Origin of the sequence: Thalassorhabdomicrobium marinisediminis, assembly GCF_003072065.1 — a bacterium.
Taxonomy (GTDB): domain Bacteria; phylum Pseudomonadota; class Alphaproteobacteria; order Rhodobacterales; family Rhodobacteraceae; genus Octadecabacter; species Octadecabacter marinisediminis.
This window is the reverse complement of the sequence record NZ_QCYG01000006.1, coordinates 168539-224042: the sequence shown is the minus strand read 5'-3', so window position 1 is coordinate 224042 and position 55504 is coordinate 168539. Positions and strand designations below refer to the sequence as shown.

Here is a 55504-nt window from a genome sequence, read left to right as displayed (position 1 = left end):
AAACGCGCGGGCTGTCCCCGTCGCTACGGTCCGGGGATGACTTTGAGGTGGTGTCGGTCAAACGCTGCTTCCTCGCCGATGCGGGTATGGGACGCCTAATCGCCTTCGCCGAACTTGTCCGCCACAAGCGCGTCAAGCGCGTCCATCAGCGCGTCCGCTTGCGGCCCCGAGGTTTCGACCTCGATCGAGGTGCCCTTGGACGCCGCTAACATCAACAGGCCCATGATGCTATCGCCATCTGCGGACATTCCGTCCTTGGACACCTCCGCGCGGGCGTCGAATTGTTCGACCACCTCGACAAACTTGGCCGACGCCCGCGCGTGCAGACCTTTGATGTTGGTGATGTCGAGGGTGCGTTGCGCCATATCAATCTTTCAGTGGTCGAATTCGATGGTGTGGCTGTCGATATACTTGCGGCCTGCGTCCATCGCGGCGGACACGGCGTCGGGCACCGACTTGCGGCGCGACTTGGCAAGTTTCACCAGCAAGGGCAGGTTCGCCCCGTAAAGAATACGACGGTTGCGGGGGCGGCAGGCGCGCAGGGACAGGTTCGAGGGGGAACCGCCGAACATGTCGGTGACGATGACAACACCCTCTCCGGTGTCGACAGCGTCGGCGGCCTTGCAGATCTCTTCCTGCTTGGCGGCGCGGTCGTCGTCGGGTGCGATGGTGATCGCGCGGATGCCCGATTGCTCGCCGATGACATGCTCCACCGCCGAAAGATACTCGGCTGCCAGTCCGCCATGGGCCACAATCACAATTCCGATCACGCCTGTTTCCTTACGATCCGCCAGAGGGGCGCGTATCGCCCTGCGCCCTGTCCAATTCACGATGTCGTTTAGACACCCGCCAACCTTTATCCGCAAGGGCCAAGGCAACCTGTTCGGTCACATAGACCGACCGGTGTTGCCCCCCCGTGCACCCGAACCCGACGCTCAGGTGCGACTTGCCCTCATCGCGGAACGCCGGCAGCAGCATTAGCATCAAATCGCAGACCTTGTCGAGGAAGGCCGCGGCCCGCGGGTCTGTCCGGATATGGTCGCCCACGGCGGCGTCGCGTCCGGTGAAGTCCCGCAGCGACGGCTCCCAATAGGGGTTCTTCAGAAAGCGGCAATCGAACGTCATATCAAGGCCTTTCGGCGCCCCGCGCTTGTAGGAAAACGACTGCAGGCTGACACCGAAAAGCGCGCTGCCTTCCTCTCCGAACCATTCGGTGAGCCGCGCCTTGAGCTCATGCGGCGAAAGGTCCGAGGTATCGAGGAGACATTCCGCCTGCGCGCGCAGCGGCGCTAGCAGGTCAGCCTCGCGCCGGATGCCCCGGATCGCCGGCTCATCCGGGGCGAGCGGGTGGCGGCGGCGGGTTTCGCTGTAGCGGCGGACCAGCGTATCCTCGCTCGCGTCGAGGAACAAAAGCTGCGGGTCGATGTCGCGGCGGCGGTGCAGCGCCGCCATGAGGTCGAGCACACCGCTGGTGGAAAAATTGCGGTTGCGCACGTCGACGCCGATGGCCAACGGGCGCGGAAGCTCCCCCTCGGTCAGGCGGGCGATCAGCGACAGGGGCAGGTTGTCAATCGCCTCGAACCCGAGGTCTTCGAGCACGTTGATCGCCGTAGAGCGCCCCGCCCCCGAGGGTCCGCTGACCACGATCAGCTTATGGGTTTTCGGGTTCACGTCCGTCATCTTATTTCTTTCGCGTCACAGGGTTCGACTGTGCAGCATATACTGGTAAAGCCCGTCGATGAAATGGGGCGTGTCGGCTTTGTGAAGCAGCCGGATCGGCGCCCCGAGGCAATCGGTCACACGCGGCTCTGGCAAGCGCGCCTGTTCCAGCGAGCCAAGATCCACGATCAGCGCCAAGGGCGCGGGCGGCGCGGCGGGCACTGTCAGGATGCCGATGCCCCGCGCCTCGATCCGGCCGGCGATGGTGGGCGGGCATGAGGCCAGAAGGCCACCGTCCGATCGCGCAAACCATGTGATGTCGTCGGCCAGCAAGGCAGCCCCCCGCCCCATCAAAGCCAGTGCCGCCCCGGACTTGCCGACCCTCGCGGGCCCGGCAAGAGCCACGGCACGGCCCGCGATCACGACGGTGCTGGCGTGAAGCTGAAGCTGTCCGTCCGGCGCGGGTCTGGGCGCGACCGAGAGCATTCAGACCGGAAGGCCGACCACGAAGCGCGCGCCCAAAGGCTCCGATCCGATGTCGGCATCGGTGGGGTGGATGTTCTCGGCCCAGATCACGCCGCCGTGGGCTTCGACAATCTGCTTGGAAATCGCCAGCCCCAGCCCGGAATTGTCGCCGAACTGCTGTTCGGGACGTTCGGAATAGAACCGCTGGAACACCTTTTGCAGCGCGCCTTCGGGAATCCCCGGGCCGGTGTCCTCAACCACCACCAGAACACGGTTTTCCCTGCGGCGGACCCAGACGCGGATCGCATCACCATCCTCGCAAAAGGAAATCGCGTTGGAGATCAGGTTGACGAAGACCTGCGCAAGCCGCCCTTCCAGCCCCATGATCTCGATCGAGCCTTCGGGCAGGTCGGAGATAAAATCGACGCCTTTTTCGCGCGCTTGATTGCCAAGATATTCAGTCAGATGATCCAGCGTTTTGAGCAGGTTAAAGGACTCCTCCTCCTCTTTCACCAGCTCGGAGTCCAGCCGCGAAGCGTTGGAAATGTCGCTGACCAGCCGGTCGAGGCGCTGCACGTCGTGTTCGATCACATCCAGCATCCGGTTACGCTGATCGTCGTTCTTGACCACCCGCAATGTGCCCACAGCGGATTGCAGCGAGGCCAGCGGGTTCTTGATCTCATGCGCCACGTCGGCGGCGAATTGTTCGTTGCCTTCAATGCGTTCGAACAGGGCGGAGACCATGCCGCGCATGGCACTGGATAGGCGGCCAATCTCGTCCGGGCGGCCGGACAGGTCGGGAATGCGGACCCGGTGCGGCGACATCTTGCGGGCGTTCTTCTCGCGCCCCAGTTCGGCCGCCTTGGCAAGGTCGGACAGCGGGAAGGCGATGGTGGACGCCAGAGCAAGGCTCATCACCACCGAGATCAGGATGCCGATCATGAACATCTGCAACAACTGCTCGCGGTCGCGGGCGACAAGGGCGTCAAGCTCACCGGGGGCAGAGACCAGCGCAACCACCCCGACGGGCGTGCCGCCCTGCTGCACCACGGGCGTCTGGGCGTTGAAATAGGACCGGCCCGAGCGGTCACGCCGCGTCTCGATCCAGGTGCCGCCGGCCAGGGTCTCGGGCACCTTCGCGGCAAGCGCCTCGGTCAGGTCCGGCTGTGCCGGAGCTGTGTTGTTGCGGAAAAGGCCCACGCCCCTGGACCACAGATCGCTCAGGATCTTGGTCAGGAACACGCCTTGCCGATCAAGTATGAGCCCGCGCACCGGCGGGTCCTCGGACACCGGATCGGAGCGGCGGTCGATCAGGTTGCCCTGAGTGTCGAACAAATAGACATCCACCCCGCCCCGCAGGTCGAGGTTTTCCAGCGTGATCCGCGCGTCGGCGCCATCTCCGGACATCAGGTTGACCGGTGCGCTTACCGGAAACTGCGCTTCGAACACGTCTGCGATCAGCTCAACCTCGTTCACCAGCGCGGAACTACGCTGATAGGCGAGGTTGTCCCGCGCGGGGTTGAGGTAAAGGACGCCCGCGACGACCACGATCAGCGCCAGCAGGTTGAACATGATGATCTTGCGCGCCAACGGGGACTTGCGCAGGTCCATCAGCCGCCGCCCGCGGGGGCGTTTGGCCAGCGGATCATCCGGCCGCGGCGCCACGAAGTCGTCCCCCAGAACGACACTGTTCGACGCCCGCGCCGCAGCGCGAACGGACTTCAGATCACGGACGTCGATTTTCGGGGCCACCGTCATGGGGTGCCTATCTATTCTTCGTTGTACCGGTAACCGATACCATACAACGTCTCGATGGCCGAGAACTCATCATCGGCGGTGCGCATCTTCTTGCGCAAACGCTTGATGTGGCTGTCGATGGTGCGGTCATCCACATAGACCTGATCGTCATAGGCCACGTCCATCAACTGGTCGCGCGACTTCACGAAACCCGGCCGTTGCGCCAGCGCCTGCAGCAACAAGAATTCCGTCACGGTCAAGGAGACGTCCTTGCCCTTCCACTTCACCGCGTGGCGCAGCGGGTCCATCGAAAGGTCCCCCCGCACAAGGGTCTTGGTTTCTTCCGTCTCTTCCACGTGATCGCCGGAAATCGCATCCTGCCGCCGCAACAGCGCGCGGATCCGCTCAACCAGAAGCCGCTGGGAAAACGGCTTCTTCACGTAGTCGTCGGCGCCCATGCGCAGGCCCAGAACCTCGTCGATCTCGTCATCCTTCGAGGTCAGGAAGATCACCGGCATGGTGGTTTTCTGCCGCAGCCGCTGCAGCAGGTCCATCCCGTCCATGCGCGGCATCTTGATGTCGAGCACGGCCATGTCCGGAAGGCGTTTGTTGAACGCATCCAGCGCTTGCTGGCCATCTGCATAGGTTTCCACGTCGAAGCCTTCAGCCTCGAGCGTGATTTGAACGGACGTCAGAATATTCCGGTCATCATCGACAAGTGCGATTCGTGACATGTTACTGCCCCTCTACTGCTCAGTTATTATTGCCTGTTTTTTCTTTGTCTTGCCCCACTTGCGCCAAGCGAATCAATGCAAAACTGAAAAATCCCGACAATCGCTGCCCCTATGTGGCCTTAAAATGGGTAACCAATGACTAATTTGTCTCACTTCCCTGCCGGATAATCCGCCGCGCGCGGCGGTCGCGGCGGGTGGCGCGCTATGTGGTGGCGCTAACTTCGGCTTGATTGCGCTAACTGTGACAAAGGCATCTGTTCACCCGTTGAAGCTGCATGTTAAGCCCGACCCATGGGGCGGTTTGCCCCGGTATATTCTAGGAGTGAGACAATGGACCACGGCACGGTCAACCCTTCCATGAAGCTGCCCGATCAGGGCATCAGCGGTTTGGGCCACGTCTATTACAACTACTCCGCCGACGATCTGATCGCCGAAGCGCTCAAGCGTGACGAAGGGCAGCTGGGCAAGGGGGGCACCTTTCTGGTGGCCACCGGCAAGTTCACCGGCCGCTCGCCCAAGGACAAGCACATCGTCCGGTCGGCCACCACCGAAGACACGATCTGGTGGGACAACAACGCCGCGATGGAGCCGGCGAAGTTCGACGTGCTTTATGACGACGTGATCGCCCATATGGCTGGTAAGGACTACTTCGTGCAGGACCTGTTCGGCGGCGCCGACCCCGCCCACCGGGTGGACGTGCGCTTCGTGACGGAACTGGCCTGGCACGGGCTGTTCATCCGCCATCTGATGCGGCGCCCCGAGGCGTCCGACGTGGAAGGCTTCACGCCGGAATGGACCGTCATCAACTGCCCGAGCTTCAAGGCCGACCCCGAGCGGCACGGCTGCCGGTCCGAGACCGTCATCACGATGAATTTCGACCGCAAGATCATCCTGATTGCGGGCACGGAGTACGCGGGCGAGAACAAGAAATCGGTCTTTACGCTGCTCAACTATCTGCTGCCCGAGAAAGGCATCATGCCGATGCACTGCTCGGCCAACCACGCCAAGGACAATCCTGTCGACAGCGCCGTGTTCTTCGGCCTGTCCGGCACCGGCAAGACGACCCTGTCCGCCGACCCCAACCGCACGCTGATCGGCGATGATGAGCACGGCTGGTCCGACCGCGGCATCTTCAACTTCGAGGGGGGCTGCTACGCCAAGACCATCGGCCTCAACCCCGAGGCCGAGCCGGAAATCTACGCCACGACGCAGATGCCCGGCACGGTGATCGAGAACATGGTGTTCGACCCCGAAACGCTCGAGCTCGACTTCGAGGATGACAGCCTCACGGCCAACATGCGCTGCGCCTATCCGCTGGATTACATCAGCAACGCTTCGGACACGGCGCTTGGCGGCCATCCGAAGAACATCATCATGCTGACCTGCGATGCCTTCGGCGTCCTGCCCCCCATCGCGCGGCTGACCCCGGCGCAGGCGATGTATCACTTCCTGTCTGGCTTCACCTCGAAGGTCGCGGGCACCGAACGCGGCGTGACCGAGCCCGAGCCCACATTCTCGACCTGTTTTGGCGCCCCCTTTATGCCGCGCCGGCCCGAGGTTTACGGCAATCTGCTGCGCAAGAAAATCGCAAGCCACGGCGCGACCTGCTGGTTGGTGAACACCGGCTGGACCGGCGGCGCCTATGGCACCGGCAGCCGGATGCCGATCAAGGCGACGCGGGCGCTGTTGACCTCGGCGCTGAATGGCACGCTGGTCGAGGGCCAGTTCCGCAAGGACGCCAACTTCGGCTTCGACGTGCCGGTGGCTTGTGACGGTGTAGACGACAGCCTGTTGAATCCGCGCAGCACTTGGGCCGATGGCGACGCCTATGACGCACAGGCGCAAAAGCTGGTGACCATGTTCGCCGACAATTTCGCGCAATACGTGCCGTTCATCGACGAAGACGTCAAAGCCGCCGCGATCGGTTAGGTCCGATTGATGCGCCTGCTTTTGACTACGGTTTGCGCCCTCACCCTTGGTGGGGGCGCTGCTGTTTCGCAGGACGCCACCTCTACCTCGCCCCGTCTGGGGTTCTTCAAGGCCGGTGTGCTTTGCGCGCAGGACAGCCTAGAGACGCGCGCCGCACCGGACACCGTCGCCGGAACCACCCATGTCATCGACGAAGCGCCGCCCTTCGTCAGCCCCGGCCCGCGCGTTCCGGCGGTGATCGGCATCGGCTTTGGCGTGCGCGCGGGGCTGAAGGGGGACTTCGGGCAGGACGGCGTGACGATGACTGTGACCCATCCGCCGTTCACCGGTGCGGGCAAGGGGGCCACGCGGCAAAGCTTCGTCACCAGCCTCAGCACGTCGCACTCCCCGAGCATCACCTTCTATCAATTCGATTACCCCTATGAGCTTGCCTTGGGCGAATGGACGATGACCGCGGAAGCGGCGGGGGAAATTCTGTATCAGGTGTCGTTCACCGTCGTGCCGCCCGCCGCCCTGCCCGAGCTTGCCAACGCTTGCGGGTATCAGGATCCGCTGTCCTGAACCAAAAGGACGCGCCTGCCGACCACGCACCCAATCGGTTACTTTCGTTCGCATCCCACCGACGAGACGAATTATTATTGCGCTGCAATCGCAAAGCAGATATTGCTGCACCTGCACAACAAAGGAGTCGCCATGCCCCTCGACGCCCATAACCGCCCCGTTGTCCTGCCGGATCTCCTGAGCACCACCGCCGAGGCGCTGCCCGTCCTGCACGAGCTTCTGGATGCGGCCAAGTCTTGCCTGCAAGAGCTGGTCGTCGTCGACGGTCGCGTCTCGGCCGCGCGGATTGAGGTGGAGCAGACTGCATCACACGGGCTGGCATGGCTCGCGACCTATGTCGAGGCTTTGGCCCAGATGCAGGCTTGGGCCGAAAAGCTCAACGCGCAAGGCACCTTTGGCGAGGTCGAGCAACTGATCCACCAGATCGCCTTCGGTGAATACACAGCCCAGATCGCGGGCGGCATCCCGATGAATCAGGGTGAAATCCTGCGACTTTCCGACATTGGGCTGAGCGACGATCAGATGGGCAGCCTGCGGCGCGGAGCGGCGGCGACCCTGATCCAGCGCGGCAACACGCAACAGGCGCGGCTGCGGCTCGTGACCTTGGTGCAGGAACGCAGCGCCGAGGTGACGATCGGCGCGACCGGACTGGAAGACGAGCTTGAGATGATCCGCGACCAGTTCCGCCGCTATGCTGTGGAAAAGGTCGAACCCTACGCGCAGGACTGGCATCTGAACGACGATCTGATCCCCATGGACGTGATCGACGAACTGGCCGAGATGGGGGTCTTCGGCCTGACGATCCCCGAGGAATACGGCGGCTTCGGCCTGTCCAAAGCCTCTATGTGCGTCGTCTCCGAAGAGCTGTCGCGCGGCTTCATCGGCGTGGGCAGCCTTGGGACCCGGTCCGAGATCGCGGCGGAGTTGATCCTTGCAGGTGGCACGGAAGACCAGAAGCACCACTGGCTGCCCGCGCTTGCGAGCGGTGAGAAGCTGCCCACCGCTGTGTTCACCGAGCCCAACACCGGATCGGACCTTGGCGCCCTGCGCACCCGCGCGGTGAAAGAGGGCGACGACTACCGGATCACCGGCAACAAGACCTGGATCACCCACGCCGCGCGCACCCATGTGATGACGCTTCTGGCGCGAACCGATCCGGCCTCGTCGGACTACAAGGGTCTGTCGATGTTTCTGGCCGAGAAAACCCCCGGCGACGACGCCAACCCCTTCCCCACCGACGGGATGACCGGCGGCGAGATCGAAGTGCTCGGCTATCGCGGCATGAAGGAATATGAGCTGGCCTTCGACGGGTTCGCCGTGAAGGGAGAGAACCTTCTGGGCGGCGAAGAGGGCAAGGGCTTCAAGCAGTTGATGGAAACCTTCGAGAGTGCGCGCATCCAGACCGCCGCCCGCGCCGTGGGCGTGGCCTGTTCGGCGCTGGACGTGGCGATGCAATACGCGCAGGACCGCAAGCAGTTTGGCAAGAGCCTTATCGAATTTCCCCGCGTGGCCAACAAGTTGGCGATGATGGCAGTTGAGATCATGATCGCGCGGCAGCTCACTTACTTCTCGGCCTTCGAGAAGGATGAGGGGCGGCGCTGCGACGTCGAGGCGGGGATGGCCAAACTGCTGGGCGCGCGTGTGGCATGGGCGGCGGCGGACAACGGGTTGCAGATCCACGGGGGCAACGGGTTCGCGCTGGAATACAAGATCAGCCGCATCCTCTGCGACGCCCGCGTCCTCAACATCTTTGAGGGTGCCGGCGAAATACAAGCTCAAGTCATCGCGCGCCGCATCCTCTAGCCACACCGCGCAATCGGTCCAGTGGACCGATTGGACGCCGGCACGCGAAACACAAGGATACGTGATCGCACCGCCACGCGCCGTCCCGCCGCCTTTCGGCAGGAAACCACGCAGGGGCCGACCCGCCCCGCACACGTGGCTTTACATCCGCGGTGTGCGGTTTAGCTAAGGCGGCATGAAACAGATCATCGCACTCACGTCTTTCGCATTGGCGACCGCATGCCTCCCCGGTGGGGCGACCTCGGACTATCCGGTGGGCGAGCCAGAATATCACCTTGTCGAACTGGACGGCGCCGCCTTCACCGAGACGGCCACCATCCAGTTTCCCGAAGCGGGCCGCGTTGTCGGTCAGGCGCCGTGCAACAGCTACTTCGGCAGCCTGACCAGCGAATACCCGACCTTTGCGCTTGACGCGGTGGGGGCGACAAAAATGGCCTGTCCGGATCTGGTGGCCGAGGATACGTTCTTTGCTGCGCTGGAAGAGATGACGACCGCGGAGTTGAACGACGCGGCGCTGATCCTGTCCAACGGCGACGGCCGCAAGATGGTCTTTGAGCCGCGTTAACCAAACCGCTCCATAACGGACAAGAGCCGCTGGCGGGCCTCTGGCAGGGGCCGGTCGCCAAGCGAGCGGGCAAGGTGGTTGTGCAGGAAGTGCCCCGTGGTCCGCAGCGCTTCGAGAATGTCGGGAATGTCGGCTTCTCCCTTGCCGAGCAACACATGCGGCAAGGGCAGCAGACGGTCGGCCCAGTCACCGGCGGCGGTGCGGGACACCGCCCGCCCCGTGCGCGGTGAGACATAGAACAGATCGTCGTTCTGGCCCGAGACCGCGCAGGCGGTCAGGTCAAGGGCGAAGCCCATCTCTTCCAGCAGGGCCACCTCCCATTGCAGATAGGCCATCGGCCAGACGTCGTTCTGGCCCAAGAGATCAAGAAGCGCCACAGAGCGTGCATAAAGCGGCGGATGCGCCTCTCTGTCGGGCAGCACAAAGGCCAGCAGCGCGGTGACGGCGTTGAGGCCCGCCAGCGCCAGCCGGTCCTGCATGACGAGTGCGGCGCGGCTGCGCACCGGCTCTACGGTGAAACTGCCCAAATGGCTTTCCAGCCGCGCTTTCCACGTCACATCAAGCTGCGCACCGGGTTGCAGAAGCGGCGCAATCTTCCGGCTGGTGCCGCCGCGCACAATGCCCGATGCCTTGCCCATGCTCTCGGTGAAAACCTCGATGATCGCGGCGGTCTCACCGTGTTTGCGGACCTTCAGCAGGGCCCCCTGATCGCGCCATTCTATCATGGGGCAAGCCTAGGTCAGCGAGGGGTCATCAAGCAAATGCCGCCCCTGACGATCCTCGACTTCGATCACCCAGAGATCGGGGTCAAAACCGGATTGACGGTCGAGCGAGGCATCGACGTCAGCTTCATCGCCTTCGGCCAGCGGCACCCAAGCGCGCTCACCGCTCATCAGATCGAACTGCCGTTGGAAGGCCTGCGCCCGCCCGTCGAGGGTGTTGAGCTTGACGAGAACCGCACCGGCCGTTGCGTCGCCCTTACGGACAACAAAGGCGGGAATGTCGAGAAGGCGAAGGCGGGTCAGATAGGCGGCGACCCAAAGCTCGGAGGTGAGGCGTGCGCTCACACGTTGCCGTCCTTGAAGTCGAGGCCCATTTCCGAGTAGCGCTCGGATTCCTCAAGCCAGCCGGGGCGCACTTTGACCTGCAAGAACAGATGCACCTTGCGGCCCATGAACTCCATCAATTCCGCGCGGGCGGCTTGGCTGACGGCCTTGATCGTCTCACCGCGGTTGCCCAGCACGATGCCTTTGTGGCCGTCGCGCATGACATAGATGATCTGGTCGATCCTGGCAGAGCCGTCCTTGCGCTCTTCCCAGTTCTCTGTCTCGACGGTGAGTTGGTAGGGCAATTCTTGATGCAGCCGCAGGATGAGCTTTTCGCGGGTGATTTCGGCGGCGATCATCCGCATGGGCAGATCGGCGATCTGGTCCTCGGGGTAGAGCCATGGTTCTTCCGGCATCTGCTCGGCCAGCCAGTGGCGCAGGGTGTCGACGCCGTGGCCCCGTTCGGCCGAGATCAGGAAGGTTTCGGCAAAGGGAAAGCGGTCGTTGAGCTCTTTGGTCAGACCCAGCAGCACCGGCGATTCGACCCGGTCGATCTTGTTGATGGCCAGCGCGATGGTGCGGTTGGTGCCGACCTCGGCCAACCGCTCGAGAATGGCTTCCACCCCCTTGGTGATGCCGCGGTGCGCTTCGATCAGCAGGACGACCACATCGGCATCGGCAACGCCGCTCCAGGCGGCGGCAACCATGGCGCGATCCAGCCGGCGTTTCGGCTGGAACAGGCCGGGGGTGTCGACGAAAACGATTTGGCTGTCGCCTTCGATGGCCACCCCGCGAATGCGCGCGCGGGTGGTCTGGACCTTGTGCGTCACGATCGAGACCTTGGCCCCGACCATGCGGTTTAGAAGCGTGGATTTGCCTGCGTTCGGCTCTCCGATAAGGGCCACGAAGCCGGCGCGGGTCTGCGGGGTCTCGGTCATGTGTCGTCTCCTTGGACGCGGGCCAAAAGGGCCTTCGCAGCGGCCTGCTCGGCCTGACGTTTGCTGGGGGCGCGGGCCTGTTCGGCGGGGCCGGATTGCAGGCGCGCCTCGATGGTGAAGACCGGCGCATGATCGGGCCCGTCGCGGTCGATTTCGACGTATTTCGGCGGCTCTTCACCCTGGCCCTGCGCCCATTCCTGCAAGGCGGACTTCGGGTCGCGGGCGTCGGCCTCGACGTTCTCGATCCGGTCCCCCCACAGGGCGATGATCCGCGCCTGTGCGGCCTCGAACCCGGCATCCAGATAAACGGCGGCGATCACCGCCTCCATGGCATCGCCAAGCAAGGCCTCTTTCCGGCGGCCGCCGGTGAGCATCTCCGACCGGCCCAGTTTGATCACATCGCCCAGTTGGATCTGGCGGGCCACGTCGGCGCAAGCTTCCTTGCGGACAAGGGCGTTGTAGCGCGGGGCCAACAGACCCTCGGGCGCGGTGGGGTCGGCCTTGAGCAGCGCCTCGGCCATCACCAGTCCCAACACACGGTCGCCGAGAAATTCCAGCCGCTGGTTGTCGTCACGATGGGGCGAGGACATGGAAGAATGGGTCACGGCGCGGATCAGCAGTTCCGGCTTGGCGAAGCTGTGGCCAAGCCGGTCCTGAAAGGCGCGCAGTGGGGCCGAGAGTTTCACTCGACCGCCTTGAAGAACCGGTCGGACCGCCAGGTCCAGAACGCAAGTAGCGACCGCCCCGCGGACGAGAACATGATCCGGTCGGCGCGGCCGACGATATCCTCATACGGGACGAAGCCCACCCCGCGCGACACCTGCGGCACGCGGCTGTCGGATGAGTTGTCGCGGTTGTCACCCATGAAGAAATATTGCCCCTCCGGCACGGTGAAGACGCCCGTGGAATCAAGATCGCGGTCGCCGATGTTGAGGACACTATAGCTCACCCCGTTGGGCAGAGTCTCGGTATGGCGTTGCTTGAGGCATTCGGCGCCAAGGCCCACGGCCCCGTTCGAGCACCGCGGCAGGCTGCCCTGACTGCCCTGCCGTTCCATCGTCTCAGAAAACAGGCCGGCTTGCGTCTGCGGCACGGTTTCGCCGTTGAGAATGATCTGCCCGTCACGCATCTGCACGGTATCGCCCGGCAGGCCGATCAGACGTTTGATGAAATCGCGCCCGGTGACGGGGTGACGGAAGACCACGACATCGCCGCGCTCGGGCTCGGAGCCGAACAGACGCTCATTGCTGCCTTTGAAAGCACCGCAGAAATCCTCGGCGTCCACGTCCAGCCCGATGGCGGGAATGATGATCGAGGGGCAAGAGGCATAGGAATAGCCGTAAGCCATCTTGTTGACGAACAGGAAATCGCCGATCAGCAGCGTCTCTTTCATGGAGCCCGATGGAATCCAGAACGGCTGGAACAGGAAGGTGCGGAACACGCCCGCGATGAGCAGCGCGTAAACCACTGTTTTGACAGTCTCTTTAATGGATGCCCACACTGGCCCGGCCTCATGTTCTTTGTCATTGAAATTTGCCGTTATGTGCGCGTGTGGGGGGCGCGAGTCAACCCGTCTCGGCCTGTGGGACAAGGGGCCGCGCTTCGATCACGACGAAAGCCTGCGCCCAAGGATGATCGTCGGTCAGGGTCACATGGATGATCGCCTCATGCCCCGGGGGCGTCATGTCGTCCAGCCGCTCTTTCGCCCAACCGGTCACGGCCATGATCGGTTGGCCTGTGGGCAGGTTGCTGACGGCCATGTCCTTCCACGCGATGCCCATGCGCAATCCGGTGCCCAGTGCTTTCGAGCAAGCCTCTTTCGCGGCCCAGCGTTTGGCATAGGTTCCGGCCACATCGCGGCGGCGGTTGGCCTTGTGTTGTTCGACATCGGTAAACACGCGATTGCGGAACCGGTCGCCGAACCGGTCCAGCGTGCCCTGAATGCGTTCGATATTCGCAAGATCGGTGCCGATGCCAAGGATCATGGGTGGCTTGCCTTCGGGGCGTTGTTACTCATTGCCCAGCTCTTCGGATACCGTCACCTCACCCGTGGCCTGATTGACCGTTATCGTGACCAAAAGAGAGTTCTGAAAGCTTTGTTCGGGCTGGTAGATCGCGGCCGGAACGGTGAGGGTCAAGCCCGTCGCCGGGTCATAATCGGCCTCGAGCCCGTCAAAGGTGACGCCGGAATAGCCCAGCCCTGAATCGCGGCTGATGACGGTGCAGCTGCGCCCCCCGAGTTCGTCAAAGGGCGGGTGCAGGATCAACAGGTGAAACGCCGCAACAGCCGGTTCAATCGCATCCAGCAGCGCCACCCGCACGGCCCCGTTGGCGAAGGTTGTGCTGTTCTCCTCCCACGGTTCAACGATGGCGTCGGCGCGGGCAAGGGTGTCGCAAGGGGCGGACATCTGCGCGGCGGCAGGGCCCGACAACAGGGCGGCAAGGATTGGCAGGGCGAAACGCATGGCAGTCTCCTTCAAATGGGTCGCGGCGTGACCGGCGGGCGCGGGTCCCATAGCCATCCGCAGCAACGATGCCGCGTCAGGCGCGCGCCTCCTCCATCAGGCGGCGCATCTCGGCGATGGCCGCAGGCAGGCCGCGAAAGATCGCCTCACCAATCAGGAAGTGGCCGATGTTCAGCTCGCGCACCTCGGGGAAGGCCGCGACCGGTTGCACCGTGTCATAGGTCAGCCCGTGGCCCGCGTGAACCTCAAGCCCCAGATCATGGGCATAGGTCGCCATCTCGCGCATCTTCGCAAGCTCGGCGTCGCGGGTGGCGAAATCCCCCTCGGCGTGGGCGTCGCAATAGGCGCCGGTGTGAAGTTCGATGACCTGCGCGCCGATCCGGTGGGCGGCGTCGATCTGGCGCGGGTCGGCGGCGATGAAGATCGACACGCGGCAGCCTGCCTCGCGCAGGGGGGCGATGAAATGGGCCAGCTGGTTTTCCTCGCGCGCGACCTCAAGCCCGCCCTCGGTCGTCCGCTCTTCGCGCTTTTCCGGCACGATGCAGACCGCGTGGGGTTTGTGGCGCAGGGCGATGCGCTGCATCTCGTCCGTGGCGGCCATCTCGAAGTTGAGCGGCACCGACAGCGCATCCATCAGCGCGTCGATGTCCTTGTCGCTGATGTGGCGGCGATCTTCGCGCAGGTGGGCGGTGATGCCGTCGGCCCCGCCCTGCTCGGCCAGAAGCGCCGCGCGCACCGGGTCGGGCGTGTCGCCGCCGCGGGCATTGCGCACGGTGGCCACGTGGTCGATGTTCACGCCAAGGCGCAGGTTCGAGCTGGATTTGGACAAATGTCACCCCCCTGAATCCGGACCGGGGCCCGTTACCGTGATCTAACCTTCGTCCGGGGGATTTTGCAACTGGCTGAGTTTCTCGCGCAACTGCTTGCGGCGCCGGTTCTGATAGGCGCGGATCAGCGGCACCGACAGGTAATAGGAGACCGACGCGCACAGGATGCCGGGCAGAACGCCGCCGACAAGATAGGGATAGAACACCTCGTCGTAGAACTGCGTCAACCCGCGCCAGTCCATCCGGTCATCGGTGAAGATCGACACGAAATTGTGCCACAGATCATCAAAGGCGTTCTGGAACTGGCAGGTGATATAGCAGGCCGGCTCTCCGGGGCGGACGTCGATCAGCGCGCGGTCCAGCCGGGTGCCCAGCATCCAATGCCCCGTGGTCAGCGCCACATAGGCAATCGGGATGTAGGTCAGCGGATTGCCGAAGAACGTCGCCATCAACGAGGCAAGGATATTGCCGCGCATGACCGTGGCGATGGCGGCGGCGACGAGGAAATGCAGCCCGTAGAACGGTGTGAAACTGGTGAAGACGCCGGCCCAGATCCCGCGAGAGATCTTCTCGGGCGTGTCGGGCAGACGCCGGACCCGGTGCCGCACATATTGCGCCGCCCGCCCCCAGCCGCCACGGGGCCAGAGGAATTCCAGCAGTACCCGCCAGAGAGGTCGCCTGTCTCTGCGTCTGAAGACCACCTGTTCAACCACCTTTGCCCGGCTTCGGGCGACTAGCTTTGCCGTTGCACCTGCCCTGCGCGATTGGGGTCGCGGTGCCGTGCGATCGCGGCCACGTTGCTGTCCGCCTCAAGCACGTTCATGATCACGTGCATATGTTCTGTGTCCCGCAGGTCAACCTCGATCAGCAGGCGGAAGTAATCGGGCTTGCGGTCGATGAACACCAGATCCGAGATATTGGCGTCATTCTCGCCGATGAGGGTGCAGATCCGGCCCAGAACGCCCGCGTCGTTGGTGATCGTCATTTCCAGCGTGATCGTGTTGGTCGGTGAGTGCGTCCCCTCTTGCCAGCGCAGATCGATCCAGCGTTCGGGCTGGTCTTCGAGCGTGGCCAGCACATCGCAGTCGATGGCATGGACGACGACACCTTCACCGCGATAGGTGATGCCGACGATCCGCTCTCCGGGGATCGGCTGGCAACATTGGGCGCGGCGGTGGGTCTGGTTGGCTTCAAGCCCGACGACGGCGCGGCGCGACTCGATCTCGTTTCCGGCGGATTTTGCCAGCTCGGGGTAGATCGCCGTCACCACATCGCGGGACGTGATCTCGGCCGCGCCGACCCGCTCAAGCAGATCATCCACATTGCCCAGACCGAGGAACTTTCCGGCGGTCTTGAGCGCCTTGTCCGTGGCCGATTTGCCCACGTTCTCAAAGCCCACGCGGACCAGTTCACGGCCCAGCCGGATGAACCGTTCGCGGTCCTCTTCGCGCAAGGCGCGGCGGATTGCGGTCTTGGCGCGTCCGGTGACGGCGATGTCGATCCACGTGGCCTGCGGGCTTTGTCCCTCGGCGGTGATGACCTCGACCGACTGGCCGTTCTTGATTCGGGTCCAGAGCGGCACGCGCAAACCGTCGATCTTGGCGCCGACGCAGGCGTGCCCGATGCGGGTGTGGATGGCATAGGCGAAATCGATCGGCGTGGCGCCCCGCGGCAGCTTGATCACGTCGCCCTTGGGCGTGAAGCAGAACACTTGGTCCTGATACATCTCGAGCTTGACCATATCGAGGAATTCGCCGTGGTCGTGATCCTCATCCAATCGTTCGGTCAGCTGCGCGATCCAGCGGGCGGGATCGACCGCGAAGCGGTTCTCGACGCGGATGCCGTCGCGGTAGGACCAGTGCGCGGCGACGCCGGCCTCGGCCACCTCGTGCATCTCGACGGTGCGGATCTGCACCTCGACCCGTTTGCCGTCGCGGCCCGACACGGTGGTGTGCAGCGACCGGTAGCCGTTGGATTTCGGCTGGCTGATGTAATCCTTGAACCGCCCCGGCACCGCGCGCCAACGCTGGTGGATCGCCCCCAGCGCAAGGTAGCAATCGGTCTCGGTCTGGGTGATGACGCGAAAGCCGTAGATGTCGGACAGGCGGGAGAAGCCCTGCTCCTTCTCCTGCATCTTGCGCCAGATCGAATAGGGCTTCTTGGCCCGGCCATAGATGTCGGCGGCGATGCCCGCCTTCTCCATCTCGAGCTCCATGTCGGTCTGGATCTTCTCGATGACGTCGCCGGTTTCACGCTGCAGGGTGATGAAGCGGCGGATGATGGAATTGCGCCCCTCGGGGTTGAGGACGCGGAAGGCAAGGTCTTCAAGCTCCTCGCGCATCCACTGCATCCCCATGCGGCCCGCCAGCGGCGCATAGATGTCCATCGTCTCGCGCGCTTTCTGGGCCTGCTTGTCGTCGCGCATGGACCTGATCGTGCGCATGTTGTGTAGCCGGTCCGCCAGCTTGACCAAGGTCACGCGCAGATCGCGCGACGTCGCCATGAAGAGCTTGCGGAAATTCTCGGCCTGCTTGGTCTCGGTCGAGTGCAGTTGCAGGTTGGTCAGCTTGGTGACGCCATCGACAAGCTCGGCGATCTCGGTGCCGAACCGCTCTTCCACCTCGCTGAAGGTGGCTTTGGTGTCCTCGATCGTGTCGTGCAGCAGCGCGGTGATCAGCGTCGCATCGTCCATCTGCTGTTCGGCAAGAATGGCGGCGACGGCGACCGGATGGGTGAAATAGGGCTCACCGGAGTGACGGAACTGGCCGTCGTGCATCTCAGCGCCGAAGGCAAAGGCATCGGCGATGAGCTTGGCATTGGTTTTCGGGTTATAGGTGCGGACCAGCGTGATCAGGTCATCAGCAGTGATCATGCCGGGGGTGCCGCCTTACTTCTGGCCCTGAGCTTCCATCAAAGCGCGCAGGAGTTTCTCTTCGCTGAGGTCGTCCTCGGCGGGTTTGTCAGCCTCGGGCGAGCCGCCGCCCATGAGCAGCGCCATGGAATCCTCTTCCGGCTCGTCAACCTCGATCTGTGACTGGTTCGCTTCGATCATCCGTTCCCGCAGGTCGTCGGCGGTCTGGGTTTCCTCGGCAATCTCGCGCAGGGACACGACGGGGTTCTTGTCGTTGTCGCGCGGCACCGTCAGCGACGCCCCGGCCGAAATTTCACGTGCCCGGTGAGCGGCAAGCATCACCAGTTCAAAGCGGTTCGGAACCTTGTCAACGCAGTCTTCAACGGTCACGCGGGCCATGAGGGCACTCCAATCAGATCGTAGGGCAAATAGAATATGGGCGGTCGAACCGGCTACTTAGACCCTTGACCCCAATAACACAAGCCGATTCGCATCACGTCAGCGTGGTCACGCTGTCCCGTTCGGCCCGTGGCCGTGCGTCGAGCATCTGCGCGATGGTCTGACCGGTCACCGGATGGCTCCAGTCCGGCGCCAGCTCGGCCAAGGGTACCAGAACGAAGGCGCGGTCGGCCAGCCGGGGGTGCGGCAATATCAGGCGATCCGGGGTCGCGGCCTTCTGCGCCTCCAGCGGCAAGTTGGACCAGTGCTGAAAGGTGGCGCGATCGGGCAACACAGCCCCTCCGCAGGCGATCAGATCAAGGTCGAGCGTGCGCTGCCCCCAGCGCGCCACCCGCTCGCGCCCGAACTCCGCTTCGACCCCGTGCAGAAGCTCAAGAATTTCCGTCGCGTCAAGATCGCTGCGGAACGCGGCGCCGGCGTTGACGAAATCGGGCCCAGCTCCGGCAGGGAAGGCGGGCGTTTGATATAGCCTACTGGCCTTGAAATCACTGAAAATTTCACGGAGCGTGAAAATTGCGGCTTCCACCGTGGCCCTCGGCGACCCTGCGCGAGAAGGCGCGTTTCCGCCCAGCGCGACCAACACAATGTTGCTACCCTGCGAATCTTGCCCTTGCGGCACCGCTCATTTCCCCTACATTTGGCAAACCCTGTCGGGGATGACCACTCATTTACCCACCTTCCCATCGGCATGGGGTTTTTGAAAGGATTTTTTCAATGTTCTATCGTGATGAGAAGCTCGCGCTCTTCATCGACGGGTCGAATCTATACGCCGCTGCAAAATCTCTCGGGTTTGATATCGACTACAAGCTGTTGCGCCAGGAATTCATGCGCCGCGGCAAGATGGTGCGCGCCTTCTACTATACGGCCCTGCTGGAGAATGACGAGTATTCGCCGATCCGCCCCCTGGTGGATTGGCTGCATTACAACGGCTTCACCATGGTCACCAAACCGGCCAAGGAATTTACCGATTCCATGGGGCGCCGGAAAATCAAGGGCAACATGGACATCGAGCTTGCCGTCGATGCGATGGAGCTTGCCCCTCATGTCGATCATATCGTCATCTTCTCGGGTGATGGCGACTTCCGGCCCTTGATCGAAAGCCTGCAGCGGCGCGGCGTGCGCGTGTCGATCGTCTCGACGATCCGCAGCCAGCCGCCGATGATCGCTGACGAGTTGCGCCGCCAGTGCGACAATTTCATCGAGCTGGACGAGCTGCGCGACGTCATCGGCCGCCCCCCCAGAGAGCCGCGCCCGGCCCCGGCGCCGGAACTGAGCGACGAAGAAGAATAAGCCCCGGGTTCGCGAAATTTTCGCGATCCCTATCCCTTATTTAATTGATTTGGCCGGCCTATGAATTAGAGTATTCCCGAATTGTTTTTCGGGGATTTATGTTAACCAGTGATGCAGGTCGTCTTGAACGCCATACCACGATCCGGGACCTTTGGTCCGAAGCTCTAGACATCCTGTCTGCGCATCATATCGAATTCGTGATCTACATCTCGGTTGCTGCGGATCGCACCGAACCTCTCGTCCTCACGAACATGCCCGAGCTCTATCACGACGCCGCGCCGGTGACGGATCCGTTCCTCGAGCATTGCTGCAATTCCTACGAAATCACGCACACAGGTCCGGGCTATCTGTCGGCCCATCCCTATCTGTCCGAGGCGGACCGGTCTTTCGTCGAGCGCGCCGGAGAGGTCGGGTTCCAGTCCGGGCTGGGCATCCCTATGCGACTTCAGGGGTCGACCCGGTTTGGCGGCTTCAATCTTGGCACGCGGCTGGATCGACCGGCCTTCGAAGCGCGGATCGTCCCCAAGCAAGAGGAGTTCCGCGTGTTCTGCCTCTTGTTGCACCGCAAGATCGAAGAGTTGATGGCGGACACCCCCCCGAGAGAGACGGAGTTCCGCGACCTTCTGATCACCCCGCCGGATGCGCAGCTTGCCGGTCTGAGCCCGCGCGAGCGTGAGGTGATCTACCTGATCGCCCGGGGCCTGACGCGCAAGGAATGCGCCCGGCATTGCGGCATTTCCCCCCATACCGTCGCGGAATACACCAAAAGCGCCTATCGAAAGCTCGGCGTGACAAACCGCAAGGACGCCGCAGCGAAACTGTCCTATCTCTGACCCGGCCCCCCAAACTCAACCGCCGCCAGAGGGGGACACTGCAGCGATGACCGTGCCACTCACACAGGGTCACCGCTACAGCTTTGGTAAAGACATTTTGAAAATGTTCACGTCAGCCCCGAAAGGCTGTGAATGACCGGATCATGCCAAGGGGGGCTGATCCGGACAATCCCCCCACGTGGGGGGTGTGCTCTCGCTCAGCCACCCAACTCACGCGCGAGTGCGGCGTTCATCTCGTCATGGCGCTCGATGATCTCCTCGGGCCAAGTGCTTTTGATATAGGCCATGACGGCGCGAATCTCGTCGTCTGTCATCACCTCGCCATAGCCGGCCATGTCGCTTTCGTAGCCGTCGCCGACCAATGCGGCGGTGCCGAACTTCACGATCTGGAACAGCTGCAGGTCGGGATGGTGCCAGGTGTGCCCGGTTTCATCATGCGGCGGTGCCAGCGCGCGCCCGTTCGGCCCCCGTTCGCGCCAGTTGTCCTGTCCTTCGAGGTTCGCCCCGTGGCACGAGGCACAGAACGACTCGTAGAGGGTCTCGCCTTCCGCGACCACGGCCGCGTCGTCATAGGGAAACAGGGTCGCGGTCTGTGGTGCGCCATCGTTCTGCGCAGAGACAAGCGCCGCGCCCGCCCCGATTGCGGCTGCGGCAACAGCAAGGGCTGCGGCTATGCGGTGGGTGTTCTTCATGATCAATCCTTCGGTTCTCGATCCGCGCGGGCTACAAGATTCCCCCTACCGGAAGGCAAGCGAATATTCGATCACGCCCGCGTGGGTGACTGGACGCCCGCAGCACAAGGTCTTAGGTCTGGCAAAAGTTTCCGGTCCGGCCCTACGCAGGAGTGATCCCATGACCAAACCACCGCTGACGCTTTATCTGGCCGCCCCGCGCGGATTCTGCGCCGGCGTGGACCGTGCGATCAAGATCGTCGAGATGGCGCTCGAGAAATGGGGCGCGCCTGTCTTAGTCCGGCACGAGATCGTGCACAACAAATATGTGGTCGATGACCTCAAGGCGAAGGGCGCGATCTTTGTCGAGGAGCTGGACGAATGCCCCGACGACCGCCCGGTGATCTTCAGCGCCCACGGCGTCCCCAAAGCGGTGCCCGCCGCCGCCGCCCGGCGCGAGATGGTCTATGTCGATGCGACCTGCCCGCTGGTCAGCAAGGTGCATATCGAAGCCGCTCGCCACGCAGAGAACGGCCTGCAGATGATCATGATCGGCCACGCCGGGCACCCCGAGACCATCGGCACCATGGGGCAATTGCCCGAGGGCGAAGTGCTGCTGGTCGAAACGGTCGAGGACGTAGCCAAAGTCGCGCCGCGCGATCCCGAACGTCTGGCCTTCGTCACCCAGACCACACTGTCGGTGGACGACACCGCCGACATCGTCGCCGCCCTGAAGGCCCGTTTCCCGGCGATCATCGGCCCGCACAAGGAAGACATCTGCTACGCGACCACCAACCGGCAAGAGGCGGTCAAGGCGATGGCGCCGAAAACCGATGCCATGCTGGTCGTCGGCGCGCCCAATTCCAGCAACAGCCAGCGTCTGCTCGAAGTGGGCCGCAAGGCCGGCTGCGCCTACAGCCAACTGGTGATGCGGGCCGAGAACATCGACTGGCGGGCGCTTAACGGGATCAGCAGCATCGGCATCACCGCCGGCGCCTCGGCCCCCGAGGTTCTGATCAACGAGGTGATCGACGCCTTCCGCGACCGCTTCGACGTGACCGTTGAGCAGGTGGAAACCGCCGTCGAGAACGTCGAGTTCAAGGTGCCGCGCGTGCTGCGCGAACCCGCCTAGACCGGGGCTGTCATGTCACCCAACACCGCGACCTTCCTTGAAATCCCCCGTCCGGCGCTGATCCTCGGGCTGGCGGGCTTGCTGCCCTTCGTCTGGGGGGTGGTGACGCTCTATTCGCCCGCGCTCGCCGCGCTCACGACCGAGGCGATCGGGCCGCGATTTTCCGGCCCCTATGTGGGGCTGGCCTACGGAACAGTTATCCTGTCGTTCATGTCCGGCGTGCTTTGGGGCTTTGCCGCCAACACCAGCGGCGCACAGGCGGCGGTGGGCTACGCATTGTCCACCCTGCCCGCGCTCTGGGCGTTCTTCATGGTCGGCGGCGGGCCGGTGTCTGCGGCGATCAACCTCATCACGGGCTTTCTGGCGCTCCTCGCCCTCGACTACGTCTTTTGGCGCTGGGGGCTGGCCCCGCGCTGGTGGATGGCGCTACGCTGCATTCTGACAGGAGGGGTCATCATGTGCTTGTTGCCCATAACGCTATGACGACAGACAAGGAAACGCTCGCCGTTTATGACGCGCGGGCCGAGGATTACGAAAGCCGGTTTGCCGGTGACGCGCCAAGTGCCCTGTTGCAGCGATTCATCAACGCGGTGCCCGACGGCGGGCGCGTGCTGGATCTGGGCTGCGGGCCGGGCAGCGCGGCGGCACATATGGCGGCGGCGGGCCTGCGGGTCGATGCCACGGATGCCTCTCCCGAAATGGTGCGCCTGGCGCAGGCGAAGCCCGGTGTCACCGCGCGGCAGGCAACCTTCGACGAGCTGGACGCAACCGCGCTCTACGATGGCATCTGGGCGAACTTCTCGCTGCTGCACGCCACGCGCGCGGACCTGCCCCGCCATCTGGACCGCATCGCCACCGCGCTGAAGGACGCGGGCGTCTTTCATATCGGGATGAAAACCGGCGATGGCGAAGGGCGCGACACGCTGGGGCGCCGCTACACCTATGTCCGCGCGAAAGAGCTGCGGCAGATGCTGGAAGCCGCCGGGCTGGACATCATCGCCCAGGACACCGGGCATGAGGTCGGTCTGTCGGGCAGCGACGATTGGTGGATCGTTCTGATGGCGCAGAAACATCATGGCTGAGCTTTTTGCCTATACCGATGGCGCCTGTTCCGGCAATCCCGGCCCCGGCGGCTGGGGCGCCCTTCTGGTCGCGCGCGATGGCGGGGTCGTCGTCAAGGAACGCGAACTGAACGGGGGCGAGGCGCGCACCACCAACAATCGGATGGAACTGCTCGCCGCGATTTCCGCGCTTGAGGCCCTGTCCAAGCCGTCGAAACTGACCGTCGTCACCGACAGCTCCTACGTCAAGGACGGGATCACCAAGTGGATCTACAGCTGGAAGGCGAAGGGCTGGAAGAAGAAGGGCGGCGAGATCAAGAATATCGACCTTTGGCAACGGCTGGACGCCGCGCGCGCGCGCCATGACGTGACGTGGGAATGGGTCAAGGGCCACGCCGGCCACCCCGAGAACGAGCGCGCGGACGAGTTGGCGCGGGCCGGCATGGCGCCCTACAAACCGGCCAAGGCGGGAACGCGGGCCGCGTCATGACCGCAACGCTCGCGCTGGATTACGCGGCGGTCTTCGTGTTTGCCCTGACCGGCGCGCTGGTGGCGAGCCGTGCGCAACTCGACATCGTCGGCTTCGTCTTCATGGCTTGCCTGACGGCGGTGGGCGGCGGCACGATGCGCGACGTGATCCTGAAACGCGCGGTGTTCTGGGTGGAAGAGCCGACATACATCTTCGTCGCCAGTCTGGCCGCCGTGCTGGTGTTCTTCACCGCCCATGTGCTTGAATCTCGGCTCAAGGCGATCTTCTGGCTGGATGCGGTGGCGCTGTCCGTCGCCGTGCCTGCGGGGGTGGCGGCGGCGGTCGATCAAGGCGCGTCCTGGCCCATCGTGTTGATCATGGGGATCACGACCGGCTGTCTGGGCGGGCTCATGCGCGACGTGGTCTGCAATGAGGTGCCGCTGGTCCTCAAACAGGGGGAACTCTACGTGACCTGTGCGCTGGCCGGGGCGGTTGCGGCGGTTCTCACCCTCACGGCGGCGGGGCCGCTGCCTCTGGCGCTGCTGCTCTGCGGCGCGGTCACCTTCGCCTTGCGGGCCGGGGGCCTTGCCTTCCAGTGGCGACTGCCGGTCTATAAAAGCCAGCCGCCGCGCAGCTAGGCGTCACAGGAACCGCGCCTCGGGCGCCCAGCCTTTCAGCACATCGGCCACCGGCGTCGCTTTCTTGCCCGCCCGCTGCAGGTTCAGAATCTCGACCGAACCATGCCCTGCGCCGATGATCATACGGTCGCCGTCGACATGCACCTCACCGGGGCGCAGGAACAGGTCCGAGGCCGCTGCGCGCAGGAATTTCACCCGCTCTCCGCCCATGTCGCTCCATGCACCGGGGAAGGGTGACAAACCGTTGATAAGCCGCACGATGTCCGGAGCGGGCTGCGCCCAGTCGATCCGCGCCTCGGCCTTGTCGATCTTGCTGGCATAGGTCACGCCCTCCTCGGCCTGCGGCACGGGGGTGAGCGTGTCCAGCCGCGCCAGCGCATCGACGATCGCCTCTGCCCCCAGCGCCGCCAACCGGTCATGCAGATCGCCGGTCGTCTCGCGCGGTGCGATATCAATCTCGCGGCGCAGCAGGACGTCGCCGGTGTCCAATCCGGCGTCCATCTGCATGATGCAGACCCCGGTCTGTGCGTCTCCGGCCATGATCGCGCGGTGGATCGGCGCCGCACCGCGCCAGCGCGGCAAGAGCGAGGCATGGATGTTCAGACAGCCCCGCGTCGGCGCATCCAGCACCGCCTGCGGCAGGATCAACCCGTAGGCCACGACCACAGCCACATCCGCAGCGAGCGCTGCAAAGGCTTGCTGCGCTTCGGCCCCCTTCAGGGACACCGGATGCCGCACCTCAAGCCCCAACGCCTCGGCCCGCGCCTGCACCGGTGATGGGCGCTCTTTCTTGCCACGACCGGCCGGGCGCGGCGGCTGGGAATAGACGGCGGCAATCTCGTGTCCGGCCGCCACCAGCGCGTCCAGCACCGGTACCGAGAACTCGGGCGTTCCCATGAAAACAATACGCATTCCGTTCCCCTTCATCTGACCCGCCAAACTCCCCCCGGAGGGTCGGCCCGCCCCGCGCCTATCCGTTCAGTTTGCGCGCCTTCTTCAGCAACATATCCCGTTTGGTCCGGCTCAGCCGGTCAAAATACATCTTGCCGTTCAAGTGGTCGATCTGGTGCTGCACGCTGGTGGCCCAGAGGCCGACGAAATCCTGCTCGTCCGGCTGTCCCGCCTCGTTGATGAAACGCACGGTCACCGCACGGGGCCGCTCAAGTGCGGCCGAGACCCCCGGCACATTGGGCGAGGCTTCCTCATGCAGGCGCAACTCGTGTGACGCGAGCAGGATCGTCGGGTTCGCCAGCCGCACCGCCTGCCCGCGTTTGTCCGAGGCATCGACCACCGCGAGACGCAGGGCCACGCCCAATTGCGGCGCGGCAAGTCCGACGCCGGGCATGGCATCCATCGCCTCGATCATCTCGTCCCAAAGGGCGCGCACCTCGTCGGTGATCTCCTCCACCTCCCGCGCCGGGGTGCGCAACACGCGCGCGGGATAGGGCACGAAGGGTCTATGCGGCATAACGGGCCTCAAGCGCGGCCCGGTCTTCGGGCGACTGGTGATCGAAAATGACGGTTCCGTTCAGGTGGTCCAGTTCGTGCTGGATGCACCGCGCAAGGATGCCGTCGAACGTGCCGGACATCCGCGTGCCGTCCTGCGCGTCCCATGTCAGTCGGAGTGTCTGGGGGCGCGTCACGGGCATCGGCAGGTCGGGAATGGACAGGCATTGCTCGTCCATGGTCGCCGCCTCACCATGCGCCTTTTCCAGCACCGGATTGATGAAAACACGCGGGTCGCGCGCCCCCTCTTTCCAAGTCACATCGACGACGAAGACCCGGTGCAGCACGGCGATCTGCGGCGCGGCAAGGCCCCGTCCGCCAGCTGCATAGAGCGTGTCGAACAGATCGCCGATCAGCGCCCCGAGTTCAGGGTCCGCAGGATCGACCGGATCGCAAACCTGGCTCAGGACAGGATCGGGCCACAGGCGGAGCTCACGAACGGCCATTCTTGGCCTCTCTGGCCAGTTCGCGCTTCAGCTTTTGCATCTTGCGGGTGATCATCTGCCGTTTCAACGGCTTGAGGTAGTCGATGAACAGCTTGCCGTTCAGATGGTCGATCTCGTGCTGCACGCAGGTGGCCCAAAGCCCGTCAAACTCCTGCTGGACCTGTTTGCCCGCAAGGTCGGTCCATTCCACCTTGACTACGGCGGGACGCTCCACTTCGGCGTATTGCTCGGGGATCGACAGACAGCCCTCTTCATAGACGTTGAGGTCCTCGGACGCTTCGATCACCGTGGGGTTGATCAGCACCATCGGCTCCGGCGTGGCGTTCTCCTCTTTCACGCAGTCCATCACCAGCACCCGCTTAAGGATGCCAAGCTGTGGCGCGGCCAAACCGATGCCCGGCGCGTCATACATGGTTTCAAGCATGTCGTCGGCCAGCGCGGCAAGGTCGCGGTCAAACTCCGCCACGGGATCGGCTTTGGCCTTCAGGCGCGGGTCGGGATGGATCAGGATCGGTCGCAATGTCATGGCGGTCATTTAAGGCGGCCACCTGCAAAGCGCAACGGCAAGGATTTTTCACCTTGCGTTCAAGGGGCTGTCCACTAGCCTTTGAGGTCGACACAACCGCGCAAGGGCAAGATTGATGCAATTCGACTTCGAGACCCAGAAGACCACAGCTGCCGGACGCAGCAGCAAATGGCACATGATGGACGCGCTTCTGGGCCATGAGCCTGCAGACGACATGATCCCCATGTGGGTCGCGCAGATGGATTTCCAGCCCGCCCCGTTCCTGCAGCAGGCGGCCCGGGCCGTCATCGAGGCGGGCGAATACGGATATTTCCCCTATGACAACTTCGCGCAGCGCGTGTCGTGGTGGTATCAGACGCGGCACGGCTGGACGCCGGACCCCGCCCATGTGTTCCCCACACACGGGATCGGCAATGCGGTGGGGCTGGTCCTGCAGGCCCTGACCGAACCCGGCGACGGGATCATTGTCTTCAGCCCCGTCTATCACGAATTCTACAACAAGATCCGCCGCAACGGTCGCGTCGTCGTCGAATCCCCGCTGGAAATCGACGAAACCGGCGTGTTCCGCATGAACCTTTCAGCGCTTGAGGCGCAGCTAAGCGGCACGGAACGGGCGGTGATGTTCTGCAGCCCGCACAATCCCGCCGGGCGGACCTGGACACCGGAAGAAATCCAGGAACTTTCGGCGTTTTGCGCGCGCAACGAGCTGTTGTTGATCTCGGACGAGATTCACATGGATCTGGCCTATCCGGGCTACACGCACACGCCCACCGCGCTCAACGCGCCGGATTCGCTGCCCAATCTGATCGTCCTGTCTGCCGCGTCAAAAACCTTCGACATCGCGGGGCTGCGGACCGGCTATGCCATTGTGCCCGACAGCGACCTGCGCGCGCGGTTCGCGGCGTTCTACGACACGCTGGACATCCAGCCCAACCGGTTCGGCGCGGACCTGACCTGCGCGGCCTATTCGCCCGAAGGCGCGGACTGGGTCGATGCGCTCATGGGGGTGTTGGACGGCAACCGGACGGCGCTTTGTGACGGCTTGAACGAAGTTCCGGGCCTGCGCGCCATGCCCATGGAGGGGACCTATCTGGGATGGGTCGATTTCAGCGGCACCGGCATGTCCGACGCCGAGGTGCGCAAACGCCTGTATGAGGACGCCCGCGTGCTGCCCACGCCGGGCGATGGTCTGGGCACCGGCGGCGCGCTGCATCACCGGTTCAACATCGGCACCCCCCGCGCGCGGGTCGATGAGGCCATCGCGCGGATTCAGCAGGCGTTCCGCGATCTGCAGTAAGCCTAGCGGCCCAGCAGAGCGATCGGGGCATCCTCGTCCCGTTCGAAATCAAGCGGCACTCCACCGCTGGCGCTGGTGTTGCGTTTGAAGTCATAGACCATTTGGTCGCCGTCTTCGGCGGCAGCCACGATCAGGCATTGGCTCAGGTGGCGCCCGCCGTCGTAGATATCGACCAGCCCGCGCAGCTTTGGCGCGTCCTCGAGATCAAGGGCAAACCCCTCCGGCGTCAGACGCAGGATTCGGTAGCTCTCGCCGTTCGCCTCAACCCGCAGGCGGCTGCGTTTGCCCCGTGCGGCACGCTGGGCGGCGCGCAGTTCGGCTGTGATCGAGTCTGGCAAAGATTCAAGCATTGGGGCCTCCATCCTATGGCGATCAGGATGGCGCATTTCTGGTAACCGTCAAGTTAACCCTTTCAAAAAGAACAGACGCGCCCCTAAACCTTCACTTTCGGCCTTAAAACATGGGGTTTGGCCGCATCATAAAGAGCTGAATCCGGGAAGCCGTGATCGTCCGACAACGCGGGACCAAGGAGAATCAGTGCCGTGCGGGTGATCTTGGCGTCGCGCACCTTGGCGCGAATGTCGCCCAGCGTGCCGCGCAGGATCAACTGGTCCGGCCATCCCACGCGGTAGATCACGGCCACGGGGCATTCGGCACCATAATGGGGGATCAACTGCCGCTCGATCTCGCGCAGGGCCCGGATGCCGAGGTGGATCGCAAGTGTCGTGCCCGTGCGGCCGAAGTTCTCCAACGTCTCGCCCGCGGGCATGCCGGTGGACTTCATCGACATGCGGGTGAGCACGATGGATTGCGCCACTTCCGGCACGGTGAGTTCCTGCCCAAGCGCCGCCGCCGCCGCCGTATAGGCCGGCACGCCCGGGATGATCTCATAGTCGATCCCGTCCGCTTTCAAGCGCCGGATCTGCTCGGCAATCGCACCGTAAAGCGACGGGTCGCCCGAGTGCACTCGCGCGACGTCCTGCCCCTTTTCGTGGGCCTTGACGATTGCCGCGTGGGTTTCGTCCAGATGCATGGGGGCGGTGTCCATGACCAAGGCACCTTCGGGCGCAATGGACACGACCTCTTCCGGGACCAGCGAGCCTGCATACAAACACACAGGACAGGCCGCGATCAGTCGCGCGGCCTTGAGGGTCAGAAGCTCCGGATCGCCCGGACCGGCGCCGATGAAATAAACAGTCATGATGTGGCCTCAGGCATGTAAGGGTCGTGGCGTTTGACGGTCAGGTCGCCGTCGATCTTGCGGGCATAGCCGCGCGGGGTGAACATGCGCGGCCCTTCGCCCAACTGAGCCAGACGCGTGTTGGACGAACCGACCAGCACGACGGTGAGCATATCGACCTCGTCCACCTCCAGCGCGTCCAACCGGCGATAGCGCACGTGCTCGGTCGGTCGGCCAAGGTTCGTCGCCAGCATCACCGGCGTATCGGCCGGGCGGTGTCGCAGAAGAATATCCCGAGCCTCGGCCAGCAGCGTGCGGCGGGTTTTCGAGACGGGATTGTAGAAGGCAATGACAAAATCCCCCTCGGCCGCCGCCTGCAACCGGCGCAGAATGTCGTCGCGCGGGGTCAGCAGGTCCGACAGGCTGATGGTGCAGAAGTCGTGCCCCAATGGCGCCCCGGCCCGTGCCGCGGCCCCTTGCAAAGCACTCACCCCGGGCGAGCAGATGACCTCGACCCGACGGGCGGCATCGCTGACCCCTTCGGCGTCGGGGCCCCGGTCGAGCAATTCGAACACCAGCGCGCCCATGGCATAAATGCCCGCATCACCCGAGCAGACCAGCGCGACGTTCTTGCCTTGGGCGGCTTGCTCCAACGCATAGCGGCACCTGGCCTCCTCTCCGCCCAGCGGGAAGTCAGACCGGGTCTTGCCTGCTGCCAAGGGACCAAGCAGGTCGATGTAGAGCCCGTAGCCCACAAGCTCCTCAGCCTCGCCAATCAAGCGCGACACCTCGGGCGTGCGCCAGGCGGCTTGCCCCGGCCCGATGCCGACAACGCTGAGACGCCCGCGGGCGCGGCCCCGCAATTCGGTGATCGGCTGCGGCGCGCGAGCCAAGGCGCAGGTCGTTGTCGCGGTCTTGGTCTTTTCGACCTGCAAGACCGCGTCCGATCCCGCTGCTGCCAAAGCCGCAGCTTCGCAGACGCCATGGGTGCCGACCTCGGCCTTTACGACGTCAGACGGGTTGGCCAACCGTGGGGTTTCCGCGTCCAGCTCGCCGGCCGTGAAAACGCGCAGCGGCACGCCAAGACGTTTCGCAGTTTCGATGATCGCCGGTTCATCTGCCTTCAAATCGATCGAGGCCACACAGGCAATCGCTCCTTCAGCGATGCCACGCTCGTCCAGAACGCGCTGCACGTGCTGCCACATCTCTTCGACATCGGCATTGCGCGCGCAGCCCAGCCCGAGCGTAAAGCGTTGCGGATGATACACAAGGCGCGCGTCGGACCCGGCCTCGGGCGCGTCGGTCACGGTGAGCGATACCTCCGGCCCCGCGGGCAGCTCGGCGTCGAAGATCGGCGCGCCCTCCCTCGTGACGCCGCCACCGGACAGAAGGGCCGCCATCACCGGCTTGGCGTCCTGCGGGTTCTGCAAACGGAAGCCTTCCGGCGGTTCATCCAGCGCCACCCCAAGCGCCACATCCCCCGCGGTCGTCACCGCCGCGACACCGCCCAGCGCATCGGCCACCTGCCGCGCCAACCGGTTGGCGCCGCGATGCCCGCCCAGCAGCGGCACCACAACCCGCCCGTCGTCCGACACGGACAACACCGGCGGCTCGCTCGTCTTGTCGTTCAACAGCGACGCGACCCCACGGATCAAGATCCCAGAGGCGCAGACCCCGATGATCGGCACGCCCGCCGCGAACAGATCCCGTGCATGATCCAGCGCGTTAGCAAAGAAGGCATCGGCGCGATCGACCCGCCCTTCTCGGCCATGCACTGCACAGCCCAGCGCATCGGCGATGGCATGGGCGGTGGCTTCGCCGGATTTCGACAGGGCAAGGATTACCGGGGTGAGAGCCATGGGTCGGCCCCTTTCGTCAGCAGGATCATTGAAAAATAAGGCGCCCGCTCCGGGGCCTGCGACAGCGGCACGACAACCTGTTCGGGCAGGGTCGCGCGTTCGATATAACTCGCCTGTTCCGTCAAGCCGAGGCTGTCTATCACTGCGCGGATCTTCGGCAGGTGCCGCCCGACCTTCATAATTGCCACGGCCTCGGCGCCGGCGATCCGGTCGCGCAGCTCGGCCTCGTCCATCGGGCCGGGCAACACGGTCAGCCGCTCATTCCGCGCCACGAGCGGCCGCCCGGCTTCGGCCGCACAGGCGGTGATTGACGTGACGCCGGGCACCACACGAACCTCGAAGCGGTCCTTCAGGCGGGCGTGCACATACATGAAGGAGCCATAGAAGAACGGGTCCCCTTCGCACAGGCAGACAACATCCTGCCCGGCCGACAACGCCCTGGCGATCTCTGCCGCGCCTGCGTCATAAGCGGCCTGCGCCGGTGCGCGGGCCACGGTCATGGGTACGTCCATCACGATCTCGCGCACGCCGTCCGGTATCAACTCCGCTGCAATCGCACGGGCGAAGCTCTCGCCCCCGGCCAGCGCAGGATAGGCGATCACCTCCGCCCGCTCGATCAGGCGCGCCGCGCGCAGAGTGATCAGATCCGGCGCGCCGGGTCCAAGCCCCACGCCATACAGGGTTCCGGCTGCGGTCACAGGCGCCCCCCCGGCTTCATCTGACCAGGTAAACTCGCCCCGCAGGGCCGATCCGCCACGGGCTCCGTCATCGCTTGATCAGGCTCCACTGCGTCACCGGCATCGACGGACGCCAGCCGGTCAGCCGCCCCACCGGTTCCGCGCGATGGGTCTGCAACTTCACCAGATCGCCGCCGAACTCGCGATGCAGGGCGATCAATTCGGCCTCGGATTCCAGTGTCACCGCATTGGCCACCACGCGGCCAAGGGGCCGCACGGCGGCCCAGACCGCCTCGAACGTCGCCCGCGACAGCCCGCCGCCGATGAAGACCGCGTCCGGTGCCTCCAAGCCGTCCAGCGCAGCGGGCACCGTGCCGTCGATCAGTTCCAGCTTGGGCGCGCCCAGCGCCAGCGCGTTCTCGGCGGCCATGGCGCGGCGGTCGGCGCGCGGCTCGATCCCGATGGCGCGGGCATAGCGCGCGGCACGCATCCATTCGATAGCGACCGAGCCGCAGCCGGTGCCGATGTCCCAAAGCAGCGCGCCCCGCATGGGCATGAGCTTGGCCACGGTGGCGGCGCGCACCTCTTGCTTGGTCATGGTGCCGTCGGACTGGAACAGATCATCCGCAAGCCCGGGCACCCGGGGCAGAAGGGCCGCATCGGGGGCGGCGACACAATCGATGCACAGCGTGTTGAACGCCGGCACTTCATGCGCCCAATCGGCTGCGGTGCCGTCAAAGCGTTCTTCACGCGCACCGCCCATGGCCGCCAGCACGGTCAGGTGCGACCCGCCGAACCCCCGCTCACTCAGGAACTTCGCAATCTGGCCGGGGGTTTCCGCGCCGGTGGTCAACACGATCAGCTTCTGGTCCGGTTGGATGAAGGCGATCATCTGCTCCACCGGACGCCCATGCACGGTGAGCGTTTCGACATCCGCCAGCGACCATCCCATGCGCGCGGCGGCCAGCTGGAAAGCGCTCAGTTGCGGGTGATAGACGATCTCCTGCGGGGGGATGGCGCGGCCGATGCGGGCCCCGACCGAGAACCACAGCGGATCGCCGGTCACGAGCACCACGACCCGGCGATCTTTCAATGCCACCAGCGTGTCGATCATCGCATCAAAGGGTGAGGGCCAGGCGATGCGCTCGGCACCCGGGTTGGCCGACAACGTGTGATGCCGGTCGCCGCCGACGATCACCTCGGCCGCTTCGACCACGGCGCGGGTGGCGGGGGTCAGCCCGTCCATGCCATCTTCACCGATCCCGACGATATGCAGCCACGGCGGGGTCATGATTGCACCTCGGGTAGCCCCGCCGCCAGCGCGTTCACCGCAGCCGACGCCATGGCAGAGCCGCCCTTGCGACCGCGCAGGGCGATGAAATCGACCCCGCGCGGATTGGTCGCCAGTTCGGCTTTGGACTCCGCCGCGCCCACAAAGCCCACGGGGAAGCCCAGAATCGCAGCCGGTTTCGGGAAGCCCTGATCGAGCAGGTCGAGCAGGTGGAAAAGCGCCGTGGGCGCGTTGCCGATGGCGACCACCGCACCTTCGATGTGCGGCTCCCAGAACTCCACCGCAGCGGCAGAGCGGGTGTTGCCGATGGCGCGGGCGTGCTCGGGCGTGCGCGGATCGTTAAGCGTCACGATCACCGGGTTATCCTTGGGCAGGTAGCGGCGGATGATCCCCGCACCGACCATTTCACAGTCGCACAAGATTGGCGCGCCGTTTTGCAGCGCCTGCGCCCCCGCTTCGGTCACGGTCTGGGTATAGGCCAGACGGTCGGCGATCTCGACCATGCCGCAGGCGTGGATCAACCGGGTGATGATCTTGTGCAACGGCTCCGGGAAGCGCTCAAGCCGGGCTTCCTTCGCCACGGTGGCGAAGCTTTGCGCGTAGATGGCCGCGGGGTCTTTTTCGTAGGGGCGCATGGGCGGGCCTTTGGGTGTGGAGGCCAGACGACAGGGCCTCCGGCGGGAGTTTAATGGTCAGATGAAGGGGCAAGCGCCGCGCGAGGCAGGCTGCCGCACGACAACTGATCGCGATGGCCGATCATGCCTGCACCTTGCGCGCGCTTTCGGGGCCGTGGGGGTGGTCCGCATGGGGGTATTCGGCATGGTGATGGTGGTCGTGCCCGTGGTCATGATCATGCCCGTGATGGTGGTGGTCGTGTCCATGGTGGTGGTGATGTCCGCCCATCTCCAACCGGCACAGGCCCGTGCAGAAGCTGTCGCAGAGGCTGCAATCGGCCACGTTCGACCCAGGCGCCGAGGCGCCCTGCCCTTCGACGTGGTGGTGATGGCTTTCCTGCACCGCGCCGACTTCGCCTTCGAAGCCAAGCACCTGCACGCGGTATTTGCACAGCACGCAGGTGGGCGGCGGGGTGTCGGAAAACGCGGGGTGAGTGCGCTGGTCCGGGGTGATGTGCCGGTGTTCGCCGTTGTCAAAGGCCAGCACCTGTTCGCGGTAGCCGCAGATGCCGCAGTTGGGCGGCGGCGTGCTTCCCGTCTGCTCGATGATCCGTTCGGCAAAGGTCTCAAGAACCCCCGGATGGTCACCCAGATAATCCGCTTTCACGAACTGGAGTCCGGGGTGCTCGGCCGCGACCTGATCGGTGAAGCCGTAGATCCGATCGATCAGGATGCCCGAGAACAGGAAATAGGGCGCGACGATGATGCGTTTGTAGCCGAGTTTCGCAGCGTGGCTGAGGCAGGGCTCGACCAGCGGGAAGGTCACGCCGGAATAGCCGACCTCAAGCCAGCCAAAGCCCATCCCCTCTTGCAGCATCCGCGCGATCTTGGCGACGTTGCCGTTGGCGTCGGGGTCTGACGCGCCACGACCGATGACGACAAGGCAGGTGTCATGGCGCGAAATTTCGCCGTGGGCGGCATTGGCTTCAGCCTCGGCCTCTTCGATGCGGCCCGCAGCGGCGGCGATCATCTTCGGATCGACGCCGAGCTCGCGGCCATAGGAAATCTCGATCCCGTGTTTGGCGGCATAGGTGTTGAGCACCGTGGGGATGTCGTTCTTGGAGTGCATCGCCGCGAACAACATGCCCGGCACCGCCAGAATGCGCGTGCAGCCGCTGGCGCGCAGCTTGTCGAGGCCGTCGCGGATCACCGGGTTGGCAAACTCGAGATAGCCGTATTCGGTCTGCCAGTCGGCAGGCAGCAGCGCGGGCAGCTTGTCGGCCAGCGTGGCGAACTCATCCACGGCCGATTGCGACCGCGACCCGTGCCCGCAGATCATCACGCCAGTCTTTTGCGCGCTCATGCCGTTGCGTCTTCCGCGTCGCCCTCGGCCGTATCCTCTTCGACCTTTGCGCCCTGCGCATCTTTCGCCTTTTTGCGGATGCCCCAAAGGGCGATGGCCCCGGCGATGGCAATACCGCCCAGAGCGATCCAATGGTCATGACCGCCCAGCTCTCCGAGGTGGCCGGGATGGGCCAAAGCGGGGCCTGCGGTGAGCAGCATCAGGGGGGTGAGGAAGAGGCGCATGTCAGGTCTCCTTGTCGTGGGGCATGCCAGAGACCCGCGGCGCGGGCGTTGACGATGTGCGCGTCAGGTCCCCGTTTTGGGTCAACCCTTGGCGCACCAACCTCTCTGGCCGCCCGATTGGGTGGCGTCGTCCCTCTCCCTATAGCGGGAACGTCCTGTCGTCGCAAACCGAATAGCGGCACAGACGTTCTCTTTGGCGACCTGTGCGGAAATGCACGATCCTTGCGCTATGGTGGGGCTAACCGAACAGATCGCGACGCACTAGGTCTGCGGTAACGCAATTTTCAGGAGGACCCGATGGGACAACTCGTTGACGGCACATGGCACGACGTCTGGTATGACACCAAGTCAACCGGCGGCGCATTCAAACGCAGCACGGCGAAATTCCGCAACTGGATCACCGCAGACGGATCGCCCGGCCCCACGGGCGAGGGGGGCTTCAAGGCCGAATCAGGGCGCTATCACTTGTATGTGTCCTATGCCTGCCCCTGGGCGCATCGCGCGCTTGTGTTCCGCAAGCTGAAAGGGCTTGAGGATCATATCGGCATCAGCGCCGTGCACCCCGACATGCTGGGCGAAGGCTGGACCTTCGATCAGGACTTTGACGGCGCCACGGGCGACCGCCTGTATGGCCTGCCCTTCGCGCGCGACATCTACCTCAAGGCCGATCCGCAAATCTCGGGCCGGGTGACGGTGCCGATCCTGTGGGACAAGGAGCGTGAGACGATCGTAAGCAACGAAAGCTCAGAGATCATCCGCATGTTCAATTCCGCCTTTGACGGGATCACCGGCAACACCGACGACTACTGGCCCGAAGAGTTGCGCGACGCCATTGAAGAGGTGAACGAGCGTATCTACGACACGGTGAACAACGGTGTTTACAAGGCAGGCTTCGCAACCAGCCAGGAGGCTTATGACGCCGCCGTGGTGCCCCTGTTCGAGAGCCTCGACTGGCTGGAGGACCGTCTGGGGCAGGGCCGCTACCTGATGGGCGACCGGATGACCGAGGCGGATTGGCGGTTGTGGACGACGCTGGTGCGCTTCGACAAGGTCTATCACCTGCATTTCAAGTGCAACAAGAAGCGGATCGTGGATTATCCCAACCTCTGGGCCTTCACGCGGGACCTGTATCAGGTCGACGGGATCGCCGAGACGGTGAACTTCGACCACATCGTGCGGCACTACCACTACAGTCACGACACGATAAACCCCAACCGCATCATCCCCATCAACCCCGATCTGGACTTCGACGCACCGCACGGGCGCGGCTAGGGCGGACGGCGGAGCCGGAGAGCCCCCGCCCCTACCCGTGGGCGGGTGGCTCTCCTTTGTCGCTTGCGGTGTGGCCGGCTTTCCGGTTTTAGTCCTGCCGAAGCAACGAAGGGCTGCGCCATGACCACCTGGATTACGATCTGCGACACCTGCAAGCGCGACGGCTGGGACCAGACCGCCATGGAGCGGACCGACGGCGAGGCTTTGGCCGAACTGGTCGAGCAAGCGGCCGCATCGGCTGAAAATGTGCGCACGCGCCGCGTGTCCTGCACCATGGGCTGCGTGCGGGCCTGCAACATCACCGTGCAGGCGGCGGGCAAGATCAATTACTCGCTAGGCAGCTTCCTGCCCGAGGAAGAGGACGCGCAGGCCATCGTCGACTATGCCGCCAAACATGCCGCATCCGAGACCGGACAGGTCCCCTATCGAGAATGGCCACAGGGTGTGAAGGGGCATTTCGTGTCCCGTCACCAGCCTCTCCCGGAATGAGCAAAAAGCGCGATCACGGGGGCGGGCTGGATGCGGCGGTCGCGGCCTTTGGTGGCACCCGCGAGGGCTGGCTGGACCTGAGCACGGGGATCAATCCGGTGCCTTATCCGGTGGGCCGGATCGGGGCCGAGGCCTGGACCGCCCTGCCCGATCAAGCGGCCATGGACCGCTTGCTCAGCGCCGCGCGCGCGTTCTGGTCCGTGCCCGAGGGGGCGGGGATCGTGGCCGCCAACGGCGCCTCCGCGCTGATCGCGCAGATGCCCGCCGTGGTGGCGCAGATGCAGGGGACCGGCGCGGGCCATCCCGCCAAGGACGTCAGCATCCCCGGTCCGACCTACAACGAACACGCGGCGGCGTTTCGCGCACAGGGCTGGCAGGTGCACCCGCAAGGCCCCGCGTCGGCCCGTGTGATCGTGCACCCGAACAACCCGGACGGGCGGCTCGGGCCCGATGAGGAGCAGGCGGGCGTGACGATCATCGACGAGAGCTTCTGCGACGTAACGCCCGAGGCCAGCTACGTCGGAGACACTGACCCGAACCGGATCATCCTCAAGAGTTTCGGAAAATTCTGGGGGCTGGCGGGCCTGCGCCTTGGCTTCGCGATCTGCGCACCTGCGGTGGCCGCCGACCTGACCGACCGCCTTGGCCCCTGGGCCGTCGCCGGGCCTGCGCTGGAAATCGGCGCGCGGGCGCTGGAGGATCACGACTGGGCTGAGGCCACGCGCGCGCGGTTGGCCGAGGATGCAGCACGGCTGGACGGGCTTTTGCGTCGCAGCGGGGCGAGGGTGGTGGGCGGAACCGACCTGTTTCGACTTTACGAGGTGAAAGACGCGGCGCAAGCCCAGACCCATCTGGCGGAACATCACGTCTGGAGCCGCATCTTCCCCTATTCGCGAACGTGGCTGCGGCTCGGCCTGCCTGCGCCGGACCGGTGGGACCAGCTGGAAGCCGCGCTGACAGGTCTGCGCTGATGGCCGTTCTTCTGGCGATGCTGCTGGATGCGCTTCTGGGTGAGCCACGATGGCTCTGGTCCCGCGTACCGCATCCGGCCGTGCTCATGGGGCGCATGGTTTCCGCCCTTGATGGACGGCTAAACAAGCTCACCCGCACCTCGGGCGTCGTCGCGGTGCTGCTGCTGGTACTGGTCGCCGCGGGGCTGGGCGTGTTGCTTGCTGCCGTGCCCGGTTGGTGGGTCGAGGTGATCGTCGGGGCCATGCTGTTGGCGCAACGGTCGCTTGCGGAACACGTCGCGCGGGTCGCGGACGCGCTGCGCCTGTCCCTAGGCGACGCCCGCCGCGCGGTGGCGATGATCGTCGGGCGCGATGTGCGCGACATGGACGGGCCGGCGGTGGCACGGTCCGCCATCGAAAGCGCGGCCGAGAACCTCAGCGACGGTGTGATCGCACCGCTGTTCTGGTTCGCCCTTGCCGGTCTGCCCGGACTACTGACCTACAAGATCATCAACACCGCCGACAGCATGATCGGCTACCGCACCCCCCGGTATGAAGCTTTCGGCTGGGCGGCGGCGCGGCTGGACGATCTGCTCAACTGGGTGCCCGCGCGTCTGACGGCGGCGCTGATCTGGGCGGTCTCGGGCGGGGCGGCGTCCCGGGGGGCGATTGCGCGCGATGCGGCGCTGCACCGCTCGCCCAACGCGGGCTGGCCGGAAGCCGCGATGGCGCCCGCGCTGGACGTCGCCCTGTCCGGCCCGCGCAGCTATGACGGGCAGATGCAGGATTTTCCGTGGGTCCACGCGCGGGGGCGAAAGGACGCGGGCGCGGATGACATCGACCGCGCCGTGGGTCTGCTTTGGCGGGTCTGGGCGTTGGCACTGCTTGGCATCGCCCTGCTCGTTGCTATTGGATAGCGGCGGCGCAGGCCCCAGATGATCCCACGCCCCCACCCGCGCCTTGAAGCGGCGCGCGGCTGCGTTAGGTTGGCGATGAAATGACAGGAGCCTTTATGTTCAAACCACTCACCCTTGCGCTGACCCTTGTGGCTGGCCCGCTTGCCGCGCAGACCTGCGGCGGGTCGCTGTCGTCGTTCAAGGCGGGTCTGGTCGAAGAAGCCGAAAGCCACGGGATCGACCGCGCCACGGCGCAGGCGTTCCTGTCCGGCGCACGCCTTGACGACGCGGTGATCCGCGCGGACCGGGCGCAGGGCGTGTTCCAGCGTGACTTCATCGACTTTTCCCGGCGTCTGATCTCGAACAACCGGATCGAGAACGGCCGCGCGCAGGCGCAGCGACAAGACGCTATTTTTGACAGGATCGAAGCCGAATTCGGCATTCCCCGGGGTGTCTTGCTGGCCTTCTGGGCGTTCGAGACCGATTACGGCGCAGTGCAAGGCGATTTCAACACGGTCAACGCGCTGGTGACGCTCGCCCACGACTGCCGCCGGCCGGAGCTGTTCCGCCCGCAGGTCTTCGCGGCGATGGAGCTTTACAAGCGCGGTGAGCTGGACCCCGCGACCACCACAGGCGCTTGGGCCGGTGAGATCGGCATGGTGCAGATGCTGCCCGGCGACATCATCGAGAACGGCCGCGACGGGGACGGCGACGGGCGGGTTCTGTTGAAGACCTCGCCCGCCGATGCTTTGCTGTCGGGCGCTTCTGTCCTTTCCTCGCTGGGGTGGCGCCCGAACGAGCCCTGGCTGCAAGAGGTTACGGTTCCGGCCGAAATGGACTGGTCCCTCTCTGGAATCGACACCAAGCGCCCCGCCTCGGACTGGGCCGCCATGGGGGTCAAGGCGCGCACCGGCGAACTGGCGGAGCTTCCCGCGTCGCTGATCCTGCCCATGGGGCGCAAGGGTCCGGCGTTCCTCGCCTATCCGAACTTCGATGTGTATTTCGAATGGAACCAGTCCTTCGTCTATGTGCTGACAGCCGCCTATTTCGGCACCCGGCTGGAGGGCGCACCCGTCTATAACGCGGGCAACCCCGACCCCGGCCTGAGCGGTGAGCAGATTCAGGAGCTGCAGCGCAAGGTGCAAGCGCGCGGCCACGACGTGGGCGGCGCGGACGGGATCATCGGCGCGAACACGCGGATCGCCATTCAGGCGGAACAACAGCGTCTTGGGATGCCCGCCGACGCCTGGCCCACGCCGGCCCTGTTGAACGCGCTGTAAATGCAGTGGGGCGTCTGCTGCACGGCGAAGGCGCCCCTTGCCCAGCTCCTGGCGTTCGTGGCGTGGTATCGCCACCTTGGCGCGACGCACATCTGGCTGCATCTGGACGATGCCGATGCGATCTCGGCCAGTGTTCTGAACCAGTTGGACCGGGTCGAGGCGGTGCTGTGCGACGACGCCTATTGGGCGGATGCAGGGCGAAGACCGGACAAGCAGGAGCCGCGGCAGGTTTACAACATGCAGCGCGCCTATCGGGCGACTGACCTTCCGGTGCTGGCGCACGTGGATGTGGACGAATACCTCCTGCCACAACGGCCCATCTCGGACATTCTTGACGACTGGTCCGGCGACGCTCCGTTTCTGCGGGTGCGCCCGGCTGAGGCGCTGCATGATCCGACGCTGAAAGACGACATTTTCACCGCTAGGCAGTTCCGCCTGCCGTTCCCCGCGGGCATGGTAGAAGAACGCAAATGGGCAGTGCTGGGCGCCTATGCTGCGCTGCTGCCGTCGAACATGCTCAGCCACCGGGCTGGCAAAAGCCTGTTTCGCACCGGGGTTGCGGGGTTGGTCCCGAAGATTCATGCAGGCTCTTTCGGCAAGGACGCACCACCGCTCAAACTGCCCACCCACCCCGAGATCGTCGTGCTGCATTTCCACGCACAGGACCGCGCCACGTGGGAGGCGGCGCTGCCCCATCGCGTGACGAAGGGCGCCTATCGGTTCAACCCGCCGCTCGCCGCGCATCTGGACGGCGCCACGGCAGATGAGATCGCCGCGTTCTACGACGCCACGCAAGTGGCAAGCCCGGAATTGATCGACGCCCTGCGCGGCGAGGGTTTGCTTGTGGAAGCGAAGCTGAACCTGCGCGACAAGGTCGAAGCCCTGCCGTTCTAAGGGCACAACCGCCGTCGCACCACAGACCGCGCAGCACTTAGGCCACCAGCGTCTCGGCTGCTTTCAGGTCCACGCTCACCAACTGGCTCACCCCCTGTTCGCCCATGGTCACCCCGAACAAGCGGTCCATCCGGCTCATGGTCACCGCGTGGTGGGTGATGATCAGAAAGCGGGTGTCCGTGCGGCGCGTCATCTCGTCCAGCAGGTCGCAGAACCGGGTGACGTTGGCGTCGTCCAATGGCGCGTCGACCTCGTCCAGCACACAGATCGGGGCGGGATTGGCAAGAAAGACCGCAAAGATCAGCGCCATCGCCGTCAAGGTCTGCTCCCCCCCCGACAGCAGGCTCAGCGTGCTGAGCTTCTTGCCCGGCGGCTGGCACATGATTTCCAGCCCCGCTTCAAGCGGATCATCGGATTCCACCAGCACCAGCTTAGCCTCCCCCCCGCCGAACAGGTGGGTGAAGAGTGTGCCGAAACTGTCGTTGACCTGCTCGAACGCGGTCAAAAGACGTTCGCGCCCTTCCTTGTTGAGCGATGCAATGCCGGTGCGCAGGGCGCGGATCGCCTCTTCCAGATCGGTTTTCTCCTTGACCAGAAGGTCGTGCTCGTCCTGCACCTCTTTGGCGTCTTCCTCAGCCCGCAGGTTCACCGCGCCCAGCGCGTCGCGCTGACGTTTCAGCCGGTTCACGTCGATCTCGATCGCCTCGGATGAGGGCATCTTGTCCGGGTCGACGGCAAGTTGTTCAAGCAGCTTGTCCGGCGTGATTTCCTGCGCCTCCATGATGCGCTCGGCGGCGGCGGTCACGGTTTCGCGGGCGGCGTCGGCGCGGGCTTCCGCGCGGGCGCGGGCCTCTCTCGCCTCGGAGGCCAGACGTTCGGCGTCGCGTTCCGCGTGGGTCGCCTCGCGCAGGGTGGTTTCGGCTTCGGCCAGCTTGTCCGCCGACGCCCGACGGCGCGCCTCGGCCTCCTCGATCGCCTCGGACAGATCCGCGCGTTTGGCGGCCAGCTCATCCGGCGCGGTCAGCGCCTCTGCCAATTCCGCCTCCGAGGCATCCTTGCGCTCCTGCAACTCGGCCGAGCGTTTGTTGGCGGTCTCGAGCCGGTGCTTCCAGCCGCTGATTTCCTTGGTGATCTGCTGCGCACGTTTGGTCCGCGCCTCGCCCTCGCGCCGGACCTCATCGTAAGAGGACCGCTTCGCCATCATGGTCATGCGGGCGGCTTCAACGGTCATCTTGATATCTTCGACCTGCGCGCGGGCGTCATCGAGATTGCCCAGACCGCGCTGGCTGTGCTCTGCCTCGGACAGCGCCTTGCGGGCGGCCATCGCCTCTTCCTCGTGGCGCGACACGGCCAAACCGGAGCTTTCCAGCTTGCCCGCGGCGAGGTTGCGATCCGCCTCAGCGCGGCTCAGCGCGCGGTTGGCGTCGGCGACCGCCCCGTCGGCGGCGCGGCGGGCCTCGCGGGCGGATTTCTCCGCATCGGCCAAATCGCGCAGCTGCTCGGTGAGCATCTCATGGGCGCGGCGCATACCGTCCGCCTTCGCTGTCGCGTCGTTGAGGTCCTTTTTCAGCCCTTCCAGCCGGTTGAGCTGCTGCAGACGCAAGGCCGCGGCTGATGGCGCATCCTCGGCGGCCGCACGGAACCCGTCCCAGCGCCACAGATCGCCTTCCACCGAGACGAGGCGCTGGCCGGGGCCAAGGTCCGCCTGCAGGCGCGGGCCATCGGCGGCGTCCACCAGCCCCACCTGCCCCATCCGGCGCACCAGAACCTCGGGCACCGAGACGTAATTAGTCAGCGCCTTCACCCCCTCGGGCAGGGTTTGCGGCTGGCGGTAGCCCGGCAAGGCGACCCAGCCCGAGCCCATGTCCGGGGTCACCGCCGGCGCCTTGAGGTCATCGGACAGCGCCGCGCCAAGGGCCTTTTCATAGCCGCTCTTCACACGAAGCTGGTCCAGAATTTGGCTGCCTTCCGAGCTGTCGCGGTCCACCAGCTTGGCCAGCGCCGCCGTTTCGGCCCGCAGCGCATTGGCCTCGCCCTCGGCCTCGGAGCGTTGCGCGCGGGCGTCGGCCTCGCGGCTTTGCGTGTCGGCGCGGGCGGCTTCCGCGTCGGCCAGCGTGATCTCGGCCTCTTCGGCGGCGTCGCGGGCGGTGGTCTCGGCGGCCAGCGCCGCGTCATAATCCTGCGCGGCCTTCTCCAGCGCGGCGGTCGCCTCGGCACGGGCCGCGACGGCGCGACGGGCCTCGGCCTCGTTCTTCTCAAGCGTTTTTCGGTGGTCATCGATCAGACGCTGCGCCGACTGGTGACGGGCCGCAAGACGGGCGACGTCTTCGGTCAACTGCGCCAGATCTGCCTCACGGTCCGCCAAAATCTGCGCCCCGTCGGTGGAGGCCTCGCGCGCCTCTTCCAGCCGGGCGTCGTGGCCCTCTCCGGCCTTGGCAATCTCGCGCGCTTCCCAGTCGAGCCGGTCGATGGTCTCGCCCGCGTCCTTGTTCAACTCCGCCTCACGCGCCATGTCGCGGGCCAGTTGCTCGATCCGCGCGGTGAGCGTTTCGATGGTCTGTTTGGCGCGAGCTTCCTGATCGGTCAGCGTGTCACGCTGGACGTGAAGGCGTTGCAGGACGGCGGCGGCAATCGCTTCTTCCTCGCGCAGGGGCGGCAAGGCCTCTTCGGCCGACTGTCGCGCCTTGGCGGACTGGCGCGCGGCGGTTTCCGAGGTCGCCGCCTCGGTCGTGCGCGCGCGCAATTCCTCATCGGCGGCGGCGCGGGCCTCATCCGCTTCTTTCCAGCGCCGGTAGAGCAACAGGCCCTCGGACTGGCGCAGGTCTTCACCAATGGCGCGATACCGTGCCGCTTGCCGCGCCTGCCGCGCCAGTTGCCCCAACTGGCTGGCAAGCTGTTCGATCACATCATCGACCCGAGCGAGGTTGGCCTCGGATCCCTTGAGCTTCAACTCCGCCTCATGCCGACGCTGATACAGGCCCGAGATGCCCGCAGCTTCCTCAAGTATCCGCCGACGAGCTTTCGGCTTCGAGTTGATCAGCTCGGCGATCTGCCCCTGCCGCACCAGCGCGGGCGAATGCGCGCCCGTAGAGGCATCCGCAAACAGCATCTGCACATCGCGGGCGCGAACGTCCTTGGTGCCGACCTTGTAGGCCGAGCCCACATCGCGGGTGATCCGGCGGATGATCTCAAGCTTGTCGCTGTCATTGAACGCCGCAGGCGCCAGACGTTCGGCGTTGTCGATCTCAAGGCTGACTTCGGCGAAGTTGCGCGCGGGCCGGGTCGCGGCGCCAGCAAAGATCACGTCCTCCATGCCGCCGCCGCGCATCGCCGTGGGGCGGTTCTCGCCCATCACCCAGCGCAGCGCTTCCAGCAGGTTCGACTTGCCGCACCCGTTCGGCCCGACAACGCCGGTCAGCCCGTCCTGAATGATCAGATCGGTGGGATCGACGAAACTCTTGAAGCCGTTCAGACGAAGGCGGGAAAACCGCATGGGGCGCTGCTCGTGTTGATTCTCTGTCCAGCCTCCATGCTGCGCGCGCACGCAGCCCTGAGTCAACGAAGCCACACCCTATCTGGTCGAAATAGGCGATTTACCCACAAGATATACGCGCCTCGCACAGCGGATTGTGGTGCGCCCGGCTTCATCTGACCCGCTAAACTCCCGCCGGAGGCTCCGACGCCGCCGCACGCGGCCGGTTTCTGACGGCAAGCGCCGCAAACAGCCTTGACCCAGGGCCGTCGCCCGACGCACAAACAAAGGGCATGGTTCCATTCTGTCCGGCCAAGCCGGTCAGGGGATCAAATGGGAATGTGGTGCGGGCCGATCCATGCAGGAGGCCGAATGCCACAGCCGCCCCCGCGACTGTAAGCGGTGAGTGTGCGTCTATATCCACTGGGAAACCGGGAAGGAGGGCGCAGATCACGATGACCCGCAAGCCAGGAGACCTGCCATGCGTTGTGCAACCGACCGTCGGGGATGACGGGCTACAGGAGACGATATCATGAACGCCACCACCAAGACCATCAGCCGCGCTGACGTCACACTCTTGCCGATCGCGTTTGCGGTGCTGGGCGGGCTGACGCTGCTTTTCGCGTCTGGCTATGCCCAGGCCAGCGTGCTGCATGACGCGGCCCACGACCAGCGTCACGCCATGGCTTTCCCCTGCCACTAAGCGCCCACGCCTGACCACATGTCACAAAGATTGCTGACCAGCGCGGTGTTCGCTGGCGTTGCAGCGGGGCTGATTGCCGCCGCGTTGCAATTCATGTTCGTTATTCCGGCCTTGCTGGAAGGCGAATTGTTCGAAACTGGCGCGCGCATTCACTTCGGAGCGGATGGCTCCCCGGAGAGTGATCGCGGCGCACCCGGCCTTGGCGGCGATTGGGGCCGCCATCTGATGACCGTGGGCTTCAACATCGTGACCTACGTGGGCTTCGGGTTCCTGATGCTCGCCGCGATGGCGTTCGCGGAACTTCGCGGGTTGACGATGATCACGGCCCGGCAGGGGCTGATCTGGGGGCTCTGCGGCTTCGTCGCGATCCAGCTCGCCCCGGCCTTCGGCCTGCCCCCCGAGCTTCCGGGCACGCCTGCGGCCGAGATCGGGCCGCGACAGACCTGGTGGCTGGGCACCCTGATCGCCACGACGCTGGGCCTTTGGGTGATCGCCTTCGGACGTGGTTGGGTCGCGCTGTCGGGGATCGTTCTGATCCTTGCACCGCATCTGATCGGCGCTCCGCATCTTGAGGCCTACTGGGGTGTTGCCCCACCGGAACTGGCGGCGGAATTTGTCAGCCTCAGCCTCGGCACCGCCGCGGCGGGCTGGACCGCGCTGGGGGGCCTTTGCGCGTGGTTCTGGACCCGCGACACGCCCTAGGCCGGGATCCGCCCCACGAGGCAGAACCGAAGACCCCCTGCCGGGCGGGCGTCCATGATCTGCCCATCCGGTGCTTCGGCGTAGAGCTTGGCGAAGGCCTCGATCTCTTCCGGGGTGTCGGGGTCGACGCCGGTGAACAGATAGGCGGCCTTGCCCTCGGCCCGGACCGCAAGGCTCACCGGTTGGTCGCAGACGTTCATGCAGTCGGTGGTCTCGACCGGCACCCGCCCTTCAAGCGCGCGCGCCAGCGCCGCGCCACCGGAACAGCCGGTGCACACGATGAAACGGTCGCCATTTGCTTCGGATTTGGCGGTCATGTCCCTTTCCCTCCGGCCCGATGTGGGCCACACAGATACACCACTGATAAGGACCATAGCGATGCCTGCCAAGATACCCGCCACCGTCGTCACAGGATTTCTGGGCGCCGGGAAGACGACCCTGATCCGCCACATGCTCGAGAACGCCGAGGGCAAGCGGATTGCTTTGATCATCAATGAGTTCGGCGACCTCGGCGTGGACGGGGACATCCTCAAGGGGTGCGGGATCGAAACCTGCACCGAGGAGGATGTCGTCGAGCTGAGCAACGGCTGCATCTGCTGCACCGTCGCCGACGATTTCATTCCGACCATGGAAAGCCTGCTGGGGCGCGACAACCCGCCGGATCATATCGTGATCGAAACCTCCGGCCTTGCGTTGCCACAGCCGCTGGTGCGCGCGTTCAACTGGCCGGGCATTTCGACCCGCGTCACGGTGGACGGCGTGGTGACCGTCGTCGACGGCAAGGCGGTGAGCGCCGGCCAGTTCGCCCACAACGTCGCCGCTGTGGATGCCCAGCGCAAACAGGACGAAAACCTCGATCATGAGACGCCCCTGTCCGAGCTGTTCGAGGACCAGATCGCCTGCGCCGATATGATCGTCGTCAACAAGGCCGACCTTCTGGCCGAGGGCGAAGCGGACCAGTTGCGGGCGCGGTTGAAAGCCGAAGCGCGCGACGGCGTGCAGGTTGTTACGGCCACGATGGGCGCTTTGCCGGTGAGTGTTCTTTTGGGTCAGGGCGTCGGCGCGGAAGCCGATCTTGAGGCCCGGCACGAGGTGCATCATCACCACCATGACCACGACGACGATCACGATCACGATCACGAACATGCCCACGGGCACGACGAGTTCGAGAGTTTTGTGGTTGAGCGGGGCGAGGTCGCCGACGCTTCAGCCTTCGCCGAACAGGTGTCCGAGGTGATCCGCACGCACAATATCCTGCGTCTCAAAGGTTTCGCCTCGGTTGAAGGCAAGCCCATGCGCTTGACGCTGCAGGCGGTGGGGCCTCGGGTCGACACCTATTACGACCGGCCCTTCGGCACCGAGCCGCGCAGCACGCGGCTGGTGGTGATCGGGGAAGCCGGTCTGGACGCGGCCGCCATCGACGCGGCTCTGAAAGCCTGAGAGGGGCCATGACCGCTACAAGAGCCTGCAACGACACCTTCAGGGGCGATCCGTGCCGGCGCGCGGCGCGGGGGCTAGAGGCCTTTCTGGCCTTCGCGCTCTTCGGCCTCGTCGCCTTCGTCCTGACGGTGGCCCTTTTTGTCGATGTTCTCCCACCCGCGCACGGCTTTGCCGCCACGCTCATCGGTGGCGGTGCTGTCAGTGGGGTGCTTGAACTTCTCGGGGGTCTCTGTGTTGTCGGATGTCTTGTGGTCGGGCATGGTCGGTCCTTTCCTTTGACACTCAACGTCCTGCCTGTGCGAAAGGTTCATTGATGCATCTTCTGGCCGCAACACCGGGCGCCATCGACGACGGGAAAGAACCCGTCGATCTGGGGCAAACGCCCGCCGACGTGGTGGTGATCTCTGCCGCCGACACGGAACTGGCCGCGCTGTCCGCCGCGCGGGGCGAGATGGCGGCCCCGCCCACGTTGCGGCTGGCCAGCATGATGCACCTGATGCATCCCTTGTCGGTGGACCTGCACCTTGACCAATGCGCCACGAAATCACGGCTGGTGATCGCGCGTTGTCTGGGGGGCGTCGGCTATTGGAAATACGGCGTCGAACAATACGCCGCGCGGTTGCGTGCGGCGGGCGTGCCGCTGGCGCTTCTGCCCGGGGACGACAAGCCCGACGCGGAGTTGCGCAGCCTCTCTACGGTGTCCGACGACGCCTACGATGCGCTGTGGTCCTATCTGGTGGAAGGCGGGCCGGAGAACGCGGCGAATTTCCTCAGCTACGCCAAGGCGATGCTCGACGGAGGGGAGGCTCCGGCCCCCGCGCGGCCCCTCCTCAAGGCGGGGGTCTATTGGCCGGGCGCGGGCGTGTCGGACCTTGCCACCGCGCAGGCGGCATGGACCGAAGGCGCGCCCGTGGTGCCGGTGGTGTTCTACCGCGCGTTGGTGCAGGGCGCGGGGCTGCAGCCGATCAACCGGCTGGTGAAATCGCTGTTGCGCGCCGGGCTGAACCCGCTTCCGGTCTTCGTGGCCTCGCTGAAGGACCCGTTGTCGCAAGCCACGCTGGAAAGCCTGTTCGGGGCCGCACCGCCCAGCGTGATCCTGAACTGCACGAGCTTCGCCGTCGGCTCCCCCCATGCGGGCGATGGGGGAACGTCGAACCCGCTGGCCGCGCCCTATTCCAACAACGCGCCGGTGTTTCAGGTGGTGCTGGCCGCGTCCTCCGAGGACGCTTGGGCAGAGGGGCTAAGCGGCCTGTCGGCGCGGGACATCGCTATGAACGTGGCCCTGCCCGAAGTGGACGGGCGGGTGCTGTCCCGCGCGATCAGCTTCAAGGGAGAGGCCTACTTCGACGACGCCACGGAATGCCCCATCGCCACCTATCGCGCCGTGGGCGACCGGGTGCAATGGGTGGTGGACCTTGCGAAGAACTGGGCCACCTTGCGCGGCACAGCAGCGGCGGACCGGAAGGTCGCGCTGGTGCTGGCAAATTATCCCAACAAGGACGGGCGCTTGGCCAACGGCGTGGGGCTGGATACGCCCGCGGCGACGGTTCACGTTATGAATCTGTTAAGGGATCAGGGCTATAAGCTGCACAAGGCCCCCGCGGACGCCGGGGCGTTGATGGATGTGATGATGGCGGGGCCGACGAACTGGCTCACCGATCGGGCGCAGCGGTCCGGCGGTGTGCAGATGTCCATGGCCGACTATCAGATCTCCTATGGCCAATTGCCATGGGCCGTGCGCGAACAGATCGAAGCCCGCTGGGGCAAGCCCGAGGCTGACCCCTTCTATTCCGCGGGTGAGGTTGACTGCGGCCATTTCGCGCTGTCGATCCATCAGTTCGGAAACATCGTCGTCGCGCTGCAACCGGCGCGGGGATACAATATCGACCCGGCGGACACCTATCATTCGCCGGACCTCGTGCCGCCGCACAACTATCTCGCGTTCTATTTCTGGCTGCGCCACGTCTGGCGGGCGGACGCGGTGGTGCATATGGGCAAACACGGCAACCTCGAATGGTTGCCCGGTAAGGCCACCGCGCTGAGCGAAACCTGCTGGCCCGAGGTGGTGCTGGGCCCCCTGCCCCACGTCTATCCCTTCATCGTCAATGACCCCGGCGAAGGGACGCAGGCGAAGCGCCGGGCGGCGGCGGTGATTGTGGACCATTTGACGCCGCCCCTGACACGGGCCGAAAGCTACGGACCTTTGCGCGACCTCGAAGCGCTGGTCGATGAATACTATGAAGCCGCCGGCGTCGATCCGCGCCGCATCGAGCTGTTGCGCAAGGAAATCTTGTCGCTCTCGGATGTGACCGGACTGGCGCTGGACGCGGGGTTCGAGGGGGATGAGGACGGCGATCTGGCCAAGCTCGACGCCTACCTGTGCGAATTGAAAGAGGCGCAAATCCGCGACGGGTTGCATGTTTTCGGGCAATCACCCGAAGGGCGGCTGGAACGCGACCTTGTCATCGCACTGGCGCGGATCCCCCGCGGCGATGACGCGGGGGACGCCTCCTTGCTGCGCGCGCTGGCTGACGATCTGGACCTCGGGTTCGACCCGCTGGATTGCGACATGGCGGCAGAAGCATCAGCGAAACCCGACGCGCTGAACGACTTGGCGTCCGATCGCTGGCGCACGCTGGGCGATACGGTGGAACGGCTGGAGGTGCTGTCCCAGGCATTGATCGAGGGCGCCGCCAAAGCACCGGGCGTGACGAGTGCCATCGTCCTTGCCGAGATCCAGACCCGCATCATCCCCACCGTCCGCGCCTGCGGCCCCGGTGAGGGGGACGGGTTGCTCACCGCCCTGCGCGGCGAGTTCGTGTCCCCGGCCCCGTCCGGCGCACCGACCCGGGGGCGGTTGGATGTGTTGCCCACCGGCGGAAATTTCTATTCCGTCGATGCCCGCGCGGTGCCGACGCCGACCGCGTGGAAACTGGGTTGGAAATCCGCGAACCTTTTGATTGAAAAGCACCTTCAGGATCACGGCGACTGGCCCCGTGCGATGCTGGTGACGGCATGGGGCACAGCCAACATGCGCACGGGCGGCGACGACATCGCCCAAGCGATGGCCCTTATGGGCGTGAAGCCGAAGTGGGACGCCGCGAACCGCCGGGTCACGGGGTTTGAGGTTTTGCCCGAGGGCGTGTTGGGGCGGCCGCGCGTCGATGTCACCTTGCGGATCAGCGGGTTCTTCCGCGATGCTTTCCCGCAGCTCATCGCCCTGTTCGACAGTGCCGCCAAGGCCGTGCAGGCGCTGGACGAGAGCGCGGAGCAGAACCCCGCTGCGGCCCGAACCCGTGCCGGAGAAGCGCCCGCGCGGGTCTATGGGTCAAAGCCCGGCGCCTACGGGGCGGGGCTTCAGGCGATGATCGACGAGCGGCTCTGGACCGCGCGCGCGGATCTGGCCGAGGCCTATCTGGAATGGGGCGGCTATGCCTATGGCGCGGCGCAAGAAGGCGTGCGCGACCGCGCGGGGTTCGAGGCGCGGCTGGGTCAGGTCGAAGGGATCGTCCAGAACCAGGACAACCGCGAACACGACCTGCTCGACAGCGACGATTACTACCAGTTCGAGGGGGGCGCGGCTGCGGCCGTGGCGGCGCTGCAGGGGCGCGACCGGCCGATCTATCACAACGATCATTCCCGACCGGAACGCCCTGTCATCCGCACGCTGGAGGATGAGATCGGGCGCGTCGTGCGGTCCCGTGTGGTCAACCCCAAGTGGATCGAGGGGGTCAAACGCCACGGCTACAAGGGCGCCTTCGAAATGGCGGCGACGGTGGATTACCTGTTTGCCTTCGCGGCCACGACGGGCGTGGTGCGCAACCACCATTTCGATCTGGTGGAAGAGGCCTTTCTGGCCGACGACGACACGCGAGATTTCATCGCCGAGCACAATGCGCCGGCGTTGTTGGAAATCGCTCAAAGGTTGCAGGAAGCGGTGGATCGGGGGCTCTGGTCTCCGCGCAGCAACTCCGCACGGTCGCGCCTCGCGGCGCTTCTGGAATGACGGCCCCCGTCGGGACCTACGGGACCAGCGGCCACGGTTGCGCGGCCAAACGGGCGACGAAGCGTCGCCCGGGCGTTACAGGCCCGCGGCGAGCGTGGCGACTCCGATGTAGGAAAACAGCAGGGCGAGCGAGAAGAGGCGCATGGAATACTCCGATACGTTGGGGCGGCGGGTCCCGGTCAGGTTCACGCCGCGTTTGTTGATGTTTGAACGTGTCAATACAACGTCGCCTTGCCTGCGCGGGTTCCCGCTAAATTCCGGCTCTGCTGCTTTTTTCGCTATCTCCCATCTTCGCCGCGCTGCCAAGGTTCGACATTCCCCGAAGCGGCCAAAACTGATAGACGATGCGCGAGCGACACACATCCCCACCGACAAGAGGTTCCCCGATGACCGACGACACCGCTGACACCGACCGCCACGCGATGAAGATGGCCAAGAAAAAGGCCGCACGCGACAAGATCATGGCAACCAAGACCGACAAGAAAGGTCTGATCATCGTGCATACGGGCAAGGGCAAGGGCAAATCCTCGGCCGCGTTCGGGATGATCTTCCGCCACATCGCCCACGGCATGAAATGCGCGGTGGTGCAGTTCATCAAGGGCGGGATGAGTACCGGAGAGCGGGACCTGATCCTGAACAAGTTCGCCGATGACTGCGCCTTCCACACCATGGGCGAGGGCTTCACCTGGGAGACGCAGGACAAGACCCGCGACACCGAGATGGCGATGGCCGCTTGGGAAAAGGCGAAAGAGCTGATCCGCGACGAGAGCAATTCCATGGTGCTGCTGGACGAGATCAACATCGCGATCCGCTATGACTACGTGCCGATTGCCGAGGTGGTCAAATTCCTCAGCGAGGAAAAGCCCCCGATGACCCATGTGGTGCTGACCGGGCGCAACGCCCATGACGACCTGATCGAGATTGCCGACCTCGTGACCGAGATGGAGCTGGTGAAACACCCGTTCCGGTCGGGCATCAAGGCGCAGATCGGGGTGGAGTATTGAGCGCAGCGCCGACACCGGTTTGCGCCTTCGACATCGCGCCAGACGGGACGGCGACGCCCTGCGAGGTGGACGCGAAGCCGCGCGCCGGGTGGCGCTGGCTGCATTTCGACCTGTCCGATCCGCAGATTCCGGACTGGTTGGCGCAGCAATTGCCCGGCCCCGTCGCCACGGCGCTGCAAACGCTGGAAACCCGGCCGCGGTTTGACGCGGTGCACGGCGGCGCGTTGATCAATCTGCGCGGGGTCAACCTGAACGCCGGGGCCGACCCCGAGGATATGGTCGCCCTGCGTATCTGGGCCACCGAAGACTGCGTCATCACCATGCGGCGGCGACGGATCATGGCGCTTGATGCCATCCGCAAGGACGCCGAAGCCGGCCACGCCCCCGCCACCCCCGACGGCTTTCTGGCGGCGGTGGCCGAAGGGCTGACAGAACGGATCGAGACAGTCTCGCTCGACCTTGAGGACCAGGTGGACGACCTTGAGGAAGAGATCGTCGCCGGACGCGAGGATTGCGCCCAAAGGGTGCTCGAGCTGCGCCAGACCATCATCAAGCTGCGGCGGTTCGTGGGCCCCCAGAAGGACGCGCTGTTGAACCTCGGGCGGGGGGTCAGCAGCATGGCCCGCAGCGACGCGGGGCCGCATATCCTTGAGACCGCGAACCGCGCCGCCCGCACCGCCGAAGCGCTGGAAGCCGCGCGCGACCGGATGGCGGCGCTGCAGGATCATCTGGAGTCCCGCGCGTCGGCCACGCTGGCGCGCAATGGCTATGTGCTCAGCATCATCGCCGCGATTTTCCTGCCGCTGGGGTTCCTGACTGGGTTGTTCGGCGTCAACGTGGCGGGGATGCCGGGCACGGGGCACCCGCTGGCCTTCGCGATCCTGAGCGGTGCAAGCCTCGTGATTGGTGTGGCGCTCTATCTGGCCTTTCGCTGGGCCAAATGGCTCTAGGGCGCCGAGCGGATCGGCGCAGCGTTCCGACCCCGTGCAACAGGGGGCTTGAAGGGTCGAAAAGCCCGTGTCAGGGTCTGCGCAAAGGAGTTTCCCCATGCCCGATACCGTCCGCGTTCCCAATGATCTTGACAGCTTCTGGATGCCGTTTACAGCGAGCCGCGCCTTTCAGGAAAACCCCCGCCTGATCAACAAGGCCGACGGCGTCTATTATTCCACCATCGACGGCAAGCAGCTGTTCGACGGCACCGGCGGCCTGTGGTGCTGCAACGCGGGGCACAACCACCCGCGCATCGTCAAGGCGATCCAGGATCAGGCGGCCGAGCTGGATTTCGTCCACAGCTTCGGTCAGGGCCACCCGATCGCATTCGAGGCGGCCGCCCGCGTCGTCGATCTGGCGCCGGGGCTAGATCACGTGTTCTTCACCAACTCCGGCTCCGAGGCGGTGGACACGGCGCTGAAAATTGCGCTCGCCTACCACATGGCGAACGGCGAAGGTGAGCGGCGCATTCTGGTGGGACGCGAGAAGGCCTATCACGGGATCAATTTCGGCGGGCTGAGCGTCGGCGGAATCGGCGCGAACAAGGGCCAGTTCGGCACGCTCTACCCCTCTGCGGCACATATGCGGCACACGGTGCTTGAAGAAAACCGGTTCAGCCGGGGTCAGCCCGACCACGGGGCGGACCTGGCCGACGATCTGCAACGTCTGTGCGACCTGCACGGCGGTCATGCCATCGCGGCGGTGATCGTTGAGCCCGTCTCCGGTGCTGGCGGTGTCTTCCCGCCGCCCAAGGGCTATCTGCAGCGCCTGCGCGAGATTTGCGATGCCCATGGTATTCTGTTGATTTTCGACGAGGTGATCACCGGCTTCGGCCGCATGGGCACCCCCTTCGCCTATGAGGCCTTCGGCGTGCAACCCGATCTTGTGACCTGCGCCAAGGGGATGACAAACGCGACCGTCCCCATGGGCGGCGTGCTCACCACCTCGCGCGTGCGCGAGGTCTTCCGCAAAGCGCCATCCAAGGTGCCGGACCTGTTCCACGGCTACACCTATTCCGGCCACCCGTTGGCGGCCGCGGCCTGTATCGCAACGCTCGATGTTTACCGCGACGACAAGGTGTTCGAGAACGCCCGCGATCTGGCCGAACCCTGGGCCGACATGCTGCACGGATTGGCCGACCTCGACGCGGTGATCGATGTGCGCAGTTGCGGCATCATCGGCGCCGTGCAGCTTGCGCAACAGGGCGCGGTTGGCGATGCCGGACGCGCGGCCCATGCCGCCCTGTGGGACGAGGGTCTGATCGCGCGGCCCGTGGGCGACGCCATGTGCATGTCGCCGCCGCTTGTCCTGACGCAAGAGCACATCGACGAGATCGGCGCGACGCTGCGCCGCGTGCTCGGCAACGGATAACGGCCCTGCGGGGCGAGTTTATCCGGTCAGATGAAGTCAGGACGACGCGAGGCCCGAGAGGGTGAGCGTCGTCGACAGCGCGTCTTCGCTGACCTGCAATTCGATCACCGCCAATGTGCCGCTGTCCTGCGCGCGCGCGAAGGCGGCGGCGAAGTCTTCGGTTTTCGTCACCGTCTCGCCATGGCCGCCATAGGCGCGGGCAAGAGCAGCGAAGTCGGGGTTGGCAAGCATCGTGCCGGAGACGCGGCCGGGGTAGTGTTTTTCCTGATGCATGCGGATCGTGCCGTAGCGGCCGTTGTTGACGACCACCACGATGGGGGTGGCCCCGTGCTGCGCGGCGGTCGACAGCTCGTTACAGGTCATCTGGAAGCAGCCATCGCCCGCAAGGCAGACCACCGTGCGGTCGGAGTGGTGCAAGGACGCCGAGATCGCCGCCGGAATGCCGTAGCCCATGGAGCCGGAGGTCGGCGCGAGCTGGGTGCCGTGTTGCTTGTAGACGAAATAACGGTGCAGGAAGGCGGCGTAGTTGCCCGCCCCGTTGGTCAGGATCGCATCCGCGGGCAGATTTTCGGACAGCCAGGCGATCACCTGCTCCAGCTTCACGTCTCCCGGTGTCTCATACGGGGTTTTCCAGCTGTCGTAATCGGCCCGCGCGGCGCGGGTCCAATCGGACCAGTCAGTGTCACAGGCGGGCAGATCCGCCAGCGCGCGGGTGAAGGCGACGGCGTTGGCCGTGATGGCGATGTCGGGGTGATAAACCCGGCCATGTTCGTTCGGGTCCGCGTGCACATGGGCAATCGCGCAATTCGGGTCTTTCGGGTCAATCAGCGAATAGCCTTGGGTTTCGATGTCCCCCAGACGCGAGCCGATGACCAGCAGCGCGTCTGCGTCGCGCATCCGTTGCGCCAGTTTCGGATTC

Annotated in this window: 62 protein-coding genes and 1 riboswitch (2 of these 63 cut by a window edge); of the genes, 25 read left to right on the top strand and 37 right to left on the bottom strand. The window is 65.0% G+C overall.

Going from position 1 to position 55504, the window contains the following annotated elements; genetic code table 11:
- The 7 genes in view from DC363_RS10830 to DC363_RS10800 are tightly spaced (at most 34 nt apart) and all read right to left on the bottom strand, a layout consistent with a single transcriptional unit that may run on beyond the window.
- Positions 1-61: the 5' end (the start) of a lysophospholipid acyltransferase family protein gene (locus DC363_RS10830; RefSeq protein ID WP_108641171.1), read on the bottom strand. Its footprint begins 818 nt before the window's first position; only the first 61 of its 879 coding nucleotides appear in the window; it begins with the start codon at positions 59-61; its stop codon lies off the left edge, out of view.
- 34 nt (positions 62-95) lie between these two features.
- On the bottom strand, positions 96-365 hold the full coding sequence (locus DC363_RS10825) for an HPr family phosphocarrier protein (RefSeq protein WP_108641170.1): 270 nt from the start codon (positions 363-365) through the stop codon (positions 96-98).
- A 9-nt stretch (positions 366-374) separates the two neighbouring features.
- Positions 375-770, bottom strand: a complete 396-nt coding sequence (locus DC363_RS10820) for a PTS sugar transporter subunit IIA (RefSeq protein WP_108641169.1) — start codon at positions 768-770, stop codon at positions 375-377.
- A gap of 10 nt (positions 771-780) precedes the next feature.
- On the bottom strand, positions 781-1680 hold the full coding sequence (gene rapZ / locus DC363_RS10815; protein ID WP_108641168.1) for an RNase adapter RapZ: 900 nt from the start codon (positions 1678-1680) through the stop codon (positions 781-783).
- A gap of 15 nt (positions 1681-1695) precedes the next feature.
- The gene (locus tag DC363_RS10810; RefSeq protein ID WP_108641167.1) at positions 1696-2145 is read right to left on the bottom strand and encodes an HPr kinase/phosphorylase; all 450 of its coding nucleotides are present in this window, start codon (positions 2143-2145) and stop codon (positions 1696-1698) included.
- Positions 2146-3882, bottom strand: a complete 1737-nt coding sequence (locus DC363_RS10805; RefSeq protein ID WP_108641166.1) for a sensor histidine kinase — start codon at positions 3880-3882, stop codon at positions 2146-2148.
- An 11-nt stretch (positions 3883-3893) separates the two neighbouring features.
- Positions 3894-4595 (bottom strand): response regulator transcription factor, encoded by a 702-nt coding sequence (locus tag DC363_RS10800; protein WP_108641165.1) that lies wholly within the window; start codon positions 4593-4595, stop codon positions 3894-3896.
- Positions 4596-4925: 330 nt separating this feature from the next.
- On the opposite strand from DC363_RS10800, the gene DC363_RS10795 reads away from it, so the two are divergent.
- The 4 genes from DC363_RS10795 to DC363_RS10780 all read left to right on the top strand — a co-directional run bounded on the left by DC363_RS10795 (position 4926) and on the right by DC363_RS10780 (position 9453).
- Complete coding sequence (locus tag DC363_RS10795; RefSeq protein WP_108641164.1) at positions 4926-6524, top strand: phosphoenolpyruvate carboxykinase; 1599 nt, start codon at positions 4926-4928, stop codon at positions 6522-6524.
- A gap of 9 nt (positions 6525-6533) precedes the next feature.
- Complete coding sequence (locus DC363_RS10790; RefSeq protein ID WP_108641163.1) at positions 6534-7085, top strand: DUF3859 domain-containing protein; 552 nt, start codon at positions 6534-6536, stop codon at positions 7083-7085.
- A gap of 132 nt (positions 7086-7217) precedes the next feature.
- A complete protein-coding gene (locus DC363_RS10785) occupies positions 7218-8888 on the top strand; it encodes an acyl-CoA dehydrogenase family protein (RefSeq protein ID WP_108641162.1) in 1671 nt (556 codons plus the stop codon).
- Positions 8889-9063: 175 nt separating this feature from the next.
- The gene (locus DC363_RS10780; protein WP_108641161.1) at positions 9064-9453 is read left to right on the top strand and encodes an META domain-containing protein; all 390 of its coding nucleotides are present in this window, start codon (positions 9064-9066) and stop codon (positions 9451-9453) included.
- On the opposite strand, the gene recO is transcribed toward DC363_RS10780, so the two are convergent.
- From recO to folK, 12 genes are all read right to left on the bottom strand, one after another.
- Positions 9450-10178, bottom strand: coding sequence for a DNA repair protein RecO (recO, locus tag DC363_RS10775; protein WP_108641160.1), 729 nt, complete (start codon positions 10176-10178; stop codon positions 9450-9452). The genes DC363_RS10780 and recO overlap by 4 nt on opposite strands.
- A 9-nt stretch (positions 10179-10187) precedes the next feature.
- Entirely contained in the window at positions 10188-10520 is a 333-nt protein-coding gene (locus tag DC363_RS10770; RefSeq protein ID WP_108641159.1) for a DUF1491 family protein, read from the bottom strand.
- Complete coding sequence (era, locus tag DC363_RS10765; RefSeq protein WP_108641158.1) at positions 10517-11437, bottom strand: GTPase Era; 921 nt, start codon at positions 11435-11437, stop codon at positions 10517-10519. Before era ends, DC363_RS10770 begins: the two co-directional genes overlap by 4 nt.
- On the bottom strand, positions 11434-12123 hold the full coding sequence (rnc, locus tag DC363_RS10760) for a ribonuclease III (RefSeq protein ID WP_108641157.1): 690 nt from the start codon (positions 12121-12123) through the stop codon (positions 11434-11436). The genes era and rnc overlap by 4 nt, the downstream gene beginning before the upstream one ends.
- Positions 12120-12938, bottom strand: coding sequence for a signal peptidase I (gene lepB / locus DC363_RS10755; RefSeq protein ID WP_108641156.1), 819 nt, complete (start codon positions 12936-12938; stop codon positions 12120-12122). Before lepB ends, rnc begins: the two co-directional genes overlap by 4 nt.
- A gap of 64 nt (positions 12939-13002) precedes the next feature.
- Positions 13003-13422, bottom strand: coding sequence for a holo-ACP synthase (acpS, locus tag DC363_RS10750; RefSeq protein ID WP_108641155.1), 420 nt, complete (start codon positions 13420-13422; stop codon positions 13003-13005).
- A gap of 24 nt (positions 13423-13446) precedes the next feature.
- Complete coding sequence (locus tag DC363_RS10745) at positions 13447-13902, bottom strand: hypothetical protein (protein WP_108641154.1); 456 nt, start codon at positions 13900-13902, stop codon at positions 13447-13449.
- 76 nt (positions 13903-13978) lie between these two features.
- A complete protein-coding gene (locus DC363_RS10740) occupies positions 13979-14731 on the bottom strand; it encodes a pyridoxine 5'-phosphate synthase (RefSeq protein WP_108641153.1) in 753 nt (250 codons plus the stop codon).
- A 42-nt stretch (positions 14732-14773) separates the two neighbouring features.
- Positions 14774-15430 carry a DUF2062 domain-containing protein gene (locus tag DC363_RS10735; protein WP_108641274.1) on the bottom strand — a complete coding sequence of 219 codons (657 nt, stop codon included), beginning with the start codon at positions 15428-15430 and terminating at the stop codon, positions 14774-14776.
- 32 nt (positions 15431-15462) lie between these two features.
- Positions 15463-17601: a RelA/SpoT family protein gene (locus DC363_RS10730; RefSeq protein ID WP_108641152.1), complete on the bottom strand. Its 2139-nt coding sequence runs from the start codon at positions 17599-17601 to the stop codon at positions 15463-15465.
- 15 nt (positions 17602-17616) lie between these two features.
- Entirely contained in the window at positions 17617-17979 is a 363-nt protein-coding gene (gene rpoZ, locus DC363_RS10725; RefSeq protein ID WP_108641151.1) for a DNA-directed RNA polymerase subunit omega, read from the bottom strand.
- 94 nt (positions 17980-18073) lie between these two features.
- Positions 18074-18622 (bottom strand): 2-amino-4-hydroxy-6-hydroxymethyldihydropteridine diphosphokinase, encoded by a 549-nt coding sequence (gene folK / locus DC363_RS10720; protein WP_338418931.1) that lies wholly within the window; start codon positions 18620-18622, stop codon positions 18074-18076.
- Positions 18623-18753: 131 nt separating this feature from the next.
- Between folK and DC363_RS10715 the strand changes: the two genes are divergently transcribed.
- A complete protein-coding gene (locus DC363_RS10715) occupies positions 18754-19329 on the top strand; it encodes a LabA-like NYN domain-containing protein (protein WP_108641149.1) in 576 nt (191 codons plus the stop codon).
- Between the two features lie 98 nt (positions 19330-19427).
- On the top strand, positions 19428-20162 hold the full coding sequence (locus DC363_RS10710) for a helix-turn-helix transcriptional regulator (RefSeq protein WP_108641148.1): 735 nt from the start codon (positions 19428-19430) through the stop codon (positions 20160-20162).
- Between the two features lie 197 nt (positions 20163-20359).
- Here the strand turns inward: DC363_RS10710 and DC363_RS10705 are convergent, their stop codons facing one another.
- Positions 20360-20854: a c-type cytochrome gene (locus DC363_RS10705; RefSeq protein WP_108641147.1), complete on the bottom strand. Its 495-nt coding sequence runs from the start codon at positions 20852-20854 to the stop codon at positions 20360-20362.
- Between the two features lie 160 nt (positions 20855-21014).
- Here DC363_RS10705 and ispH point away from each other — a divergent pair, with 160 nt between their 5' ends.
- From ispH to DC363_RS10680, 5 genes are read left to right on the top strand one after another with little or no spacing between them, the layout of a single operon-like run.
- Positions 21015-21965 carry a 4-hydroxy-3-methylbut-2-enyl diphosphate reductase gene (ispH, locus tag DC363_RS10700; RefSeq protein ID WP_108641146.1) on the top strand — a complete coding sequence of 317 codons (951 nt, stop codon included), beginning with the start codon at positions 21015-21017 and terminating at the stop codon, positions 21963-21965.
- A 12-nt stretch (positions 21966-21977) separates the two neighbouring features.
- Positions 21978-22448, top strand: coding sequence for a DUF3429 domain-containing protein (locus DC363_RS10695; protein ID WP_108641145.1), 471 nt, complete (start codon positions 21978-21980; stop codon positions 22446-22448).
- Entirely contained in the window at positions 22445-23047 is a 603-nt protein-coding gene (locus tag DC363_RS10690) for a class I SAM-dependent DNA methyltransferase (RefSeq protein WP_108641144.1), read from the top strand. The genes DC363_RS10695 and DC363_RS10690 overlap by 4 nt, the downstream gene beginning before the upstream one ends.
- Complete coding sequence (gene rnhA / locus DC363_RS10685; RefSeq protein ID WP_108641143.1) at positions 23040-23516, top strand: ribonuclease HI; 477 nt, start codon at positions 23040-23042, stop codon at positions 23514-23516. The genes DC363_RS10690 and rnhA overlap by 8 nt, the downstream gene beginning before the upstream one ends.
- Positions 23513-24133 carry a trimeric intracellular cation channel family protein gene (locus tag DC363_RS10680; protein ID WP_108641142.1) on the top strand — a complete coding sequence of 207 codons (621 nt, stop codon included), beginning with the start codon at positions 23513-23515 and terminating at the stop codon, positions 24131-24133. The genes rnhA and DC363_RS10680 overlap by 4 nt, the downstream gene beginning before the upstream one ends.
- Before the next feature lie 3 nt (positions 24134-24136).
- Here DC363_RS10680 and fmt read toward each other — a convergent pair whose 3' ends face one another.
- Genes fmt through def (DC363_RS10660) form a run of 4 tightly spaced genes read right to left on the bottom strand, consistent with a single transcriptional unit; the run spans position 24137 to position 26611 of the window.
- Positions 24137-25045: a methionyl-tRNA formyltransferase gene (gene fmt / locus DC363_RS10675; protein ID WP_108641141.1), complete on the bottom strand. Its 909-nt coding sequence runs from the start codon at positions 25043-25045 to the stop codon at positions 24137-24139.
- Positions 25046-25103: 58 nt separating this feature from the next.
- Entirely contained in the window at positions 25104-25601 is a 498-nt protein-coding gene (def, locus tag DC363_RS10670; protein ID WP_108641140.1) for a peptide deformylase, read from the bottom strand.
- Positions 25591-26085, bottom strand: coding sequence for a peptide deformylase (gene def / locus DC363_RS10665; protein WP_108641139.1), 495 nt, complete (start codon positions 26083-26085; stop codon positions 25591-25593). The genes def (DC363_RS10670) and def (DC363_RS10665) overlap by 11 nt, the downstream gene beginning before the upstream one ends.
- The gene (gene def / locus DC363_RS10660) at positions 26072-26611 is read right to left on the bottom strand and encodes a peptide deformylase (RefSeq protein ID WP_108641138.1); all 540 of its coding nucleotides are present in this window, start codon (positions 26609-26611) and stop codon (positions 26072-26074) included. The genes def (DC363_RS10665) and def (DC363_RS10660) overlap by 14 nt, the downstream gene beginning before the upstream one ends.
- A 115-nt stretch (positions 26612-26726) precedes the next feature.
- Between def (DC363_RS10660) and DC363_RS10655 the strand changes: the two genes are divergently transcribed.
- Positions 26727-27908 (top strand): MalY/PatB family protein, encoded by a 1182-nt coding sequence (locus DC363_RS10655; RefSeq protein WP_108641137.1) that lies wholly within the window; start codon positions 26727-26729, stop codon positions 27906-27908.
- 2 nt (positions 27909-27910) lie between these two features.
- Here DC363_RS10655 and DC363_RS10650 read toward each other — a convergent pair whose 3' ends face one another.
- The 8 genes from DC363_RS10650 to DC363_RS10615 form a co-directional block, all read right to left on the bottom strand.
- Positions 27911-28258: a hypothetical protein gene (locus tag DC363_RS10650; RefSeq protein WP_108641136.1), complete on the bottom strand. Its 348-nt coding sequence runs from the start codon at positions 28256-28258 to the stop codon at positions 27911-27913.
- A gap of 83 nt (positions 28259-28341) precedes the next feature.
- The gene (gene cobM, locus DC363_RS10645) at positions 28342-29109 is read right to left on the bottom strand and encodes a precorrin-4 C(11)-methyltransferase (protein ID WP_108641135.1); all 768 of its coding nucleotides are present in this window, start codon (positions 29107-29109) and stop codon (positions 28342-28344) included.
- Entirely contained in the window at positions 29106-30947 is a 1842-nt protein-coding gene (cobJ, locus tag DC363_RS10640) for a precorrin-3B C(17)-methyltransferase (protein ID WP_108641134.1), read from the bottom strand. Before cobJ ends, cobM begins: the two co-directional genes overlap by 4 nt.
- Complete coding sequence (gene cobI, locus DC363_RS10635) at positions 30929-31645, bottom strand: precorrin-2 C(20)-methyltransferase (protein ID WP_108641133.1); 717 nt, start codon at positions 31643-31645, stop codon at positions 30929-30931. The genes cobJ and cobI overlap by 19 nt, the downstream gene beginning before the upstream one ends.
- A 67-nt stretch (positions 31646-31712) precedes the next feature.
- Positions 31713-32915 (bottom strand): precorrin-6y C5,15-methyltransferase (decarboxylating) subunit CbiE, encoded by a 1203-nt coding sequence (gene cbiE, locus DC363_RS10630; RefSeq protein ID WP_108641132.1) that lies wholly within the window; start codon positions 32913-32915, stop codon positions 31713-31715.
- Positions 32912-33550 carry a precorrin-8X methylmutase gene (locus DC363_RS10625; protein WP_108641131.1) on the bottom strand — a complete coding sequence of 213 codons (639 nt, stop codon included), beginning with the start codon at positions 33548-33550 and terminating at the stop codon, positions 32912-32914. The genes cbiE and DC363_RS10625 overlap by 4 nt, the downstream gene beginning before the upstream one ends.
- 121 nt (positions 33551-33671) lie before the next feature.
- On the bottom strand, positions 33672-34892 hold the full coding sequence (locus tag DC363_RS10620; RefSeq protein ID WP_108641130.1) for a sirohydrochlorin chelatase: 1221 nt from the start codon (positions 34890-34892) through the stop codon (positions 33672-33674).
- Entirely contained in the window at positions 34889-35116 is a 228-nt protein-coding gene (locus DC363_RS10615; protein ID WP_108641129.1) for a DUF6732 family protein, read from the bottom strand. The genes DC363_RS10620 and DC363_RS10615 overlap by 4 nt, the downstream gene beginning before the upstream one ends.
- A 297-nt stretch (positions 35117-35413) precedes the next feature.
- Between DC363_RS10615 and DC363_RS10610 the strand changes: the two genes are divergently transcribed.
- From DC363_RS10610 to DC363_RS10585, 6 genes are all read left to right on the top strand, one after another.
- Positions 35414-36388 carry a glutathione S-transferase family protein gene (locus tag DC363_RS10610; RefSeq protein WP_108641128.1) on the top strand — a complete coding sequence of 325 codons (975 nt, stop codon included), beginning with the start codon at positions 35414-35416 and terminating at the stop codon, positions 36386-36388.
- Between the two features lie 120 nt (positions 36389-36508).
- Positions 36509-36877 (top strand): DUF1636 family protein, encoded by a 369-nt coding sequence (locus DC363_RS10605; protein ID WP_108641127.1) that lies wholly within the window; start codon positions 36509-36511, stop codon positions 36875-36877.
- A complete protein-coding gene (locus tag DC363_RS10600; RefSeq protein WP_108641126.1) occupies positions 36874-37848 on the top strand; it encodes a threonine-phosphate decarboxylase in 975 nt (324 codons plus the stop codon). The genes DC363_RS10605 and DC363_RS10600 overlap by 4 nt, the downstream gene beginning before the upstream one ends.
- Positions 37848-38744: an adenosylcobinamide-phosphate synthase CbiB gene (gene cbiB, locus DC363_RS10595; RefSeq protein WP_108641125.1), complete on the top strand. Its 897-nt coding sequence runs from the start codon at positions 37848-37850 to the stop codon at positions 38742-38744. The genes DC363_RS10600 and cbiB overlap by 1 nt, the downstream gene beginning before the upstream one ends.
- 95 nt (positions 38745-38839) lie before the next feature.
- The gene (locus DC363_RS10590; protein ID WP_108641124.1) at positions 38840-40003 is read left to right on the top strand and encodes a lytic murein transglycosylase; all 1164 of its coding nucleotides are present in this window, start codon (positions 38840-38842) and stop codon (positions 40001-40003) included.
- The gene (locus tag DC363_RS10585; RefSeq protein WP_108641123.1) at positions 40004-40897 is read left to right on the top strand and encodes a glycosyltransferase family 2 protein; all 894 of its coding nucleotides are present in this window, start codon (positions 40004-40006) and stop codon (positions 40895-40897) included.
- Between the two features lie 37 nt (positions 40898-40934).
- Here DC363_RS10585 and smc read toward each other — a convergent pair whose 3' ends face one another.
- Complete coding sequence (gene smc, locus DC363_RS10580) at positions 40935-44390, bottom strand: chromosome segregation protein SMC (RefSeq protein WP_108641122.1); 3456 nt, start codon at positions 44388-44390, stop codon at positions 40935-40937.
- Positions 44391-44646: 256 nt separating this feature from the next.
- Positions 44647-44867, top strand: a riboswitch (cobalamin riboswitch).
- A 34-nt stretch (positions 44868-44901) separates the two neighbouring features.
- On the opposite strand from smc, the gene DC363_RS10575 reads away from it, so the two are divergent.
- Together DC363_RS10575 and DC363_RS10570 are read left to right on the top strand one after the other, a co-directional pair.
- On the top strand, positions 44902-45072 hold the full coding sequence (locus DC363_RS10575) for a CbtB domain-containing protein (RefSeq protein WP_108641121.1): 171 nt from the start codon (positions 44902-44904) through the stop codon (positions 45070-45072).
- A gap of 18 nt (positions 45073-45090) precedes the next feature.
- Positions 45091-45774 (top strand): CbtA family protein, encoded by a 684-nt coding sequence (locus DC363_RS10570; RefSeq protein ID WP_108641120.1) that lies wholly within the window; start codon positions 45091-45093, stop codon positions 45772-45774.
- On the opposite strand, the gene DC363_RS10565 is transcribed toward DC363_RS10570, so the two are convergent.
- Complete coding sequence (locus DC363_RS10565; protein WP_108641119.1) at positions 45771-46091, bottom strand: DUF1636 family protein; 321 nt, start codon at positions 46089-46091, stop codon at positions 45771-45773. The two genes, DC363_RS10570 and DC363_RS10565, sit on opposite strands and share 4 nt — an antisense overlap.
- A 61-nt stretch (positions 46092-46152) precedes the next feature.
- On the opposite strand from DC363_RS10565, the gene cobW reads away from it, so the two are divergent.
- A complete protein-coding gene (gene cobW / locus DC363_RS10560) occupies positions 46153-47214 on the top strand; it encodes a cobalamin biosynthesis protein CobW (RefSeq protein ID WP_108641118.1) in 1062 nt (353 codons plus the stop codon).
- Positions 47215-47288: 74 nt separating this feature from the next.
- Here cobW and DC363_RS10555 read toward each other — a convergent pair whose 3' ends face one another.
- Entirely contained in the window at positions 47289-47474 is a 186-nt protein-coding gene (locus DC363_RS10555; RefSeq protein WP_108641117.1) for a hypothetical protein, read from the bottom strand.
- A gap of 53 nt (positions 47475-47527) precedes the next feature.
- Between DC363_RS10555 and cobN the strand changes: the two genes are divergently transcribed.
- Positions 47528-51220, top strand: a complete 3693-nt coding sequence (gene cobN, locus DC363_RS10550) for a cobaltochelatase subunit CobN (RefSeq protein ID WP_108641116.1) — start codon at positions 47528-47530, stop codon at positions 51218-51220.
- Positions 51221-51295: 75 nt separating this feature from the next.
- Here cobN and DC363_RS16850 read toward each other — a convergent pair whose 3' ends face one another.
- Positions 51296-51439, bottom strand: coding sequence for a hypothetical protein (locus DC363_RS16850; protein ID WP_158270868.1), 144 nt, complete (start codon positions 51437-51439; stop codon positions 51296-51298).
- A gap of 167 nt (positions 51440-51606) precedes the next feature.
- Between DC363_RS16850 and cobO the strand changes: the two genes are divergently transcribed.
- From cobO to aptA, 3 genes are all read left to right on the top strand, one after another.
- On the top strand, positions 51607-52224 hold the full coding sequence (gene cobO / locus DC363_RS10545; RefSeq protein ID WP_108641115.1) for a cob(I)yrinic acid a,c-diamide adenosyltransferase: 618 nt from the start codon (positions 51607-51609) through the stop codon (positions 52222-52224).
- Positions 52221-53174 carry a zinc transporter ZntB gene (locus DC363_RS10540; protein WP_108641114.1) on the top strand — a complete coding sequence of 318 codons (954 nt, stop codon included), beginning with the start codon at positions 52221-52223 and terminating at the stop codon, positions 53172-53174. Before cobO ends, DC363_RS10540 begins: the two co-directional genes overlap by 4 nt.
- A gap of 97 nt (positions 53175-53271) precedes the next feature.
- Positions 53272-54585, top strand: a complete 1314-nt coding sequence (gene aptA / locus DC363_RS10535; RefSeq protein ID WP_108641113.1) for an omega-aminotransferase AptA — start codon at positions 53272-53274, stop codon at positions 54583-54585.
- Positions 54586-54621: 36 nt separating this feature from the next.
- Here aptA and DC363_RS10530 read toward each other — a convergent pair whose 3' ends face one another.
- Positions 54622-55504, bottom strand: the 3' portion of a protein-coding gene (locus DC363_RS10530; RefSeq protein ID WP_108641112.1) for a thiamine pyrophosphate-binding protein. 773 nt of this gene lie beyond the right edge of the window; 883 of the gene's 1656 nt are visible here — the last part of the coding sequence; its start codon lies beyond the right edge, outside the window; it ends in the stop codon at positions 54622-54624.

Coding starts and splice junctions, on each gene's coding strand:
- aptA (WP_108641113.1), top strand. CDS start 53,272: ATGCCCGATACCGTCCGCGTTCCCAATGATCTTGACAGCTTCTGGATG.
- DC363_RS10625 (WP_108641131.1), bottom strand. CDS start 33,550: ATGCGCCCCTACGAAAAAGACCCCGCGGCCATCTACGCGCAAAGCTTC.
- cobW (WP_108641118.1), top strand. CDS start 46,153: ATGCCTGCCAAGATACCCGCCACCGTCGTCACAGGATTTCTGGGCGCC.
- ispH (WP_108641146.1), top strand. CDS start 21,015: ATGACCAAACCACCGCTGACGCTTTATCTGGCCGCCCCGCGCGGATTC.
- DC363_RS10810 (WP_108641167.1), bottom strand. CDS start 2,145: ATGCTCTCGGTCGCGCCCAGACCCGCGCCGGACGGACAGCTTCAGCTT.
- DC363_RS10695 (WP_108641145.1), top strand. CDS start 21,978: ATGTCACCCAACACCGCGACCTTCCTTGAAATCCCCCGTCCGGCGCTG.
- DC363_RS10795 (WP_108641164.1), top strand. CDS start 4,926: ATGGACCACGGCACGGTCAACCCTTCCATGAAGCTGCCCGATCAGGGC.
- DC363_RS10570 (WP_108641120.1), top strand. CDS start 45,091: ATGTCACAAAGATTGCTGACCAGCGCGGTGTTCGCTGGCGTTGCAGCG.
- DC363_RS10575 (WP_108641121.1), top strand. CDS start 44,902: ATGAACGCCACCACCAAGACCATCAGCCGCGCTGACGTCACACTCTTG.
- rapZ (WP_108641168.1), bottom strand. CDS start 1,680: ATGACGGACGTGAACCCGAAAACCCATAAGCTGATCGTGGTCAGCGGA.
- DC363_RS10825 (WP_108641170.1), bottom strand. CDS start 365: ATGGCGCAACGCACCCTCGACATCACCAACATCAAAGGTCTGCACGCG.
- def (WP_108641138.1), bottom strand. CDS start 26,611: ATGACATTGCGACCGATCCTGATCCATCCCGACCCGCGCCTGAAGGCC.
- DC363_RS10615 (WP_108641129.1), bottom strand. CDS start 35,116: ATGCGCCTCTTCCTCACCCCCCTGATGCTGCTCACCGCAGGCCCCGCT.
- DC363_RS10800 (WP_108641165.1), bottom strand. CDS start 4,595: ATGTCACGAATCGCACTTGTCGATGATGACCGGAATATTCTGACGTCC.
- cobO (WP_108641115.1), top strand. CDS start 51,607: ATGACCGACGACACCGCTGACACCGACCGCCACGCGATGAAGATGGCC.
- DC363_RS10610 (WP_108641128.1), top strand. CDS start 35,414: ATGGGACAACTCGTTGACGGCACATGGCACGACGTCTGGTATGACACC.
- DC363_RS10600 (WP_108641126.1), top strand. CDS start 36,874: ATGAGCAAAAAGCGCGATCACGGGGGCGGGCTGGATGCGGCGGTCGCG.
- DC363_RS10805 (WP_108641166.1), bottom strand. CDS start 3,882: ATGACGGTGGCCCCGAAAATCGACGTCCGTGATCTGAAGTCCGTTCGC.
- cobN (WP_108641116.1), top strand. CDS start 47,528: ATGCATCTTCTGGCCGCAACACCGGGCGCCATCGACGACGGGAAAGAA.
- fmt (WP_108641141.1), bottom strand. CDS start 25,045: ATGCGTATTGTTTTCATGGGAACGCCCGAGTTCTCGGTACCGGTGCTG.
- DC363_RS10585 (WP_108641123.1), top strand. CDS start 40,004: ATGCAGTGGGGCGTCTGCTGCACGGCGAAGGCGCCCCTTGCCCAGCTC.
- DC363_RS10780 (WP_108641161.1), top strand. CDS start 9,064: ATGAAACAGATCATCGCACTCACGTCTTTCGCATTGGCGACCGCATGC.
- DC363_RS10650 (WP_108641136.1), bottom strand. CDS start 28,258: ATGCTTGAATCTTTGCCAGACTCGATCACAGCCGAACTGCGCGCCGCC.
- DC363_RS10715 (WP_108641149.1), top strand. CDS start 18,754: ATGTTCTATCGTGATGAGAAGCTCGCGCTCTTCATCGACGGGTCGAAT.
- def (WP_108641139.1), bottom strand. CDS start 26,085: ATGGCCGTTCGTGAGCTCCGCCTGTGGCCCGATCCTGTCCTGAGCCAG.
- DC363_RS10555 (WP_108641117.1), bottom strand. CDS start 47,474: ATGCCCGACCACAAGACATCCGACAACACAGAGACCCCCGAGAAGTTC.
- smc (WP_108641122.1), bottom strand. CDS start 44,390: ATGCGGTTTTCCCGCCTTCGTCTGAACGGCTTCAAGAGTTTCGTCGAT.
- DC363_RS10705 (WP_108641147.1), bottom strand. CDS start 20,854: ATGAAGAACACCCACCGCATAGCCGCAGCCCTTGCTGTTGCCGCAGCC.
- cobJ (WP_108641134.1), bottom strand. CDS start 30,947: ATGGCTCTCACCCCGGTAATCCTTGCCCTGTCGAAATCCGGCGAAGCC.
- cobM (WP_108641135.1), bottom strand. CDS start 29,109: ATGACTGTTTATTTCATCGGCGCCGGTCCGGGCGATCCGGAGCTTCTG.
- def (WP_108641140.1), bottom strand. CDS start 25,601: ATGCCGCATAGACCCTTCGTGCCCTATCCCGCGCGCGTGTTGCGCACC.
- acpS (WP_108641155.1), bottom strand. CDS start 13,422: ATGATCCTTGGCATCGGCACCGATCTTGCGAATATCGAACGCATTCAG.
- recO (WP_108641160.1), bottom strand. CDS start 10,178: ATGATAGAATGGCGCGATCAGGGGGCCCTGCTGAAGGTCCGCAAACAC.
- DC363_RS10690 (WP_108641144.1), top strand. CDS start 22,445: ATGACGACAGACAAGGAAACGCTCGCCGTTTATGACGCGCGGGCCGAG.
- DC363_RS10565 (WP_108641119.1), bottom strand. CDS start 46,091: ATGACCGCCAAATCCGAAGCAAATGGCGACCGTTTCATCGTGTGCACC.
- DC363_RS10745 (WP_108641154.1), bottom strand. CDS start 13,902: ATGCGTTTCGCCCTGCCAATCCTTGCCGCCCTGTTGTCGGGCCCTGCC.
- cbiE (WP_108641132.1), bottom strand. CDS start 32,915: ATGACCCCGCCGTGGCTGCATATCGTCGGGATCGGTGAAGATGGCATG.
- DC363_RS10605 (WP_108641127.1), top strand. CDS start 36,509: ATGACCACCTGGATTACGATCTGCGACACCTGCAAGCGCGACGGCTGG.
- rnhA (WP_108641143.1), top strand. CDS start 23,040: ATGGCTGAGCTTTTTGCCTATACCGATGGCGCCTGTTCCGGCAATCCC.
- rpoZ (WP_108641151.1), bottom strand. CDS start 17,979: ATGGCCCGCGTGACCGTTGAAGACTGCGTTGACAAGGTTCCGAACCGC.
- DC363_RS10710 (WP_108641148.1), top strand. CDS start 19,428: ATGTTAACCAGTGATGCAGGTCGTCTTGAACGCCATACCACGATCCGG.
- DC363_RS10620 (WP_108641130.1), bottom strand. CDS start 34,892: ATGAGCGCGCAAAAGACTGGCGTGATGATCTGCGGGCACGGGTCGCGG.
- DC363_RS10730 (WP_108641152.1), bottom strand. CDS start 17,601: ATGATCACTGCTGATGACCTGATCACGCTGGTCCGCACCTATAACCCG.
- era (WP_108641158.1), bottom strand. CDS start 11,437: ATGACCGAGACCCCGCAGACCCGCGCCGGCTTCGTGGCCCTTATCGGA.
- DC363_RS10655 (WP_108641137.1), top strand. CDS start 26,727: ATGCAATTCGACTTCGAGACCCAGAAGACCACAGCTGCCGGACGCAGC.
- DC363_RS10680 (WP_108641142.1), top strand. CDS start 23,513: ATGACCGCAACGCTCGCGCTGGATTACGCGGCGGTCTTCGTGTTTGCC.
- cbiB (WP_108641125.1), top strand. CDS start 37,848: ATGGCCGTTCTTCTGGCGATGCTGCTGGATGCGCTTCTGGGTGAGCCA.
- DC363_RS10790 (WP_108641163.1), top strand. CDS start 6,534: ATGCGCCTGCTTTTGACTACGGTTTGCGCCCTCACCCTTGGTGGGGGC.
- DC363_RS10590 (WP_108641124.1), top strand. CDS start 38,840: ATGTTCAAACCACTCACCCTTGCGCTGACCCTTGTGGCTGGCCCGCTT.
- DC363_RS10785 (WP_108641162.1), top strand. CDS start 7,218: ATGCCCCTCGACGCCCATAACCGCCCCGTTGTCCTGCCGGATCTCCTG.